The organism is Roseicyclus amphidinii (genome assembly GCF_030163755.1).
Classification (GTDB): Bacteria; Pseudomonadota; Alphaproteobacteria; order Rhodobacterales; family Rhodobacteraceae; genus Roseicyclus; species Roseicyclus amphidinii.
The window spans coordinates 1-48,399 of record NZ_JASJOE010000026.1 but is presented as its reverse complement, the minus strand read 5'-3'; the positions used below and the strand labels follow the sequence as shown (position 1 = coordinate 48,399).

At 68.5% G+C, this 48,399-nt stretch carries 52 protein-coding genes; 26 read left to right on the top strand and 26 right to left on the bottom strand.

The window, feature by feature from the left end:
• The first annotated feature begins 166 nt into the window (after window positions 1-166).
• Window positions 167-742 carry a DoxX family membrane protein gene (locus QQK83_RS10540; protein WP_284264027.1) on the top strand — a complete coding sequence of 192 codons (576 nt, stop codon included), beginning with the start codon at window positions 167-169 and terminating at the stop codon, window positions 740-742.
• Here the strand turns inward: QQK83_RS10540 and QQK83_RS10535 are convergent.
• Complete coding sequence (locus tag QQK83_RS10535; RefSeq protein WP_417750344.1) at window positions 697-1,044, bottom strand: ArsC/Spx/MgsR family protein; 348 nt, start codon at window positions 1,042-1,044, stop codon at window positions 697-699. The genes QQK83_RS10540 and QQK83_RS10535 overlap by 46 nt on opposite strands.
• Window positions 1,045-1,272: 228 nt before the next feature.
• Here QQK83_RS10535 and QQK83_RS10530 point away from each other — a divergent pair, with 228 nt between their 5' ends.
• Window positions 1,273-1,482: a cold-shock protein gene (locus QQK83_RS10530; protein ID WP_284264025.1), complete on the top strand. Its 210-nt coding sequence runs from the start codon at window positions 1,273-1,275 to the stop codon at window positions 1,480-1,482.
• 82 nt (window positions 1,483-1,564) lie between these two features.
• Here the strand turns inward: QQK83_RS10530 and QQK83_RS10525 are convergent, their stop codons facing one another.
• Window positions 1,565-1,969: a DUF2177 family protein gene (locus QQK83_RS10525; RefSeq protein WP_284264023.1), complete on the bottom strand. Its 405-nt coding sequence runs from the start codon at window positions 1,967-1,969 to the stop codon at window positions 1,565-1,567.
• A gap of 213 nt (window positions 1,970-2,182) precedes the next feature.
• On the opposite strand from QQK83_RS10525, the gene QQK83_RS10520 reads away from it, so the two are divergent.
• The 3 genes from QQK83_RS10520 to QQK83_RS10510 all read left to right on the top strand — a co-directional run bounded on the left by QQK83_RS10520 (window position 2,183) and on the right by QQK83_RS10510 (window position 3,898).
• Window positions 2,183-3,010: a glycosyltransferase gene (locus QQK83_RS10520; RefSeq protein WP_284264021.1), complete on the top strand. Its 828-nt coding sequence runs from the start codon at window positions 2,183-2,185 to the stop codon at window positions 3,008-3,010.
• 9 nt (window positions 3,011-3,019) lie between these two features.
• Window positions 3,020-3,214, top strand: a complete 195-nt coding sequence (locus QQK83_RS10515) for a HigA family addiction module antitoxin (protein WP_349816228.1) — start codon at window positions 3,020-3,022, stop codon at window positions 3,212-3,214.
• Between the two features lie 144 nt (window positions 3,215-3,358).
• Window positions 3,359-3,898, top strand: coding sequence for a hypothetical protein (locus tag QQK83_RS10510; protein ID WP_284264017.1), 540 nt, complete (start codon window positions 3,359-3,361; stop codon window positions 3,896-3,898).
• Between the two features lie 6 nt (window positions 3,899-3,904).
• On the opposite strand, the gene QQK83_RS10505 is transcribed toward QQK83_RS10510, so the two are convergent.
• Window positions 3,905-4,525: a HEPN domain-containing protein gene (locus tag QQK83_RS10505; protein ID WP_284264015.1), complete on the bottom strand. Its 621-nt coding sequence runs from the start codon at window positions 4,523-4,525 to the stop codon at window positions 3,905-3,907.
• A 54-nt stretch (window positions 4,526-4,579) separates the two neighbouring features.
• Window positions 4,580-5,485: an FAD-dependent thymidylate synthase gene (thyX, locus tag QQK83_RS10500; RefSeq protein WP_284264013.1), complete on the bottom strand. Its 906-nt coding sequence runs from the start codon at window positions 5,483-5,485 to the stop codon at window positions 4,580-4,582.
• Window positions 5,486-5,676: 191 nt separating this feature from the next.
• On the opposite strand from thyX, the gene QQK83_RS10495 reads away from it, so the two are divergent.
• Both QQK83_RS10495 and QQK83_RS10490 read left to right on the top strand, forming a co-directional pair.
• Complete coding sequence (locus tag QQK83_RS10495) at window positions 5,677-6,105, top strand: VOC family protein (protein ID WP_284264012.1); 429 nt, start codon at window positions 5,677-5,679, stop codon at window positions 6,103-6,105.
• The gene (locus QQK83_RS10490; protein WP_349816227.1) at window positions 6,102-6,806 is read left to right on the top strand and encodes a DUF1194 domain-containing protein; all 705 of its coding nucleotides are present in this window, start codon (window positions 6,102-6,104) and stop codon (window positions 6,804-6,806) included. The genes QQK83_RS10495 and QQK83_RS10490 overlap by 4 nt, the downstream gene beginning before the upstream one ends.
• A gap of 788 nt (window positions 6,807-7,594) precedes the next feature.
• Here the strand turns inward: QQK83_RS10490 and QQK83_RS10485 are convergent.
• Genes QQK83_RS10485 through yajC form a run of 5 tightly spaced genes read right to left on the bottom strand, consistent with a single transcriptional unit; the run spans window position 7,595 to window position 11,683 of the window.
• Entirely contained in the window at window positions 7,595-7,948 is a 354-nt protein-coding gene (locus QQK83_RS10485) for an Mth938-like domain-containing protein (protein ID WP_284264008.1), read from the bottom strand.
• A gap of 19 nt (window positions 7,949-7,967) precedes the next feature.
• Window positions 7,968-8,720 carry a sulfite exporter TauE/SafE family protein gene (locus QQK83_RS10480; RefSeq protein ID WP_284264006.1) on the bottom strand — a complete coding sequence of 251 codons (753 nt, stop codon included), beginning with the start codon at window positions 8,718-8,720 and terminating at the stop codon, window positions 7,968-7,970.
• Window positions 8,713-9,681, bottom strand: coding sequence for a protein translocase subunit SecF (gene secF, locus QQK83_RS10475; protein WP_284264004.1), 969 nt, complete (start codon window positions 9,679-9,681; stop codon window positions 8,713-8,715). The genes QQK83_RS10480 and secF overlap by 8 nt, the downstream gene beginning before the upstream one ends.
• A 4-nt stretch (window positions 9,682-9,685) precedes the next feature.
• Complete coding sequence (secD, locus tag QQK83_RS10470; protein ID WP_284264002.1) at window positions 9,686-11,353, bottom strand: protein translocase subunit SecD; 1,668 nt, start codon at window positions 11,351-11,353, stop codon at window positions 9,686-9,688.
• A gap of 42 nt (window positions 11,354-11,395) precedes the next feature.
• Entirely contained in the window at window positions 11,396-11,683 is a 288-nt protein-coding gene (gene yajC, locus QQK83_RS10465; protein WP_284264000.1) for a preprotein translocase subunit YajC, read from the bottom strand.
• Window positions 11,684-12,020: 337 nt separating this feature from the next.
• Between yajC and QQK83_RS10460 the strand changes: the two genes are divergently transcribed.
• The 10 genes from QQK83_RS10460 to QQK83_RS10415 all read left to right on the top strand — a co-directional run bounded on the left by QQK83_RS10460 (window position 12,021) and on the right by QQK83_RS10415 (window position 21,405).
• Window positions 12,021-13,439 carry a pentapeptide repeat-containing protein gene (locus QQK83_RS10460; RefSeq protein ID WP_284263998.1) on the top strand — a complete coding sequence of 473 codons (1,419 nt, stop codon included), beginning with the start codon at window positions 12,021-12,023 and terminating at the stop codon, window positions 13,437-13,439.
• A gap of 251 nt (window positions 13,440-13,690) precedes the next feature.
• Entirely contained in the window at window positions 13,691-14,983 is a 1,293-nt protein-coding gene (gene serS / locus QQK83_RS10455; RefSeq protein WP_284263996.1) for a serine--tRNA ligase, read from the top strand.
• The gene (locus QQK83_RS10450) at window positions 14,976-15,710 is read left to right on the top strand and encodes a tryptophan-rich sensory protein (RefSeq protein ID WP_284263995.1); all 735 of its coding nucleotides are present in this window, start codon (window positions 14,976-14,978) and stop codon (window positions 15,708-15,710) included. Before serS ends, QQK83_RS10450 begins: the two co-directional genes overlap by 8 nt.
• A gap of 72 nt (window positions 15,711-15,782) precedes the next feature.
• On the top strand, window positions 15,783-16,568 hold the full coding sequence (gene surE / locus QQK83_RS10445) for a 5'/3'-nucleotidase SurE (protein WP_284263993.1): 786 nt from the start codon (window positions 15,783-15,785) through the stop codon (window positions 16,566-16,568).
• Window positions 16,565-17,218 carry a protein-L-isoaspartate(D-aspartate) O-methyltransferase gene (locus QQK83_RS10440; protein ID WP_284263991.1) on the top strand — a complete coding sequence of 218 codons (654 nt, stop codon included), beginning with the start codon at window positions 16,565-16,567 and terminating at the stop codon, window positions 17,216-17,218. Before surE ends, QQK83_RS10440 begins: the two co-directional genes overlap by 4 nt.
• Before the next feature lie 171 nt (window positions 17,219-17,389).
• Complete coding sequence (locus tag QQK83_RS10435) at window positions 17,390-18,565, top strand: peptidoglycan DD-metalloendopeptidase family protein (protein ID WP_417750345.1); 1,176 nt, start codon at window positions 17,390-17,392, stop codon at window positions 18,563-18,565.
• A 43-nt stretch (window positions 18,566-18,608) separates the two neighbouring features.
• On the top strand, window positions 18,609-19,214 hold the full coding sequence (locus QQK83_RS10430; protein ID WP_284263987.1) for a LysE/ArgO family amino acid transporter: 606 nt from the start codon (window positions 18,609-18,611) through the stop codon (window positions 19,212-19,214).
• Window positions 19,215-19,285: 71 nt separating this feature from the next.
• On the top strand, window positions 19,286-20,206 hold the full coding sequence (locus tag QQK83_RS10425) for a DMT family transporter (RefSeq protein WP_284263985.1): 921 nt from the start codon (window positions 19,286-19,288) through the stop codon (window positions 20,204-20,206).
• 152 nt (window positions 20,207-20,358) lie between these two features.
• Window positions 20,359-21,051: an HAD family hydrolase gene (locus QQK83_RS10420; protein WP_284263983.1), complete on the top strand. Its 693-nt coding sequence runs from the start codon at window positions 20,359-20,361 to the stop codon at window positions 21,049-21,051.
• Window positions 21,052-21,165: 114 nt separating this feature from the next.
• Entirely contained in the window at window positions 21,166-21,405 is a 240-nt protein-coding gene (locus QQK83_RS10415; protein ID WP_284263981.1) for a YdcH family protein, read from the top strand.
• A gap of 249 nt (window positions 21,406-21,654) precedes the next feature.
• Here QQK83_RS10415 and QQK83_RS10410 read toward each other — a convergent pair whose 3' ends face one another.
• The 3 genes from QQK83_RS10410 to QQK83_RS10400 are packed head-to-tail and all read right to left on the bottom strand — an operon-like array spanning window position 21,655 to window position 23,988.
• On the bottom strand, window positions 21,655-22,560 hold the full coding sequence (locus tag QQK83_RS10410; protein WP_284263980.1) for a DMT family transporter: 906 nt from the start codon (window positions 22,558-22,560) through the stop codon (window positions 21,655-21,657).
• Entirely contained in the window at window positions 22,550-23,374 is an 825-nt protein-coding gene (locus QQK83_RS10405) for a TIGR00282 family metallophosphoesterase (RefSeq protein ID WP_284263977.1), read from the bottom strand. The genes QQK83_RS10410 and QQK83_RS10405 overlap by 11 nt, the downstream gene beginning before the upstream one ends.
• Before the next feature lie 47 nt (window positions 23,375-23,421).
• Complete coding sequence (locus QQK83_RS10400) at window positions 23,422-23,988, bottom strand: 5-formyltetrahydrofolate cyclo-ligase (protein ID WP_284263975.1); 567 nt, start codon at window positions 23,986-23,988, stop codon at window positions 23,422-23,424.
• Window positions 23,989-24,061: 73 nt separating this feature from the next.
• Here QQK83_RS10400 and QQK83_RS10395 point away from each other — a divergent pair, with 73 nt between their 5' ends.
• Genes QQK83_RS10395 through QQK83_RS10375 form a run of 5 tightly spaced genes read left to right on the top strand, consistent with a single transcriptional unit; the run spans window position 24,062 to window position 27,333 of the window.
• Window positions 24,062-24,673, top strand: coding sequence for a VOC family protein (locus tag QQK83_RS10395; RefSeq protein ID WP_284263974.1), 612 nt, complete (start codon window positions 24,062-24,064; stop codon window positions 24,671-24,673).
• Entirely contained in the window at window positions 24,670-25,137 is a 468-nt protein-coding gene (locus QQK83_RS10390) for a GNAT family N-acetyltransferase (protein ID WP_284263972.1), read from the top strand. The genes QQK83_RS10395 and QQK83_RS10390 overlap by 4 nt, the downstream gene beginning before the upstream one ends.
• Before the next feature lie 54 nt (window positions 25,138-25,191).
• Window positions 25,192-25,899 (top strand): molecular chaperone DjiA, encoded by a 708-nt coding sequence (locus QQK83_RS10385; protein ID WP_284263970.1) that lies wholly within the window; start codon window positions 25,192-25,194, stop codon window positions 25,897-25,899.
• 4 nt (window positions 25,900-25,903) lie between these two features.
• Window positions 25,904-26,929, top strand: coding sequence for an endonuclease/exonuclease/phosphatase family protein (locus QQK83_RS10380; RefSeq protein ID WP_284263968.1), 1,026 nt, complete (start codon window positions 25,904-25,906; stop codon window positions 26,927-26,929).
• Between the two features lie 53 nt (window positions 26,930-26,982).
• Window positions 26,983-27,333: a hypothetical protein gene (locus tag QQK83_RS10375; protein WP_284263966.1), complete on the top strand. Its 351-nt coding sequence runs from the start codon at window positions 26,983-26,985 to the stop codon at window positions 27,331-27,333.
• Between the two features lie 134 nt (window positions 27,334-27,467).
• Here QQK83_RS10375 and proS read toward each other — a convergent pair whose 3' ends face one another.
• The 8 genes from proS to QQK83_RS10335 all read right to left on the bottom strand — a co-directional run bounded on the left by proS (window position 27,468) and on the right by QQK83_RS10335 (window position 38,431).
• Window positions 27,468-28,811, bottom strand: a complete 1,344-nt coding sequence (gene proS, locus QQK83_RS10370; RefSeq protein WP_284263964.1) for a proline--tRNA ligase — start codon at window positions 28,809-28,811, stop codon at window positions 27,468-27,470.
• Between the two features lie 328 nt (window positions 28,812-29,139).
• A complete protein-coding gene (locus QQK83_RS10365) occupies window positions 29,140-30,705 on the bottom strand; it encodes a Ppx/GppA family phosphatase (protein ID WP_284263962.1) in 1,566 nt (521 codons plus the stop codon).
• 158 nt (window positions 30,706-30,863) lie between these two features.
• Window positions 30,864-31,037 carry a DUF1328 domain-containing protein gene (locus QQK83_RS10360; RefSeq protein WP_284263960.1) on the bottom strand — a complete coding sequence of 58 codons (174 nt, stop codon included), beginning with the start codon at window positions 31,035-31,037 and terminating at the stop codon, window positions 30,864-30,866.
• A 152-nt stretch (window positions 31,038-31,189) separates the two neighbouring features.
• A complete protein-coding gene (locus QQK83_RS10355; protein ID WP_284263958.1) occupies window positions 31,190-33,364 on the bottom strand; it encodes an RNA degradosome polyphosphate kinase in 2,175 nt (724 codons plus the stop codon).
• A gap of 114 nt (window positions 33,365-33,478) precedes the next feature.
• Window positions 33,479-34,156, bottom strand: a complete 678-nt coding sequence (locus QQK83_RS10350; protein WP_284263955.1) for an AAA family ATPase — start codon at window positions 34,154-34,156, stop codon at window positions 33,479-33,481.
• Window positions 34,156-35,250, bottom strand: a complete 1,095-nt coding sequence (locus QQK83_RS10345) for an AI-2E family transporter (protein ID WP_284263953.1) — start codon at window positions 35,248-35,250, stop codon at window positions 34,156-34,158. Before QQK83_RS10345 ends, QQK83_RS10350 begins: the two co-directional genes overlap by 1 nt.
• A 159-nt stretch (window positions 35,251-35,409) precedes the next feature.
• On the bottom strand, window positions 35,410-37,542 hold the full coding sequence (gene scpA / locus QQK83_RS10340; RefSeq protein WP_284263952.1) for a methylmalonyl-CoA mutase: 2,133 nt from the start codon (window positions 37,540-37,542) through the stop codon (window positions 35,410-35,412).
• A complete protein-coding gene (locus tag QQK83_RS10335) occupies window positions 37,505-38,431 on the bottom strand; it encodes a hypothetical protein (RefSeq protein WP_284263951.1) in 927 nt (308 codons plus the stop codon). The genes scpA and QQK83_RS10335 overlap by 38 nt, the downstream gene beginning before the upstream one ends.
• Window positions 38,432-38,603: 172 nt before the next feature.
• Here QQK83_RS10335 and QQK83_RS10330 point away from each other — a divergent pair, with 172 nt between their 5' ends.
• On the top strand, window positions 38,604-39,110 hold the full coding sequence (locus QQK83_RS10330; RefSeq protein ID WP_284263950.1) for a DUF4174 domain-containing protein: 507 nt from the start codon (window positions 38,604-38,606) through the stop codon (window positions 39,108-39,110).
• A 45-nt stretch (window positions 39,111-39,155) separates the two neighbouring features.
• On the opposite strand, the gene QQK83_RS10325 is transcribed toward QQK83_RS10330, so the two are convergent.
• From QQK83_RS10325 to QQK83_RS10300, 6 genes are all read right to left on the bottom strand, one after another.
• Complete coding sequence (locus QQK83_RS10325) at window positions 39,156-41,201, bottom strand: acetyl-CoA carboxylase biotin carboxylase subunit (RefSeq protein ID WP_284263949.1); 2,046 nt, start codon at window positions 41,199-41,201, stop codon at window positions 39,156-39,158.
• A gap of 135 nt (window positions 41,202-41,336) precedes the next feature.
• Window positions 41,337-41,549, bottom strand: a complete 213-nt coding sequence (locus QQK83_RS10320; protein WP_284263947.1) for a hypothetical protein — start codon at window positions 41,547-41,549, stop codon at window positions 41,337-41,339.
• Window positions 41,550-41,847: 298 nt separating this feature from the next.
• Window positions 41,848-42,222, bottom strand: coding sequence for a hypothetical protein (locus QQK83_RS10315; RefSeq protein ID WP_284263945.1), 375 nt, complete (start codon window positions 42,220-42,222; stop codon window positions 41,848-41,850).
• 211 nt (window positions 42,223-42,433) lie between these two features.
• The gene (locus QQK83_RS10310; RefSeq protein ID WP_284263944.1) at window positions 42,434-42,871 is read right to left on the bottom strand and encodes a DUF6497 family protein; all 438 of its coding nucleotides are present in this window, start codon (window positions 42,869-42,871) and stop codon (window positions 42,434-42,436) included.
• The gene (locus QQK83_RS10305; RefSeq protein WP_284263942.1) at window positions 42,868-43,278 is read right to left on the bottom strand and encodes a RidA family protein; all 411 of its coding nucleotides are present in this window, start codon (window positions 43,276-43,278) and stop codon (window positions 42,868-42,870) included. The genes QQK83_RS10310 and QQK83_RS10305 overlap by 4 nt, the downstream gene beginning before the upstream one ends.
• A gap of 64 nt (window positions 43,279-43,342) precedes the next feature.
• Window positions 43,343-44,875 (bottom strand): acyl-CoA carboxylase subunit beta, encoded by a 1,533-nt coding sequence (locus QQK83_RS10300; RefSeq protein ID WP_284263940.1) that lies wholly within the window; start codon window positions 44,873-44,875, stop codon window positions 43,343-43,345.
• A gap of 247 nt (window positions 44,876-45,122) precedes the next feature.
• On the opposite strand from QQK83_RS10300, the gene QQK83_RS10295 reads away from it, so the two are divergent.
• The 3 genes from QQK83_RS10295 (at window position 45,123) to QQK83_RS10285 (ending at window position 48,331) form a co-directional block, all read left to right on the top strand.
• On the top strand, window positions 45,123-46,337 hold the full coding sequence (locus tag QQK83_RS10295; protein ID WP_284263938.1) for a multidrug effflux MFS transporter: 1,215 nt from the start codon (window positions 45,123-45,125) through the stop codon (window positions 46,335-46,337).
• Window positions 46,338-46,399: 62 nt separating this feature from the next.
• Window positions 46,400-47,794, top strand: coding sequence for a helix-turn-helix domain-containing protein (locus QQK83_RS10290; protein WP_284263936.1), 1,395 nt, complete (start codon window positions 46,400-46,402; stop codon window positions 47,792-47,794).
• Between the two features lie 78 nt (window positions 47,795-47,872).
• Entirely contained in the window at window positions 47,873-48,331 is a 459-nt protein-coding gene (locus QQK83_RS10285) for a CoxG family protein (RefSeq protein WP_284263934.1), read from the top strand.
• Window positions 48,332-48,399 lie beyond the last annotated feature (68 nt).

Below are 48,399 nucleotides of genomic sequence, written 5' to 3'. Positions count from 1 at the left end.
CGGCCTGCCGCTCGCGCGCGCGCTCAAGGGCCGCCTGACGCTGGCCGAGGCGCTGACCCGCGCCATGGCCGAGACGCCCGAGGCCGATCCCGCGGCCCTCCTGACCCTGTTCCTCACCGCGGGCGCGCTGACGCTCGACCCCTGACCCGACAAAGGAGCCGCCGCCATGCAGGCCCTCACCCATCTCCACGCCCGCGCCTTCGGCGCGCTCGACGCGACGCTCTCGCCCATCCTCCTGCCGACGCTGGCGCGGGCGCTCTTCGTGGCCTCGCTCTTCGGCTACTACTGGAATTCGGGCCTGACCAAGACGGGCGAGGGGCTCGCGGGGCTCGTCCGGCTCGACACCGGCGCCTATATCCAGATCCTGCCCCGCGTCTTCGACGCCGTGGGCTACGACCCCTCGGCCCTCGGGCCCGTCGCCCGCGCGGTGGTCCTCCTCGGCACATGGGCCGAGTTCGCCCTGCCCCTCCTGCTGCTCGCAGGTCTCTTCACCCGGCTGGCCGCGCTCGGCATGATCGGCTTCGTCGCCGTGCAGACCTGGGTCGACGTCATGGGCCACGGCGCGGCGCTCGGCGCATGGTTCGACCGCCACGCCGACGGGCTGATCGACGAGCGCGGCTTCTGGGTCTTCCCGCTGATCCTGCTGGTCCTGAAGGGCGCAGGCCCGCTTTCGCTCGACGCGCTCCTGAGCCGCCGTCAGAGCCCCAGCGCCCCCTTCACCCCGGCGTCCCAGCCCAGGTGAAGCGCACCGCCCACGGCGATCACCGGGCGCTTCATCAGCGCCGGGTGATCGGCCAGCACCACCTCGGGCGCGCGCGCCCGCTCCGCCTCGGACAAGCCGCGCCATGTGGTCGAACGCCGGTTCACCAGCGCGTCGCCGAACGCGCCCAGAAACCGCGCCAGCTGCGCCTCCGACAGCGGCTCGGCCCGCACGTCGACCAGCGCCACGTCATGCCCCGCCGCCGCCAGCGCCTTCACCGCCGCCCGGCAGGTGTCACAGGCCTTCAGCCCGTAGACGGTCACACCGCCCGCTTTTTCATCCATCCGCCCAGCACCTCCACAACCGCCGCGCGAAAACAGGCCCACCAAGAGGCCGCGCGCACTCCGCCCTTGTTTTTCGAACGATCCGCGCCATCCTTCTCCACGTGACGCCAGGTTTCAACCCGTGAACCGCCCCCTCGAGAAGGCTGCAGATTGGTCACCCTGGGACCGAGCCACATGCAAGACCCCGCGACACCCGCGGGACGTAACCGACGTGAGAGGGAAAGACCGATGCCCACCGGCACCGTGAAATGGTTCAATACGACTAAAGGCTATGGCTTCATTGCCCCCGATGACGGCGGCAAGGACGTGTTCGTGCATATCTCCGCCGTGGAGCGCGCAGGCATGACCGGCCTGCCCGACAACATGAAGGTGAGTTACGAGTTGCGCGAAGGACGCGACGGGCGCGCCTCCGCCGTCGACCTGCAAAAGGCCGACTGAGCCACACCGACATCGCCGCATGTCGCCAAGGGGTGCCCGCGCCGCGGGTGCCCCACGGAGCAGGGCTGCGCCCCGGCCCCCCTCACCCCAGGATCGCCCGCGTCACCACCACGCCGCCCCAGGCGCTCAGCGCCGTGACGGCGACGCCCCAGGGCAGGTCCACCACGACCATCCGCACGTGCCAGTCGCGCATCACCGCCCAGCTGGTGAACTCGTAGGTGCCATAGGCCACCAGCCCGAGGATCGCCCCGTTCAGCGCCGCCTGCCCCGGCGCGCCATCGCGCAGCGCGGGCCACGAGGCGAACCACAGCACGCCGCCCATGTAGGTCAGGTAGAACAGCACCGCCGGCAGCAGCCGGAACCCGCCCTCGTAGAGCGTCTCGCCCAGGTGACGGGCAAAGACCGGCTGGATCACCGACCGCAACATGACCGCATCGGCGACGAGGAAGATCACCGAGGTGGCGAGGAACAGCACGAGCAGCGACATGGGGCAGCATCCTTGGGGGCCTTCGGGCCCCACAACCTAGCGGACGCGCGCCGCTTGCACAGCCCCCCGTGGCGCAAACCGGAAAGGGGGCGCGCGGCGACCGAAAACACCCCCGCCACCTTGCCGCGCCGCCACCGGGCGGGCATTCTACCCCCGTGGCGGGGCATCCCCCGCCCGGCTTCACCAACGCCGCCGGGGGGACAAGGACCGACCATGCAGATCTCCATGATCATCCCCGTCTACAACGGGGCGGGAAAGATCGCGCGCACCATCGACAGCGCGCTGGAGCAGGCCTCGGTCCTGTCGGGGCAGGACAGCGTCACGATCCATGTCGTCGACGGCGCCTCCACCGACGCCACGCTGGCCGAGGTGCAGGCCTTCGCCGATCCGCGCATCCGGGTCACCTCCGAACCCGATGGCGGCATGTATGACGCGCTGGCCAAGGGGCTGGCCGCGGCGGGGGGCGACATCACCTGCTACCTGCCCGCCGGCGAGACCTTCGAGCCGCAGGCCTTCGCCATCGTCTCCGAGGTGTTCGCCACCTTCCCCGCGGTCCACTGGCTGACCGGGCGCAGCGTCACCCGCAACGCGCGGGGACAGATCGTCGACTCGCTCCTGCCGCACCCCTATCACCGCCGCTTCATCGACTGCGGCATGCATGGCACGCGGCTGGCCGTGATCCAGCAGGAAAGCACCTTCTGGCGCAGCGCGCTGAACGGGCTGGTCGATCTCGACCGCCTGCGCGGCTGCAAGCTGGCGGGCGATTACCTGCTGTGGAAAAGCTTCTGCGCGCGGCACCCGCTGCACGTGGTGAACGCCCAGCTCGCCTCCTTCACCATCGAGCCCGGCCAGCTGTCGCGGCAGGAGCCGGGGGCCTACCGCCGCGAGCTGCGCAGCCTGCGCCGCCGCCCCGCCGCGTGGGAACGCGCCGCGGCGCTGCTCCTGCGCCAATACGTCAAGCGCACCCGCCCCGGCCGCACCGCCCGCCGCCTCCTGAGCTACGACCACGACCGCGCCGCCTGGCACCTCCCCCGCCCGTGAGCCGCGCGGATCGGCGTGCCGGGCAACCGGGTGTCGATGATCGCCGCGGGCAAAGGCGAGGTGACGGGCGACACCGCGCCAAGGCTGGCGGCGGCCTTCGGCACCACGCCGGAATTCTGGATGAACCTGCAGACGGGCTACGAGCTGGCGGTGGCGCGGGCGGCGCTGGACGAGGCGGAGTTGGCGGGGATGCGGGTGGGGTAGGGTATCCGTAGGGTGGGCATTCAGCCCACCATGGTGGGGTGGAACGCTAGCCTATAGTTGCTTTATTTAGCGCAACCGGGCATCATCGACGTTGGAGACGGTAAAAATATTCAGTTAACAGTAATCCTGTGGCGGAGAAGTAACATGAGGTTTTTTGGAATTGTAATAACTGCGCTTGCAATCGCGACGTCACCAGTCTCAGCACAGGATATTGATTTGACTGATCTGACACGCTACGAAATCATTGCCGAAGGTGAGGAAGCCCGCACTCTTTCAGATGTAGAAGCTTTGGAAGACGCCTATCAACAACTCATCAATGCAGGTGATTGCGACGCTGCTATTCCTGCGATTATCGAGTTCTATGAAGCCGCCAATATTGCCTCCAATCTCATTCGCCGAGGAAATGAACCCTACTACGACGCACGACGAGAGGATCAGGAGAGTGTTGCGCGCAACCGCACACTTCTAGACGAGCTAATCTCGGCCGAACGTGTGTTCAATACTCTTTTGGAACAACGGAATCGAGCATGGGTCGAGGAAGCGAAGTGTCTTCTGGAAACCGGCGAACGCGGCGCCGCCGTAACACGACTTTACCGTGCCTTGGATTACATTAGCACCGACGAACGGGAGCTATGGGAAGAAGCTCGCCGTTTGCTTTGGGCAGAGGTTGGGTTTCAGCCCTAATAACGATCAGGCGTGTAGGTGTGTTCTTCGCCAAGGGAACTTTGCAACACACGTTTCATGTTTGAGATATTCGGCTAGACAATCATCTGTCTCTTTTACGGTATCGGATATTCTGATGCGAAACTGATCGAGTTTCACGCGTGTAACGTAGGTGGCATCAGCGCCACGATGCGCGATTTCTCCACGTGTGGATACGAACTCGTTGATAATGGCAGCCCCATGCTGCCAGCAGGCTGATAAATCTTTTTTGCCAATCCATGACTGAAACAACTCATCAATCGCCCCTGACTTCGGAGTGTTGAAGCGCTCCAACTTAAGACGAAGTCCGTCAAGAAACACTATCTTCCAGCCTTCCCCTCCAAGCTTCAAAGGACCCAACTCATTTATGTCGTCACGTACAATCCCAGCAATTCTTTTTTGTGATGCTTTTGGGAGATCATCTGGGGAGTGGGCGCACCGGATCAGATGACCAGCACATTCTAGCAAGACCTCTTCGAGGTATAACTCCCAAGCGGCACACAAAAGCATTACTCCACCCTTAGTGATATGGCCAAGCTTTCGTCGACCTTGCCCGGTTGGATTGAGTTGCGAATGCGCTTCCAACATAGCTTTGACGTCGGGAAGCATCTTCTCCTTAAACTTTTTTCTTGAAACAGACGGCATGAACTACTCCAAGACCACTCACCCAAACACCTCCACAAACTCCCGCCACTCGCCCTTGCTCATCCCCGAGGTCTCCTGCGTCACCGCCTCCCCCGCGAGCCGGCGCTTCAGCACCTCGACCCCCTTCCCGGACAACGACACCCCCCCCATCCGGTAATCCTCGAAGGCCGCATAGGCCGCCGGCACCCAGTCCGCGACCAGCCGGCACATCAGCTCCGCATAGACCCGGATCTCGTATTGCGCATGGGCATCCGCCCGCAGCCGCAGGAAGTGGAACAGGTTGTGCAGATCCGTCTTCCAGTACCATTGCGTGTAGACATTCGCGGGCAGGTTCATCCGCGCCAGCTCCCGCGCCAGCCCCTGCTGGCCGTCTTGGCTCAGCATCTCCTCGTAATGGTCATAGGCGCGCATCGCGTCCGATTTCAGGATCTCCAGCACCCGCGCCGCCTCCGCCCCCTCCAGCACCGCGCCGCGGCCCTGGTTGTTGACGGTCGACTGCGCCGCCAAGGCCCCCGGCTCGGGGATGTAGAACTCCCGATCCAGGATCGAGTAGCGCGCCGAATACTCGTTCACGTTGGCCGTCCGGTGCCGGATCCACTGCCGCGCGACGAAGACGGGCAGCTTGACGTGGAACTTGACCTCGCACATCTCGAAGGGCGTCGAATGCCAGTGCCGCATGAGATACCGGATCAGCCCGGCGTCATCGCGCGCCTTCTTGGTCCCCGCCCCGTAGGACACCCGCGCCGCCTGCACGATGGCGGCGTCGTCGCCCATGTAGTCGATCACCCGGACAAAGCCGTGATCCAGCACGGGATGGGCGGTATACAGATGCGCCTCCATCCCCTCGGATACGGCGCGCAGCGTCTGGCGCGGCGTCGCGCGGGCGTCTTCGATCTCGGCCTGGGCCTCGGGGCTGAGCGGCATGGGCCTCTCCTTTTCAACATCATCTACAGGGCGCGTCCCCCATATCTTGCATCACGCGCCCCCCGTGCCGCAAGATAAAGGGGGTCGAACCGCGCGCAGTTACCCACAGGAAATTTACGCGCGCCGGGGCTGCGCCGCCCGCCGCGCCGCGTTACTCTGGCGAGAGCATCACGACGGAAGGGAGACCGAAGATGAGCATCCGCTACCTGCACACCATGGTGAGGGTGAAGGACCTCGCGGCCTCCATGGCCTTCTACCAGCTTCTCGGCCTGCACGAGACGCGCCGCCACGAAAGCGAACAGGGCCGCTTCACCCTGATCTTCATGGCCCCGCCCGGACAACCCGACTGCCCGGTGGAACTGACCTACAACTGGGACGGCGACGAGGGGCTGCCGTCGGACAGCCGCCATTTCGGCCATCTCGCCTACGAGGTCGACAACATCTACGAAACCTGCGCCCACCTGCAGGAGAACGGCGTCACCATCAACCGCCCGCCCCGCGACGGGCGCATGGCCTTCGTCCGCTCGCCCGACAACATCTCCGTCGAACTGCTCCAGAAGGGCGAGGCGCTGGCCCCCGCCGAACCCTGGGCCTCGATGGAGAACACCGGGCATTGGTGAGGGCCGCCGCCCTCGCCCTGGCGCTTGCCTGCGCGGCGACACCCGCCGCCGCGCAGGACCAGTGCCGCCTCGCGCTGATGCTGGCGGTCGATGTCTCGGCCTCCGTCGACGCCGCGGAATACCGCCAGCAGCTCGACGGCATCGCCGCCGCGCTGATCGCCCCCGAGGTGGTGAGCGGCTTCCTCGACGGCCCTGGCCCGGTGGCGCTGTCGATCTTCGAATGGTCGGGCCGCTTCCAGCAGGACATGCTCGTCGACTGGACCCTCGTCACCTCGGAAGAGACCCTGACCACCATCGCCGAACGCGTCGCGCGCCGGACCCGCCAGCACGAGGATTTCCCGACCGCGCTCGGCTACGCGCTCGGCTTCGCCGCCGACCGCTTCGCCTCGGCCCCCCCCTGCCTGTTCCAGACGCTCGACGTCTCGGGCGACGGGCAGAACAACGACGGCTTCCCGCCCGGCGCGGCCTATGAACACTTCCCCTTCGAGGGCATCACGGTGAACGGGCTCGCCATCGGCGGCGCCTCGCGCGGAATCGAGGCCTATTTCCTCGAAGAGGTCATCCGCGGCCCCGGCGCCTTCGTCGAGGTCGCCGCCAGTCACGCCGAGTTCGCCGAGGCCATGCGCCGCAAGCTCGAACGCGAGTTGCGCGTGATGATCCTCGGCGGCCTGGCCCTCCCCACCGGCCAGTTGCCCCGATAGGGCGCATCGCGCGCCGTCGCAGTCACGCGACCCTCGCAAAGGCACCGATGTCGCTGGATCGCGGCGTGCAGACCCGGCACCCACCCCCGCTTTCCACGTCCACTTTTCACCCCCGCTTTCCCTGTCCGCCTTTCACCTCCGCGCACCACGCTCCCCCGGCATCAAGGCCGAGGCGCCTTCCATGACCGCACCGGTTCGGCGCGCCCGCACCCCGACCGCCCGGACCCAAGGCGCACCCGGCCCCCGCACCCCCTCATCAAGGTCACCGCGCGCCCGCCGCCCCACCCAACGCGATCCGCCACGCGCCCCAGGTCCCACCTGCCCCCGCAACCTCCCGTTAAGGTTAACGCGCGCCCGCCCCCACCTTCTCCGTTTTCCAAATATCCCCGCCCATCGCCCGACAGGCGGCTTTGCCGCCGAAAGGGGAGGCTCCCGCACTCTACACCGGCGCGACGCAGGCAAGACCGGGCGCCACACGCCCCGAACGCGCCCACCTTCTCCGTTTTACGAAAAGATCGCCGCCCAGCGCCCGACAAGCAGCATCACCGCCGCGCAGGATGGCCCCCGCCCGACCTGCCCCCGCAACCTCCCGTTAAGGTTAACGCGCGCCCGCCCCCCACCTTCTCCGTTTTCCAAATATCCCCGCCGGAGGCTCCCGCACTCTCCACCGGCGCGACGCAGGCAAGACCGGGCACCACACGCCCCCACGCGCGCGCCCGTAAAACGACCAACGCACCCGGACCGATCCCGTCAAGCGGGCGCGCGCCCTCCGGCGCGGATCGCCCGTGCTAGACCGGCAGCACCGCGAGCCCCACGCGCCGCCCCTCGGACAGGAGCACGTTATAGGTGCGGCAGGCCGCCGGGCTCGCCGCCACTTCGACGCCGAGGCCCGCGGCTTCCAACGCGGCCCGCAGGCCGCGGGGAACATGCGCGATCTCGGCCCCCGTCCCCACCAGCAGAACGTCGATCTCCCCCGCCGCCGCCGTCAGCCGCGCGGCATCCTCGTAACCGCCCCAGGAAAACACCCCCGAGGGCAGCACCGCGACCGCCCCCTCCATCACCTGCCCGCCGACCCGGAAGAACCCCGGCCCGTAGCCGTCCACCGGGCGGCTGTCGTCGAATGTCACCTCGTTCATGCGCATGGGAAAGCGCCTCCGTCCTTCAGCTCCAGACCGGCAGCCCCGCCAGCGCCGAGGCCGCGATGATCGCATGGGCCGTGCGGGCATAGACCGCCTCGGCCGCGGGGTCGAACAGCGCCTGCCCGACCCGGTTGCCCACAGCATAGGGCAGGACCAGCAAAAGGCCCAGCCACAGCGCCGCGGGCGGCAACAGGCCCTGCAGCCACAGCTGCGGCAGCAGCAAAAGCGACGACAGCGTCAGGAAGACCAGCGTGTTGGCCCGCGTCACCGCCGCCGCCGCCCCCGCGCCAAGGTTGAACAGGATCACCACCGGCCCGGTCAGCCCGGTCGCGCCGCCCACCAGGCCCGTGGCCAGCCCCACGCCCAGCCGCGCCCCCGCCCGCGGTGCGCTGCGCATCCGCCAGCCCGCCAGGAGTGCCGCCAGCGTCACCAGCACCACGCCCGACACGGTCCAGCGGATCGCCGCCTCCTCCCATGTCCGAAGCGCCCAGATCCCCGCGGGAAAACCCAGCATCGCCGCCAGCAACAGCTGGCCCAGCGCCGGTTTCTCGACCACGGGCCACGCCCGCGGCACCACCGTTGCCAGCGACACCAGCGCCGAGAGCGAGAACGCCCCGATCGCGATCTCCGGCGGCACGACGGCCACCGCGACGGGCAGGAACACCAGCGCCGCCCCGAACCCCGCGAACCCGTAGACCGTGCCCGCGACGAAGACCGCCCCGAGCAGCCAGAAAAGCCCCGGCAGCGCAAGCGCCGCCAGCAGCCCGTCAGGCATCGATGTTGGAGAACTGCGTCCCGGACTTCGCGTCGGGCTTGGACCAGTCCCGCTTCACGCCGATCATCAGAACGATGTTCTTGGCCACGAAGATCGAGGAATAGGTCCCCACGATCACGCCCCAGAAGATGGCGAAGACGAAGCCGCGGATCACGTCGCCCCCCAGCACCAGCAGCGCCAGCAGCGCCAGCAGCGTGGTGCCGGAGGTCATCAGCGTGCGCGACAGCGTCTCGTTCGCCGACAGGTTCATCACCTCGCGCAGGTCGCGGCTCTTGAACTTGATCAGGTTCTCGCGCAGCCGGTCGAAGATCACCACCGTGTCGTTGATCGAATAGCCCACGATGGTCAGCAGCGCCGCGATGGTCGCCAGGTCGAAGCGGATCTGCAACAGGCTGAACAGACCGATGGTCAGCACGATGTCATGCACCAGCGCCGCCACCGCGCCCACCGAGAACTGCCATTCGAAGCGCAGCCAGATATAGACCAGGATCGCGCCGAGCGAGGCCAGAACCGCGATCATCGCGGTCTGGATCAGCTCGCCCGAGACCTTGGGCCCGACCGATTCCACGCTCGGGAAGGTCATCGCCGGATAGACCCCGCGCAGCGCCTCCTGCACCGCGGCGACGGTCTCGGGGCTGACGCTCTCCTCCCCCTCCTGCGCCTGGATGCGGATCATCGCCACGTTCTGCTCGGGGCCGAAGGTCGGATCGAAGACCTCGGTGATCGACACGTCACCCAGGTTCAGCGCCTCCAGCGCGGCGCGGTAGTCGCCCACGTCCACGGGCTGCGAGCTTTCGGTGCGGATCGTGGTGCCGCCCAGGAAGTCGATGCCGAAATTCAGCCCCATGGCGAACCAGATGCCCAGCGACAGCACCATCGCCACCACCGAGGCCCCGAAGGTCAGACGGGCATGTTTGAAGAAATCGATGTTGGTGTCTTGCGGAACAAGGCGCAGGCGCATCGGATCAGACCTCGATGGATTTCGGGCGACGCCGGTCGAACCAGGTCACGATGAACAGGCGCGTCACGTAGATCGCGGTGAAGACCGAGGTGACGATCCCGATCCCCAGCGTGACCGAGAAGCCGCGCACCGGGCCCGAGCCCAGCACGAACAGGATCACCGCGATGATGAAGGTCGTCAGGTTCGCGTCCACGATGGCGCTCAGGGCGCGGCTATAGCCCAGCTCGATCGCGCGGGCCGGTCCCTTGGCGGTCTTCAGCTCCTCGCGGATGCGCTCGAAGACCAGCACGTTGGCGTCCACCGCCATGCCGATGGTCAGGACGATCCCCGCGATCCCCGGCAGGGTCAGCGTGGCCCCGATCAGGCTCAAGACGCCAAAGATCAGCCCCACGTTCAGGATCAGCGCCAGCGAGGCGAACACCCCGAACAACCCGTAGCTCAGCACCATGAAGACCAGCACCGCGGCAAAGGCCACCAGCGCCGCGATCTCGCCCGCCGCGATGCTGTCCGCGCCCAGCTCCGGCCCGATGGTCCGCTCCTCGAGGAACACCATCTCGGCCGGAAGCGCGCCCGCGCGCAACAGCACGGCCAGCTCCGTCGAGGTCTCGACGTTGAAGTTGCCCGTGATCTGCCCCGAGCCGCCCGTGATCGCCTGCCGGATCACCGGCGCGCTGATCACCTCCTCGTCCAGCACGATGGCGAAAGGCGCGCCCACGTTGGCGGCCGTGTAATTGCCAAAGGCCCGCGCCCCCGCCGGGTTGAACCGGAAGGTGACGCTCGGCTGCCCGGTCTGCTGGTCGAAGGCCGGCTGGCTGTCGACAAGGTCATCCCCCGTCACCACCGGCGTCTGTTCCAGCACGTAGAACACGCCCTCCTCGTCCATCGAGGGCAACAGGATCTGCCGGCTCTCGACCGTCGCATCCGCATCGACCGCGCGCCGCACGACCGGGTGAAAGGTCAGCCGCGCCGTCGTCCCGATCAGGTCCTTCAACTCCTGCGCCGAGCCGATGCCGGGCACCTGGATCAGGATGCGGTCGCGCCCCTGGCGCTGGATGGTGGGTTCCCGCGTGCCCGCCTCGTCGACGCGGCGGCGCACGATCTCGACCGATTGCTGCATCGTGCGGGTGTCGGTCGCCTCGCGCTCGGCCTCCGAAAGGGTCACGATGATCAGGTCGTTCTCCCCCCGCACGTCCAGCGTGGGCGAGCCCACCCCGGTCAGGCTCACCACCGGCGTCGCCAGCTCCCGCACGGCGGCCACGGCGGCGGCGATCCCCTCGGGGCGGCTGATGCGCACCTGCAACTCGCCCGCGGGCGCATCCTGCCGCCGGATCGTGCCGACCTCGTCGCGCACCTCGCGCAGCGCGTCCCGCACCTCGGGCCAGAGCGCGTCCATCCGCGCCTCGTAGACATCGGCGACCTGCACCTCGGCCAGCAGATGCGCACCCCCCCGCAGGTCGAGGCCCAGGTTCACCAGCGTCGACGGCAGGAACTCGGGCCACAGCCCCCGCTCCGCCTCCAGCGCGTCATTGGTCGCGCCGGTGCCCTCGATCTCCGCCACGGCGTCGTTGTGCCGCTCCACCCGGTCGTAGAACAGGTTGGGCATGGCGAAGCTCAACCCCGCCAGCAGCACGAGGATGATCATCAACCGGTTCCACAGGGGGATCTGAAGCATCGGGGGCCCTTTCGGACGGGAGGGTCAGTCGGGCACGAAGGCTCAGTCGTTGGCGGCGGCGGGCTCGGTCTTGGAGCGGACCTGCGCGATGGTCGGGCGCAGCACGCGCACCTTCATGCCGGTCGCCAGCTCCACCTCGACCTCGGTGTCGTCCTTCACCTTGGTGATCTTGCCGATGAGGCCACCCGCGGTGACGATCTCGTCGCCCCGGCGCAGCGCGCCGATCATGGCCTGGTGTTCCTTCACCTTCTTCTGCTGCGGACGGATCAGCAGGAAATACATGATCACGAAGATCAGGATCAGCGGGATGAACTGGGCAAAGGCTTCCATGGTCTGAGCGGTCCTTGTTGCGGCATCACGGGCAAGGGGCGGTCTGCCCCCGGTCAAAAGTCGGCGCACCCTAATTCCGGGGTCCGGGGAAGGCAAGGCGCGCCCCCCGTCGCGCATCCCGGTCACATGGGCGCAGGCAAAGGCGGCGGCAAGCCCCGCCCGCTGTCACATGCCGTAGGCCGGGCTTCAGCCCGGCTCCGGCTGCCGGGCTGAAGCCCGGCCTACACCTGCCACCCCCCGAAGGGTGGGCCATCCGGCCCACCCTCGCCCCTTTGCCCAAGGGCCGGAACCTGCTTTGATGGAGGGTGTAAAGAGGGACCGGGTAAAGGGTGCGACCGTGACGAAAGACAACCGACCGCCAACCCTGCGCGACTGGCTCGGCTTCACCGCGCCCCTCGACTTCACCAAGGCGCGCACGCTCGGCGGTGTCCTCGGCGCGATCCTCACACTCATCGCCCTCACCTTCGCCGCTCTCTTCTTCCTGTCGCTCGCCGCCGCCGGTTCCCTCGTCTTAAACGTCCTCACCTCCGAACCCGACACCGCCTCCCTCGGCCTCGGCGCACTACTCGTGGCACTTCTCGGCGCACCCTTCCTGATCTGGCGCACGGTGGTGGCGCAGAGGACGCTCGATGAAACGAAGCGCCAAACCGACCTGCAGGCCGAAGCCCATTTCAACGACAAGATCAACGCCGCCGCGACGGACCTCGCGGCGCGGCGGCAGGTGACGCGGGTGGTGAAGGACGAGGGCGGCAAGGAAACAGTCCTCACCGAATGGCAAGACGACCTCGTCACTCGTGCGGCTGCAATCGACCGGCTGGAAGGGTTGGCGCTGGAGGCGTTGGAGCGCGGGGACTACGCACCAGCCCAACGTATCGCCCGGATGCTGTCGATCTATGTTCAGGAGTTGAGCCGGGAGCATCCGCCGAAACCCGCCCCCAAGTTTGATAGCGCCAAGCAAATCCGTGAATGGGCTTCAACGCTGCGCCCCGTCGCCCGACCTGATATGGAACGTGCCGCACAAAGCTTAGGTAGGATTAATCCTAGGGATGAAACTGTGAGAGCGGTATTCGACCCAACCAATATTGACCTTCGAGACTGTAACCTGCAGGGCTTTGACCTCGATGGATCGAACTACCGGGGTTCACGCATGAAACGGGCCGACCTCTGCGGTGCGTTTCTAGAGGAAACACAAATTCAGCGGGCCGATTTTTGCGATTCACGCCTAATGGGAGCCTATCTAGCGCGGGCAGAAATGGAGGGGGCAGACTTCCAAAGAGCAGAGTTACAAGGGACAGTTCTAGTTGACGCCCAGATGCAAGAGACAGTTTTTTTCAATTCCAAGTTGCAACAAGCAGACCTAAGGAGGGCAGTGTTGCACGGTGCGAGTCTGATCGGAGCCGAGTTGGAACGCGCAAACCTTTACGGATCCAAGATGCAGGGGGCGCATCTAATCGGCGCACAGATGCAAGGAGTAGATCTTGGCCAAGTTGAGATGTCGGAGAACACCATTACGAACGCTGCTAACCTTCAGGGAGCTGCAATCGCACTTGTTGACAATATAACAATATCTCAACTGCGCTCGCATTGGCCTAGAATGATCGCCTTTCTCGAAAGCCTGCCCGAGGGTGCACCTGAACATTGGATGCAGTTGACTGTAGAGGACTTTAGTTTCGCCGCGTTCAATCGAGACTGGCGCGCCTGGGCCGCCACCCTCGACCCGCCTGTCACCATCGCCCCCGACAATTACCGCGACTGACGTCACTCCACCGCCGTAGGTCGGGCTTCAGCCCGGCACCCAATACCGGGCTGAAGCCCGGCCTACACCGGCCCCACACCCCCAACCCCACCGCACACAAAACCCACTCCCCACCCCAAACCGTGCGCCAATCGCGTATGCACGCGGTGTGCACGCCCTGTGCACGGGGTGTGACGCGGCGCAACCCGCCCCTTCCCCCCTGCGCCGCCCTCTGGCATACCCCGGCCCGAGACAGCCAGACGAGGCCCCCGATGCACGACATCCGCGCCATCCGCGAGACCCCCGACGCCTTCGACGCAGCCCTTGCCCGCCGGGGGCTCGACCCCCTGTCGCCTGCCATCCTCGCCCTCGACGAGGCCCGCCGCGCCTGCATCTCGCGGGCCGAGGCGGCGCTGGCCGAGCGCAACGCCGCCTCCAAGGACGTGGGCGCCGCCAAGGCCCGCGGGGACGAGGCCGAGTTCGAGCGCCTGCGCGCCCTTGTCTCTGAAAAGAAAGAAGAAATCGCCCGCCTCGAGGACGAGGCCAAGGAGAAGGACGCCGCCCTCCGCGACCTGCTCGCGGGCATCCCGAACCTGCCCCACGCCGACATCCCCGACGGCGCGGACGAGGCCGACAACGTCGAGATCAACCGCTGGGGCACGCCCCGCAGCTTCGACTTCACGCCGAAGGAACACTTTGACATCGCTGGCGTTTCCCGCGACCTCGATTTCGGGACGGCGGCGAAACTGTCGGGGTCGCGCTTCGTCGTGATGCAGGGCGCGGTGGCCCGACTGCACCGGGCGCTGGCGCAATTCATGCTGGATATTCATACACTTGAGAACGGTCTGACCGAGGTGAACGGCCCCGTCCTCGTCCGCGATGAGACCATGTTCGGCACCGGCCAGCTTCCCAAGTTCGGCGAGGACAGCTACCAGACGACCAACGGCTGGTGGCTCATCCCCACCTCCGAGGTCACGCTGACCAACATCGTCGCAGGCGAGATCCTCGACGAGGCCGAGCTTCCCCGCCGCTTCACCGCCCATTCCCTGTGCTTCCGCAGCGAAGCTGGCAGCGCCGGACGCGACACCGCGGGCATGCTGAGACAGCACCAGTTCGAGAAGGTCGAGATGGTCTCGATCACCCATCCCGACCACTCGGACGACGAACAGAAGCGCATGTTGCGCTGCGCCGAGGGCATCCTTGAACGCCTTGGAATTCCTTACAGAACCGTCGTTCTCTGCACCGGCGACATGGGCTTCGGCGCGCGGCGGACCTATGACATCGAAGCCTGGCTGCCGGGGCAGGACACCTACCGCGAGATCAGCTCGGTCTCGACCTGCGGCGACTTCCAGGCGCGGCGGATGAACGCCCGTTTCCGCCCCGCCGGCGGCGGCAAGCCCGAGTTCCTGCACACGCTGAACGGCTCGGGCCTTGCCGTGGGCCGCTGCCTGATCGCGGTCTTGGAGAACGGGCAGCAGGAAGACGGCTCGGTCCTTCTCCCGCAGGTGCTGCATCCCTACATGGGGGGCAAGACGCGCATCACGCCCGAGGGACATCTTGACTGATCTCGAACAGCCCGACGACCCCAGGGACACCGCCAAGCTCAAGGCGGTGCTGCTGGTCGTGGCCACCGTCGCCTTCGTGGTCACGCCCCTGATCACGCAGCCCTTCACCGGCTTCGATCCCGCGCAACTGCCTGTTCCCGTTGACGATCCGCCGATCCAGCCCGAGGGATACGCCTTCTCGATCTGGGGTGTGATCTACCTGTGGCTCCTGGGGTCCGCGGGCTATGGCCTGTTCAGGCGCGACACCGCGCAGGATTGGGACGCGGGCCGCTGGGGGCTGATCGTCAGCATCGCCATCGGCGCCTCCTGGATCTCCATCGCCCTGCGCGACCCGGTGATCGCAACGCTGCTGATCTGGCTCATGCTGATCGGCGCGCTCTGGGCGCTGGTCCGCGCGCCGAAGCGCGACCGGGCGTGGAACGCGCTGCCCGTCGGCCTCTACGCGGGCTGGCTGACGGCGGCGAGCTGCGTGGCGCTGGGGACCGTGGCGATGGGCTACGGACTGGCCAGCCCGCCGGTCATCAGCTGGGCGGGGCTGGCGCTGGCGCTGGCCATCGCCCTGCCGCTGACGCGGCACCTGCGCGTGCCGACCTACCCGATCGCCGTGGGCTGGGCGCTGGTCGGCGTTGTGGTGGCCAATGCCGCGACGCTGCCGGTCTTCGCCGCCGCCGCGGGGCTTGGGGCGGCGGTGCTCTTGTGGCTCGCCGTCACGCAGGCCCGCGCCTGACGGCCCGCGGGGATTGCCGCGCCGGGGCCCAGCCGCTAGACCGGCCCGGACCCTGACCGGACCGGAGATCCCATGCGCATCCTTCTGACCAACGACGACGGCATCAACGCCCCGGGCCTCAAGGTGCTCGAGGCCATCGCCGCCGAGATCGCGGGCCCGGAGGGTGAGGTCTGGACGGTCGCCCCCGCCTTCGAGCAGTCGGGCGTCGGGCACTGCATTTCCTACGTCCATCCCACCATGATCGCCGAGCTTGGCCCCCGCCGCTTCGCCGCCGAAGGCTCGCCCGCCGATTGCGTGCTGGCGGGGCTTTACGACGTGCTGGCCGACAGCCCGCCCGACCTTGTCCTGTCGGGGGTGAACCGCGGCAACAATGCCGCCGAGAACGTGCTGTATTCCGGCACCATCGGCGGCGCGATGGAGGCCGCTTTGCAGGGCCTGCCGGCCATTGCGCTGTCGCAGTATTACGGGCCGGGCAACCTGACGCTGGAGAACAGCTTCGAGGCCGCCGCCGAGCATGGCGCGGGTCTGATCCGCAAGCTTCTGGACAACGGACATTGGGACCAGACCGATTACCGCGTCTTCTACAACGTCAATTTCCCGCCCGTCCCCGCCGCAGGCGTGAAGGGCACGCGCGTCACCGCGCAGGGGTTCCGGCGCGAGACGAAATTCGGGGTCGAGCCGCAGACCGCCCCCAACGGGCGGCGCTTCCTGTGGATCCGCGGCGGGCGGCAGGACGTGGCGACCGAGCCGGGCAGCGATGCCCACGCGAACCTCGAGGGCTATATCTCGGTCACGCCGATGCGCGCCGACCTGACCGCGCATGACCGGCTGGAGGCCCTGAGGACCGCCATCGAATGACCCCCGAGGACGAGGCCACCCGCAAGATGCAGTTCCTCTTCCAGCTGCGCTCGAAGGGGGTCACGGACCTGCGGGTGCTCGAGGCGATGGAACGGATCGACCGCGGCGACTTCGTGAAGGGCCATTTCGAGGCGCGCGCCTACGAGGACATGCCGCTGCCCATCGCCTCGGGGCAGACGATCAGCCAGCCCTCGGTCGTGGGGCTGATGACACAGGCCCTGGCCGTGCAGCCGCGCGACACGGTGCTCGAGATCGGGACCGGCTCGGGCTACCAGGCCGCGATCCTGGGCCAGCTGGCGCGGCGGGTCTACACCATCGACCGGCACCGGACTCTCACCCGCGAGGCCGAGGTGCGCTTCACCCGGCTGGGGCTGACCAACATCACCGTGCTGACCGGCGACGGCAGTTTCGGCCTGCCCGAACAGGGGCCCTTCGACCGGATTCTCGTCACGGCGGCGGCCGAGGATCCGCCGGGGCCGCTGTTGCGACAACTCAAGCCGGGCGGTGTGATGGTGGTGCCGGTGGGGCAGTCGGACCAGGTGCAAAGCCTGATCAAGGTGACGCGCCGCGCCGATGGCTCGGGCTTCGAGTATGACGAGTTGCTGCCGGTGCGCTTCGTGCCGCTGGTCGACGGGCTGCCGCGCGACTGATCGGCCCCGCCGGGCCGGTCGGGTCCGGGGTGGCGAAACCCCGCCGCAGGGCTTTATCCGCTGGGCGGTTTCGATGTAGAACATCCCGGATCACCCGGAGCCCGGCACAAGGGGCGATGACAGATGCGGGACCGGCACCACCTGCCGGAGCAGTTGAGGAAGATACGAGCGATGATGCCTGCGCCCAAGCTCCTGGCCCTTGGCCTTTGCCTTTCGGCCCTTGCCGGCTGCGTGGCGTCGGACTTCGAGTTCGACATGCGCCCCGACCGCATCTCGACACGCGGCGCCGGTGAGGCCGCGCCCCGCCCCGAGCCCGACGCCAACGGGCTGATCACCTACGAGAGCTACCAGATGGCCGTCGCCCGCCGTGGCGACACCGTGGCCGATGTCGCCACCCGCGTGGGCGCGGAACCGGCCGAGCTGGCGCGGTTCAACGGCCGCGATCCGGCCGAACCCTTGCGCCCCGGCGAAATCCTCGCGCTGCCGCGGCGGGTGACGCCCGCGGGGGGCACGGCCCGCGGCGCGGGAACCGATATCGCCGCCATCGCCTCGGGGGCCATCGACGCGGCAGAGGCCCGGCAGACGCCCGCCAGCGGGACCGGCGCAGGCACAGGCACCACCGGCCCCGCCCTGCAACCGGGGCAGGAGCCCGTGCGCCACCGCGTCAGCCGCGGCGAGACCGCCTATTCCATCTCGCGGCTCTACGGCGTGTCGGTGCGGGCGCTGGCCGAGTGGAACGGGCTCGGCCCCGATCTTGCCGTGCGCGAGGGGCAATACCTGATCATCCCGATCATCATCGAAGAGGCCGAGGCGACGGGCGGCACCGCGCCGGGCACCAGCGTCGCGCCCCTGCCGCCCTCGGCGGCGGCGCCGCTGCCCGATCGCATCGAAACCGCGGCCCTGCCGCCGCAGGGCACGCAGGCCCCTGCTCCCGCCCCTGCCCCTTCCCCTGCTCCCGCGCCCGCGCCCGCAGCCGAGACCCCGGCCCCCGCCGCCAGCAGCGCGCGCTTCGCCTATCCGGTGCAGGGCAACATCATCCGCCCCTATGGCAGCGGCAACGAGGGCATCGACATCGCGGCCGCCACCGGCACGGCGGTGCGCGCCGCCGCCGATGGCGAGGTCGCGGCGATCACGCAGGACACCGACCAGATCCCGATCCTTGTCGTGCGCCACCCCGACGGCTTGCTGACGGTCTATGCCAATATCCGCAACATCGCCGTCTCGCGCGGGGACCGCGTGAGCCAGGGCCAGACCCTCGCCGAGGTGGGTCCGGGCGACCCGTCCTTCCTGCATTTCGAGGTCCGGCGCGGCTTCGAGGCGGTGAACCCCACGCGCTACCTGCCCTGATGCAGCCCGCCCCCCGGCGTGACGCCACCCGACCGGGCACCGCATGAGCGCCGCTTTCGCCGCGGGCTTCGCCCTGTCGTTCAGCCTGATCCTCGCCATCGGGGCGCAGAATGCCTTCGTCCTGCGGCAGGGGCTGCGGCGGGCGCATGTGGGCGCGGTGGTCGCGGTGTGCTGCCTCTCCGAGGGCCTGCTGATCTTCGCGGGCGTCGCCGGGTTCGGCGCGCTGGCCGAGGCCGCGCCCTGGGCGATCGGGGCGATGCGTTGGGCGGGGGTGGCGTTCCTTCTGGGCTATGGCGCGAAAAGCCTCTGGGCGGCATGGGCCGCGACCGAGGCGCTGGAGGCGGGCGGGCCCGCCGAGCAGGGCCTGCGCGCCGCCATCGCCACGACGCTCGCGCTGACCTGGGCCAATCCGCATGTCTACCTCGACACGGTCGGCCTGATCGGCGCGGTGGCGACGACCTACGGGCCGGGGCGCTGGCTGTTCGGGGCGGGGGCGCTGTCGGCCTCGGTCCTGTTCTTCGTGCTGCTGGGCTACGGCGCGCGGGCGCTGGCCCCGCTCTTCGCGCGGCCCGCGGCCTGGCGGGTGCTGGATGGTGTCGTCGGGCTGACGATGCTGGCGCTGGCCGGGAAGCTGGCACTCGGCGGCTGAGGCCGCTGGACAGTCCCGCCACGCTGCGCCATGCCTTGCGCATGGCCCCCGCCCCCGACACGAGCCCCGACATGAGACCCGCCGCAGCGCCGACCGCCGATCCAGCGGCGCGGCCCGTCGCGGGCGTTGTCTGGATGATCGTCACGGGCCTGTGCTTCGTCGCGGTCACCGCAAGCGTGAAGATGGTCGGCACCGGGGTGCCCGCCGCGCAATCGGCCTTCCTGCGCTATGCGCTGGGGCTGGTGTTCCTGATCCCGATGTGGCCCGCGGTGCGCGCCGCCGCGCTCGATGCGCGGACATGGGGCCTGTTCGGGTTGCGCGGGGTCTGTCACGCGGTCGCGGTGATCCTGTGGTTCTACGCGATGGCCCGCATCCCCATCGCGGATGTCACCGCGCTGAACTACCTCAACCCGATCTACGTCATGCTGCTGGCCGTCGTTCTTCTGAAGGAACGCCTCGGACCGTGGCGGATCGGGGCTGTGGGCGTGGCCTTCCTCGGCACGCTGGTGATCGTGCGGCCCGGCTTCCGCGAGGTCGACATCGGCCATCTTGCGATGCTCTTCACCGCGGTCTTCATGGCGGGCAGCTATTTCATGGCCAAGGTGCTCTCGGGCCGCGCAAGGCCGCAGGTCGTGGTCTTCATGCTGTCGGTCGTGGTGCCTGTGATCCTTGCGCCTGTCGCCTGGGCGGTCTGGGTGCCGATCGGCTGGTCCGAACTGGGCTGGCTGGCGCTGACCGCGGCCTTCGCCACCGCGGGGCACTACACGATGACACTCGCCTTCGCCGCGGCACCGCTGACGGTGACCCAGCCCGTCACCTTCCTGCAGCTCGTGTGGGCCACTCTGCTGGGCGTGGTGATCTTCGGCGAACCGGCCGACGGCTTCGTCATGGCCGGTGGCGCGATGATCATCGCCGCGATCACGCTGGTGACCTGGCGCGAGGCGCGGCGCAAGCGCGCCGTCACGCCACCGCCGGATGCGCCCGGCGCTTGAATTAACCCTTTTCGTTTCGCCTGAGAATTGTGCAGGGATGCACCGCGCCGCACAGGCCGGGGCCAAAGCGTTGCGCCGCATCGCAGCATCCGGCGTGGCGCGGTTGTTCGTTGCACTCCGGCCTGCTCCCATCGGGGGGCGGAGGGGTTGCGATGACACTGGAAGCTTTGATCTTTGGCGGGATCGGCACATTGGCCGAGGTGGCCGAGCTGGACCGCGCGGCGTGGAATGCGGCCTTTCGCGCCCATGGCATCGGCTGGGACTGGTCCTGGGACACCTATGCCGAGCTGATGCGCCCCGGCGGCGACAGACAGCTAGCGGCGCGCTATGCCGCGCATATGGACATGGTGGTGGATGCCGAAGCACTGGACCGCACCCACCAGAAGCAGTTCGCCACGATGCTGGCCGGAGGCGTTCCGCTGCGGCCGGGCGTGGCGCGGGTGATGAACTGGGCCGCCCGCGGCGGCGTGAAACTGGCGATGGTCAGCCGATCCGAACCCGAACCCGTGCGGGCGCTGCTTAAGGCGACGGCGCGCGAACGCGGCGGCACCTCCTTCGACGTGGCGATCCTGCGCGACGACGTCGAGCGCCTCGCCCCGCATCCCGAGGCGATGGTGGCCGCGGTGACCGAGCTCGGCATCGGGCCGGGGCGCGCGGTCGCGGTGGTCGACACGGTCGCCGCCCTCGAGGCGGCCCGGCGCGCGGGGCTTCCGGTGCTGGCCTTCCCCGGCCGCCTCGGCGAGGTCGAGCCCGAGGATTTCGACACCGCCCCGCTGGCCCATGTGCTCAGCCCCGAGGCCCTCACCGCCGCGTGGCGCGGGGCACGGCGGCAGGCGGCGGAATGATCCGCTGACCGATCCCTGCGCAAAGCGCGCCGCGATTGATCTGGCTCAAGGCCCGCGGGGGGCGCGGCATCCTAGTCTCGATCTCGACCGACAGGAGCGAGGAAGGAGACACCCATGTCACATACACCGCATGAGCTGGCCGCGGAATTTCCGCAGGAGGTGGACAAGATCCACGCATTGAAGGTGTCGAACCCGCATTTCGCCAAGTTGATGGACGCCTATCACGAGGTGAACCGCGCGGTGCATCGCGCCGAGACCGGGGTGGAACCGGTCGATGACTTCACCGAGACGAAGATGCGCAAGGAGCGCATGGCGCTGAAGGACGAGATCGCGGGGATGCTGGCCGAGGCCTGAGGCCCGCGGCGGGTCCGGGCGTCGCCCGGGCCCGCGCTGCCTGGCGGGACCGCGTCGGGCGTGAATTTTCGTACGAAAATTCGCATTACGCTTATGAATTTTCATACGAAAATTCTGGTTCCAAGCGTGAATTTTCGTACGAAAATTCTAGGCCACCGGCCCCAGCGCAGCAAGGAGCGGCCCCAACGGGGCCCGACGCGCTGCGCCGCCGGGTCGGAGCCGAAGGCTTCGACACCACCGGTCCGACGGTCACGCCACCGGTTGCGGCTCGGCCGGTTTGCGCGGCTGCACCAGCGCAAGGCCCGCCAGCATCAGCATCAGCGCGCCCCAGACCCAGGGGGAATAGCTTTCGCCGAGGATCAGCTTGGCCCAGAGAATGCCGAAGCCCGTCACGAGATACGAGACCTGCGCCGCAAAGACCGAGCCCGCCCGCGTCACCAGCCAGACATAGAGCGTGTAGGCCATCACATGCGCCAGCGACGAGCCGAGAATGGCGAGATCGGGTGCCCCCCAGGGCGGCAGCGGCGAGATGAACTGCCCCGTCATCACCGCCAGCGGCGCGGCAAGGATCGCGCCGACGACCGAGGCCCCCAGCAGCACCTGCACCGCGTCCAGCCCCTCGGTTCCGTAGCGGGCGACGAAATTGCCCTCCACCGCGTAGAAGGTCGGCGCGATCAGCGCCATGGGGATCCACCAGACCATCGCGCGGTCGGGCAGGCTGGCCTCGGGCAGCACGATCATCAGGATCGCGCAAAGCCCCAGCAGCAGCCCCACCAGCCGCAGGATCGAGAAGCGGTCCATCCCCAGAGCCAGCGCGATGGGAAAGGCGATCATCGGGATCAGCGACAGCACGATCGACAGGATGCCCGAAGGCAGGTGGATCGCGGCGGTGTAGCTGGCCGAATTGGGCAGGAGCGTGCCGATCAGCGCGATGATCGTGTAAAACGCGACATGGCGCGGTTCTCGGGGCAAGGGGCGGCCGCGGGCCGCGTTCAGCGCGGCGAGCACGGCTCCGCCGATGGCGAATTGCCAGAAGATGATGCCGAAATGGCGGTAGCCCTCGGAGACGGCGATCTTGGCGAAGGGCTGGGTGATGCCCCAGGCCGCGCCGCAGAAGATCAGGATGGCGACATAGGTCGCCCAGTCACGCCGCATCCACGGGCCCTTCGGGCAGGAGCGCGCCGCCGGTGCGGACGGGGCGCACAAGCGTCGCGGCCCCGGTGCGGTCGTCGGTTTCCACGTAGAGGCCCGAGAGGGTGGCCGGGCCGTTCGCGGGCGTGAACCGCTCTTTCGGCATGCCGGTGATGAAGCGGCGCATCGGCTCGGATTTTTCCATGCCGATGACGGAATGGTAATCGCCGCACATGCCCGCATCGGTCATGTAGGCGGCGCCGCCCGGCAGGATCATCGCATCCGCCGTCGGCACATGGGTGTGGGTGCCCACGACGATCGAGGCGCGGCCGTCGCAGAAATGGCCGGTGGCCATCTTTTCCGAGGTCGCCTCGGCATGGATATCCACGAGTGCCGCCTGCACCGTGCCGCCGCGGGGGTATTTCCTGAGCGTCGCGTCCAGCGCCGAGAACGGGTCGTCGAAGGGCCGCTTCATGAAGACCTGCCCCAGCGCCTGCGTCACCAGCACCTGCCGACCCTGCGTCGCCTTGAAGACCCGCGCGCCCGCGCCCGGCGCGTCCTTGGCGAAGTTCAGCGGCCGCAGGATGCGCGGCTCCTGCCCGATGAATTGCAGCATCTCGCGCTGGTCGAAGGCGTGATCGCCGAGCGTGATGCAATCGGCCCCCGCCTCGAGGATCGCTTGCGCATGGGCCGCCGAAAGCCCCGCGCCCGCGGTCGCGTTCTCGCCGTTCACCACGACGAAATCGAGGCGCCAGTCGGAGCGGAGTTTCGGCAGGCGGTCGGTGATCGCGGCGCGGCCCGCGCGGCCCATCACATCGCCGAGGAAAAGGATACGCATGGGTCCGGATTAGGTCGCGGCGCGCCGCGGGGCAAGGTGGAAATCTGTCAGGGGCGGATAACGCCCGCCTCGGTCACGATGGCGTCGAGGGCGATGTCGGTCGGCTCCACCGGCAGGGGCGGCAGTTCCTGCGCTGCAAAGGCGAAGCCTATGGCCCGCGTCGGGCCAAGCGCCGAAAGCCGCGCAAGCGTGCGGTCGTAGAAGCCGCCGCCGTAGCCCAGCCGGTTGCAGGCGGCGTCGAACCCCACCAGCGGCACGATCAGCGTGTCGGGCGTCAGCCAGTCGCCGCGCTCGGGGATCATCGCACCGAAGGGGCCTTCGGTCAGCGCGCAGCCGGGCACCCATTCGCGGAAGTCGAGGGGCTGGCCCTTGCCCGCGATGACCGGCACGGCGAGGCGCGCGCCTTGTCCGTGCAGCGCCGTCATGGCCGGCAGCGGGTCGAGCTCGGTCCGGATCGGCATGTAGCCCGTGATGATGCGGCCCGCGGGGGGGCCGATCTCGGCCAGGAGATGCGCGGTGGCGGCGGCGACCGCTCCGGTGTCGACCCGCGCGGCGAAGGCCGCCTTTCGGGCGGCATAGGCGGTCTGGCGGAGGGCGCTCTTGACGTCGGACATGGGGCGGACTGAATAGGGCCTGTGCCCGCGGCGCAAGGCCGGGCGCGACGGGACAGGGGCAAGGGGCGACAGGATGCTGACACTCGATCATATCGCGGTTTGCGCGGAACGGCTGGCCGAGGGGGCCGAGACGGTGGAGCGCGCGCTCGGTCTGCCCTTGCAGCCGGGCGGGCAACATGCGGCGATGGGCACGCATAACCGGCTGATGGGGCTGGGGGCCGAGTATCTCGAGGTGATCGCGGTGGACCCCGAGGGCACCGCGCCCGCGCAGCCGCGGTGGTTCGACCTGGACAGTTTCAGCGGTGCGACGCGGGCGACCACATGGATCTGCCGCTGCGACGACCTGGAGGCGGCGCTGGCCGCCTCGCCCGAGGGCACCGGCGTGCCCTGGTCGCTGGCGCGGGGCGATCTGCGCTGGCGGATGGCGGTGCCGCGCGACGGCAAACTGCCCTTCGGCGGGCTTTTCCCGGCGCTGATCGAATGGGAGGGCGCGGCCCACCCTGCCCCGCGGCTGACGGATGTGGGCGCACGGTTGGCGGGCTTGCGGCTGGTCTCGCCCGAGGCCCCTGCCCTGCGCGCCGCCCTGTCGGCGCTGATCGACGATCCGCGGGTGGAGGTGGTGGACGGCCCGTCGCCCCGGATGGAGGCGCGCATCGCCACGCCGGGGGGCGAGGTGCTGCTGTGATCCGCCCCGCCCGGCCCGAGGATGCGGGCGCGATCTGCACGATCTGGAACCGGGTGATCCGCGAGACGACGCAGACCTTCACCACCGCCGAGAAGATGCCCGAGGTGTTGGCCACGCAGATGGAGGGGCAGCCCTTTCTCGTGGCCGAGGACGGCGGGGTGCAGGGCTTCATCACCTATGTCCAGTTCCGCGGCGGGCCGGGTTACGCCTTCACGGTCGAGCATTCGGTGCATGTGGCGGAAGCTGCGCGGGGCCGCGGGATCGGGCGGGCGCTGATGGCGGCGGCCGAGGATCACGCAAGGGCCGCGGGGATGCATTCGATGATCGCGGGCGTGGCGGGCGAGAACGCGGGCGGGGCCGCCTTTCATGCCGCCTTGGGCTACCGGCAGATCGCGCGCCTGCCGGAGGTGGGCTGGAAGTTCGGGCGCTGGCACGACCTTGTGCTGATGCAGAAAATGCTGTGAGCGGGGCCGGTTTCCCCTGACATTCCCGGGGCGTTTCCGATAGGCTTTCGCCCCATGTCGCTCTGGACCCGCATCACCGAGGCCCTCGCTGCACTCGCCAAGGGCGAGGGGCTGTCGGCGGTGTTCGACCGCCTGCGCGCGCCGCCCGAACGCTCGGTCGCCTTCACCATCGCGGTGATCGCGCTGTCGGCCAAGATGGCCAAGGCCGACGGCCTTGTCACCCGTGACGAGGTGACCGCCTTCCGGCAGGTGTTCCACATCCCCCCCGAAGAGGAGCGCGCGGCGGCGCGGGTCTTCAACCTCGCGCGCGAGGACGTGGCGGGGTTCGAGGATTACGCCGCGCGCATCGCGCGGATGTTCCGGGCCGAGGGTACGCCCTGCGGCGCGGACAGCGTGCTGTGCGACCTGATGGAGGGGCTCTTTCACATCGCCACGGCCGATGGCGAATACCACCCTGCCGAGGATGCCTTCCTTGCCCGCGTGGCCGAGATCTTCGGCATGGGCGAGGTGGGCTTTCGCCGCATCCGCGCGCGCTGGGTCGAGGGGACAGCACCCGACCCCTGGACCGTGCTGGGCGTGGCGCCGGACGCGCCGATGTCCGAGATCCGCGCCGCCTGGAAGGCCGAGGTGCGCGCGACGCACCCCGACCGGATGCTGGCGCGCGGCGTGCCGGAAGAGGCGGTGAAGCTGGCCGAGCACCGGCTGGTCGCCGTGAACCGGGCGTGGGAAGAGATCTCGGCCCGCGCGGCCGAACGGGCCTGAGCGGGTGGCCGCGCGGACGCTCAGGATCGCGGCCTATAACGTGGAATGGTTCCACGCGCTCTTCGATGACGACGGGCGGCTTCTGTCGGACAACCAGTGGTCGGCGCGGCAGGGCATCACGCGGCGCGAACAGCTCGAGGCGCTGACCACCGTCTTCCGCACGATGGATGCCGATGCGGTCATGGTGGTGGAGGCACCCGACATCTCGCGGCACCGCAACGGGGCCGTGGCGCTGGCGAATTTCGCGCGTGCCGCGGGCATCCGGGCGCGCGAGGTCTGTTTCGGCTTCGCCAACGACACCCAGCAGGAGCTGATGCTGCTCCACGATCCCGACGTGATCACGGCGCGGCATGACCCGGTCGAGCTGGGTGCGCCGCGCTTCGACGGGCAATTGCGGATCGACCTCGATGTCGACGCGACAGAAGATGTCGTGGTCTTCTCGAAACCGCCGCTCGAGATGCGGCTGGAGACGCCGCTGGGGCCGATGCGGATGATCGGGGTGCATGTGAAATCAAAGGCACCGCACGGGGCGCGCGACGCCGATCACGCGATGAAGATCGCCATCGCCAACCGGCGCAAGCAGTTGGCGCAATGCATCTGGCTGCGCCGCCGGATCGAGGCGCACCTTGCCGAGGGCACGCCGCTGATCGTGCTGGGCGACCTCAACGACGGCCCCGGCCTCGACGTCTACGAGGAACTGTTCGGCCGCTCGGGGGTCGAGATCGTGATGGGCTGGGGGGATGGCGACGGCGGGCTGATGTTCGACCCCCATGCCGCCAAGGCGCTGGAGCGGCGGATCGTGGCCGCCCCCACCACGGCGCGCTTCTACATCGCGTCTGAGGGGCGGTATCTCTCGGCGCTGCTCGATTACATCTTCGTCTCGCCCGACCTGCGCGGCGCGGCGCGGCGCTGGCGGGTCTGGCACCCGTTCGAGGACCCCGGATGCTGGGAGGACGAGGGGCTGCGCGACGCGTTGCTGGCCGCCTCGGACCATTTCCCGGTGACGCTGGACCTGCAGGCAAGGGGGTGAAACGGGGGGCGCGCGTGCCTATGTCCGCCCCGGGACCATGGAGGAGGACAGCCATGAGACAGGTGATGCTGACGGTGCTGATGCTGGGCCTTGCCACGCCTGGGGTGGCGCAGGAGGAGGGCGAGGACCTGCGCGACGGGTTCGACCTTCTGGGTGAAGGGACGCGGATGATCCTCGAGGGGCTGATGGACGAGATGCGCCCGCTGCTCGACGAGGCGCGGCCGTTCTTCGAAGACGAAGTCCTGCCGATGCTGGAGCGGATGGGCGAGCTGGTCGATGACCTGGGCCATTACGAGCTGCCCGAACGGCTGCCGAACGGTGATATCCTGATCCGGCGCAGCGAGGATGCGCCACCCATCGAGCCCCTGCCGGAGATCGGCGAAGGCGGCGAGGTGGAGCTGTAGCGCGCGGCGGATTTCGAACCGAAATCCCTTGGGCCGGGGGCGCGCCGCCTGCGCGGCACCGGTGCGAATTTTCGTACGAAAATTCGCATCCCGCAGGCCGGGCTGCGCCCGGCCGCCCGTTCACGCGATGCGCGTCACGCCATGTGGGGGGCGTAGATCTCGGCCACGCGCGCCAGCGCCGCCTCCGGCGACATTTCCTCGCTTTCGCCGGTGCGGCGGCTCGTCAGCTCGACCTTGCCCGCGGCAAGGCCGCGCGGGCCGACCGTGATCCGCCACGGCAGGCCGACCAGGTCCATGGTGGCGAATTTCGCCCCCGCGCGTTCGCTGCGGTCGTCGTAGAGCGGCTCCAACCCCTTGGACATGAACGCCTTGTAAAGATCCTCGCAGGCCGCATCACAGGCGGCGTCGCCCTGTTTCAGGTTCACGATGCCCACGTGGAAGGGCGTCACCCCCTCGGGCCAGATGATGCCGTTGTCATCATGCGACGCCTCGATGATCGCGCCCACGAGGCGGCTTACCCCGATCCCGTGCGAGCCCATGTGAACCGGCACCCGGCCGCCCTTGCCGTCGTCGACAAGCGCCCCCATCGCCTCGGAATACTTGGTGCCGAAGTAGAAGATCTGCCCCACCTCGATGCCGCGGGCGACGCGCTGGCGCTCCTGCGGGATGCGGGCGAAGAGCTCCGCGTCGTGGGTCTCGTCGGTGCGGGCGTAGCGGGACGTGAACTCCTCCAGCACGGACTGGCACTGCTCACGGGAATCATAGTCGATCTCCCGATCCCCGAACTTCAGGTCCGTGATCTCGCTGTCGTAGAACACCTCGCTCTCGCCGGTCTCGGCCAGCACGAGGAATTCATGGGTGTCGTCGCCCCCGATCGGCCCCGAATCCGCGCGCATCGGGATGGCCTGCAGGCCCATCCGCTCGTAGGTGCGCAGGTAGCTCACGAGGTGCCGGTTGTAGGCGTGAAGCGCGTCTTCCTTGGTCAGGTCGAAGTTGTAGCCGTCCTTCATGTAGAACTCGCGCCCCCGCATCACGCCGAAGCGCGGGCGGATCTCGTCGCGGAACTTCCACTGGATCTGGTACATCGTCAGCGGCAGATCCTTGTAGCTGGTCACATGCGCGCGGAAGATGTCGGTGATCAGCTCTTCCGCCGTCGGCGTGAACAGCATGTCGCGCTCGTGCCGGTCCTTGATGCGCAGCATCTCGGCGCCGTAGGCGTCATACCGCCCGCTCTCGCGCCACAGGTCCGCGGACTGGATCACCGGCATCAGCATGGGCAGGTGACCGGCGCGGATCTGTTCCTCGTGGACGATCTGCTCGATGCGCTTGAGCACCTTGTAGCCCAGCGGCAGCCAGGAATAGATCCCGGCCGAAGCCTGCTTGATCATCCCCGCGCGCAGCATCAGCCGGTGGCTGACGATCTGCGCCTCGGAGGGCGTTTCCTTCAGGACGGGCAGGAAATAGCGGCTGAGGCGCATGGGGCGCGTTCCCTCTGGCAAGTGTGGCGTCGCAGGACGCATACGCCAAAGGAAAACGCCTCACAAGCCGCGCCTGAGCGGACCGGGGCCACCCGTCGCCCTGGCGGGAGCCCGCGGCACCACCCGTGGCCGAGCAAGGCGGATCACGCCGCCCCGCGCGGCCCGGAGGGGGACGGGCGCACCATGACCCACGCGGCCGCACGCGCCACGAGGGAGAGAGCGAGCGCATCGCGGCAGGGCATGGCCGCGCCCCTCGGGACAGGGCCAGACGGGGCGGCGATGCGGAAAGACTGGACCGATGCACCGGCCTGCGCCATGGCGGGAAACTCTACCGCCGGGCGGTGCCGGCCTCGGTTGCGCCCTCGACCAGCGGCTCGACCCCCATCGCCGCGGCCAACGCCTTGAAGCGCGCCTGCGCGACCTCGCCGAACAGGTCGCGCCCGGCATCGGTGTGCAGCGTCAGGATCAACTCGCGCCGCTTCGGACGGAAGGTCAGCGTGCCATGCTCGGAGGGGTTGGCGACGGCGAACATCGCGCCGAAGCGCATCGCGCGGCCCAGCGTCTCGGCCTCGATCACCTGCGCCTCGGGCAGGAGCTTCAGCAGCGAGGTGTCGAACCCCGTGCCGTCGCGGTTGCCCTTGTAGCGATGCAGCAGCGCAAGGCCAAGGAACACGCGCTCGGCATGGGTCATGCCGCCAAGATTGGCGCGGGTGGCGTTGTCGAAACAGACCTCGGCGCGGTAATCGGGATGCGCGCGCCAACTGACGTCATGCAGCAGGCAGGCCGCGCGGATCAGGCGCTTCCTGTCCTCCCGCGCGCGGGGGAACAGCGGCTCGACGAAGCGGTAGAGCTGCCGGCCGAAGCCGGGCATCCTTGCATATTGCGCCTCGGAATGGCGGGCGGCCTCGATCAACGGGTCGCGCGCCTTGAGCGTCTCGGACATCTGCTCGTAGAGCAGCCCCTCGCGGATCCCGTAGGAGGAGACGGCGATTTCCTTCGGCTTCAGCTGCCGCACCAGAACCTTCAGCACCTCGGCGGCATGCGGCACGAGCCGCATCCGTTCGGCGCTGGTGCCGGTCTGCGCGCGCAGCGCCTCGATGTCGGATTTGCCGATATACTTGATCGTGTCGAGGATGCCCTTGGGCGTCATGCGGTATTCGTGCAGCACCTTGAGCGGGTAACCGCGCCGCTCCATGTCGATGCGCGCGATGGCCCGCCACGAGCCCCCGACAAGGAACAGCCCTTCGGGGATATCCGCGCCGAAACCGTCGGCCAGCTTCGCCACCTCGGCCTTGATATGGGCGCGCAGCGCCTTCTTGCCGCCGGGCATGCCCATCAGCTTGAGCGGCCCCAGCCCCGAGGTCGCGCGCCGTCCGACCGCGCCGCCGCCCATCAGTTCGGCCAATTCCATCGACGAGCCGCCGATGTCGCAGATCAGCCCCTCGGCCCCCGGCCAGCCCAGCAACACGCCCTGCGCCGACAGCCGCGCCTCCTCGGCGCCGTCGATCACCCGGATCTCCAGCCCCGTCTCGGCGCGCACCTGGTCGCGGAACGCGGGCCCGTCCTCGGCATCGCGCACCGCCGCCGTGGCCACCGCCAGCAGGGGCGATACCTCGGCCGCTTCGGCCAGCCGGGCGAAACGGCGCAGCGCGGCCAGCGCGCGCGCCTTGCCCTCGGGGTTCAGGCAGCCGGTTTCGGCAAAGCCGATGCCGAGACCGCACAGGATCTTCTCGTTGAAGAAATAGGCCGGGCTGCGCGCCGCGCCGTCGAAGATCACCATCCGGACCGAGTTCGATCCGATGTCGATCACGCCCACGCGCGCCAGCGCCTGCGCCTCGGGGCCGTCGAACAGCGGCACGCCGAACGGACCCCATTCGGGGTGAGCGTCGTCCATGATCAGGATCCCCCTCAGACCGCGGTGCACATGAGGTGTCGCATGAACCCTTTGTCAGGGTCAATCGGGGCCGTCACGGACACCGCCCCCCCGCACGCGACGTCATGCGTGCGCAACGCCGGCGGCGCAACCGCGTGAGCGGTGTCACTTGAGCGGCGTCACAGCGGCGGCCGCCCGCGGACCGCGCGCGCGATCAGCGACACAATGAACAGCGCGAGAAAGATGAAGAACAGGATCTGCGCGATGCCGGCAGAGGCCGCGGCGATGCCGCCGAAGCCAAGCACGCCCGCGATGATCGCAAGGATGAAAAAGGTGATGGCCAGTCCCAGCATGGAATGTCTCCTTCGTGGTTCGTGACCTGTCTCACGTAACCACGACCGCGCCCGGTTCAGCCCTTGAACCGCGCAAATCCATGCCGACGCGCGCGCGTGATGCGCCCCGTTTTTTTTCAGGCAGCCGCCCCGGTCAGCCCGCCACCACGCGCTCAATCATGCCCGTGGGTCAGCTCCGGCACGTCCTTGGCCCCCGCCGAACCACGGCCCGAGAGCGAGGGGTTTTCCATGAAGAACCGGTGGCAGGAGAACGGGTTTTCCACCTGTGACAGGTCCGGGCGCAGGAAGCTGCCGTCGGGTTGCAGCACCCAGCTTTGCGCCACGTCGGCCATGTTCGCCGCCATGATCTGCCCGACGATCTGCGCCTTGACCGTCGGGTTGGTGCATTCCACCAGCGTCTCGACCCGGCGGTTGAGGTTGCGGCCCATCCAGTCGGCCGAGCTGATGTAGACCCGCGCCTTCTTCGAGGGCAGCCCCTGACCGTTGCCGAAACAGACGATGCGCGAATGCTCGAGGAACCGTCCCACGATGGATTTCACCCGGATGTTCTCCGACAGCCCCTTCACGCCGGGGCGCAAGCCGCAGATGCCGCGGATGACAAGGTCGATCTTCACACCTGCGCGGCTGGCCTCGTAAAGCGCGTCGATGACGTCGGGCTCGATCAGCGAGTTCATCTTGCCCCAGACCATCGCGGGCTTGCCGGCGCGTGCATGGTCGGCCTCGGCCTGAAGCCGCTCGATGATGGTGGATTTCAGGTTCATGGGCGAGATCGCAAGGTTCTCCAGCCGCTCCGGCTCGGCATAGCCGCCGACGTAGTTGAAGACCTTGGTCGCATCGCGCCCCAGCGCGTCATCGCAGGTGAAGAGGCTGAGGTCGGTGTAGATGCGCGCCGTGATCGGGTGGTAATTGCCGGTGCCGTAGTGGGTGTAGGTGACCAGCCGGTCGCCCTCGCGCCGGACGACCGTGCTGATTTTGGCATGCGTCTTGTAGTTGATGAAGCCGTAGATCACATGCGCGCCGGATCGTTCCAGCTTGCGCGACTGGCGGATGTTGGCGGCCTCGTCGAAGCGGGCCTTCAACTCGACCAGCGCTGTGACGGACTTGCCGTTCTCGGCCGCCTCGCAAAGCGCCTCGACGATTGGGGATTCATTGGACGTGCGGTAGAGCGTCTGCTTGATCGCCACGACATTGGGATCGCGCGCGGCCTGCGCGAGAAAGCGGATCACCATGTCGAAGGTCTCGTAGGGATGGTGCAGCAGCATGTCCTTCTGCCGGATCGCGGCGAACATGTCGCCGTCATGGTCCTGCACCCGTTCCGGCACCCGCGGGGTAAAGGACCGCCACAGCAGGTCTGGCCGCGAGTCCGTCACCAGCTCCTTGAGGCTGACGAGGCCGATCATCCCCTTCACCTCGACCACCTCGTCACCGGTCACGTGCAACTGGTCGATGATCTCGTCCTTCAGGTCGGCAGGCGCGCCCGCGCTGATCTGCAGGCGCACCACCTCGCCCCGGCGGCGGCGCTTGAGCGCGGTCTCGAACTCGCGCACGAGGTCTTCGGCCTCTTCCTCGACCTCGAGGTCACTGTCGCGCAGCACCCGGAACATGCACGACCCGGTCAGCTTGTAGCCCGGAAACAGCGCGCCGATGTGCAGGCGCAACAGCTCTTCGAGCGGCAGGAAGCGGATCACGCCATCGCGCGCGGGCAGCTGGATGAAACGGTCGATCTGGCCGGGAATCGGCAGCAGCGCCTGCAGCACGCGCCCGTCGCGGTCACGCGTCATCTGCAGCGCCAGCGCGATGCCTTCGTTCGGGATGAAGGGGAACGGATGCGCGGGGTCGATCGCCAGCGGCGACAGCACCGGAAAGACGCGGGCCATGAAGACCTCTGCCAAGGCCGTGCGGTCGGCGGCGGTCAGCTTGGACGCGGTGACGACGGCCAGCCCCTCGGCCTCCATCTCGGATTTCAGCGCAACCCACGCGGCCTGCTGGTGCTGCATAAGGCGGCGCGCATCGGCGTTGATCAGCGTCAGCTGCTCGGCAGGCGTGCGCCCGTCGGCGGCCGGCGTCAGGTTCCCCTCCTGCGCCAGCTCGCGCAGCCCCGCGACGCGGACGGTGTAGAACTCGTCGAGATTGCCCGCCGAGATCGACACGAAACGCACCCGTTCCAGCAGCGGCACGCGGGGGTTCGCAGCCTCTTCCAGCACGCGCCAGTTGAAGGCCAGCCACGACAGCTCGCGGTTGAAGAAACGCTGCGGGCCGGTGATCTGCGCCTCGGGCAGGCTCACGGGCTCGGGCAAGGGGGCGGTGAGGAAATCGGCGAAGCTCATGGGCTGGGGCCTAGTGCGGAATGGTGACGGTTGCGTGACGGTGCGTGACCGTCGCGCGCGGCTGGCGGTCATTCTGCGCCCGTGCCGCGGCGGCGTCGAGGGGGGCGGAGTGTCTCAGCCGGCAAGCCGGGTGAGAACCGCCTTGGCGTGTTTCGTGCCCGGCTTCTGCTTGGCGGCAAGCGCCTCGGCATCCAGCGCGGCGACGAAGCGTTGCGCATGGGCCAGCGAGCGGTCGATGCGCGGCAGCACGAAGGACAACAGCGCGGGCGTCAGCGCCAGTTGCCGGTCGGCGGCAAGCTTGACCAGAACAGCTGTCAGAAGCATGTCGTCGGGCGCATCCAGCGACAGCATCCCCGCCTGGTCCATGCGGCTCTGCAGATCGGGCAGGCCCAGCTCCCAGCGCCGCGCAGGCCCCCGCGCCGTCAGCAACAGCGGCGTGCCGCGGTGCGCCGCGGCGTTGTGCAGGTGAAACAGCGCCTCTTCCGCCGGGCCGTTGCCCGCGATGCGGTCGGCATCCTCGACGACCAGCGCGGGCGCTTCGGCCATCTCGGCGGGATCGCGGCCCGCCACGGCCGCTGCATCGACGATCCGCGCGCCCGCCTGCGCGGCGAAGACATGGGCGAGATGCGTCTTGCCCGAGCCTTCGGGCCCGGTCAGCAGCATCTTGGCCCCCGGCCAGCCCTGCCAGCCGTCGATGCCCGCCACGGCGGCGGCGTTGGCCGCGGAGACGAAGAAATCGTCGCGGCCCATCGCGGCGCGAAAGGGCAGGTCGAGCACGAGCTGGCGGGCCATCACCCGGCCTCGTCGTCCGGCTCGTCGTCCGGGCCTGCGCGCCCCTCGATCCCGCGATAGAGAAGCCCGCCCTTGTATTGTCCGATCACGAAGCGCACCAGCACGCCGATGGCCGCCGCCACCGGCACGGCGACCAGCATGCCGACGAAGCCGAAGACCGTGCCGAAGGCCGAAAGCGCAAAGATCAGCCAGACCGGATGCAACCCGACGGAACTGCCCACCAGTTTCGGCGTCAGGATGTTGCCCTCGACCATCTGGCCCACCTGGAAGATCGCGGCGACCGCGATGATCAGCCACCAGTCGCCCCAGAACTGGAACAGCGCCAGCCCCACCGACAGCGCGCCGCCCACCAGCGCGCCCACATAGGGGATGAAGGTCAGAAGCCCCGCGACCAGCCCCACGACAAGGCCGAACTGCAACCCCACCACCATCAGCGCAACGGCGTAGAACGTGCCGAGGATCAGGCAGACCGTGCCTTGACCGCGCACGAAACTGGCCAGCGTCCGGTCGATCTCTCCTGCAAGGAACCGGATCGTCGGCGCATGGTCGCGCGGCAGAAGCTCGTCGATGCGGGCGACCATGCGGTCCCAGTCGAGCAGCATGTAGAAGGCGACGACCGGCACCACGACAAGGAACACCAGGAGGTTCACGACCCCCGCCGCGCTGCTGAGGAGTTGCTGCAGCAACTCGCCGCCGCGGGCCTGGATCGTCTCGCCGATGGCGGCGAGCGACTGGCGGATCGGCGAGGTCTCGTCGATCACCTCGGGGAAACGGTCGGTCAGCCAGGCGCGCAGCTGGTTGAACAGGTCCGGCGCGGCCTGGATCAGGTCGTTGGTCTGCTGGACCAGCGTGGGGATGATCACGAGCAGCGACAGGATGACGACGGCCAGGAGGATCACGAAGATCACGACCGTGGACATGACCCGGCTGAGGCCGAAGCGCTCCAACCGGTCCGCGACCGGGTCGAGGAAATAGGCGATGGCCCCACCCACGAGGAAGGGCAGGATCACCTGCCCCAGCGCCCACAGGAGGAAAAAGAACACCGCCGCGGCGATGCCCCAGTAGGTCACTTGCTGTCGAACGGGCAGGGCCATGGCTACGCAACTCCTTGGCCCCTAGATGCGTCACCTTGCGCGGCCCGGCAAGGGGGCCGCGCATCGCTGTGTCACGGGGCGGCGGAAACCGCTCGGTTTCCGGCTTTGGAAAACTGCAGTTTTCCATGCCGAAAAACTGCAGTTTTTCGCGCCCCGCCGTCAGGCCGCGCGGGCCGCGCGGATCAGCTCGAGGATGTCGCGCGCCGCCGCCGGGATGTTGGTGCCCGGCCCGAAGATCGCCTTGACGCCCGCGGATTTCAGGAACTCGTAATCCTGGTGCGGGATCACGCCGCCGCAGATCACGATGATGTCGCCCGCGCCCTCCGCCTTCAGCGCCTCGATCAGCTTGGGTGCCAGCGTCTTGTGCCCCGCCGCCTGGCTCGAGATGCCGATCACATGCACGTCATTGTCGATGGCATCCTGCGCCGCTTCCTCGGGCGTCTGGAACAGCGGGCCCACGTCCACGTCGAAGCCGATGTCGGCGAAGGCCGTGGCGATCACCTTGGCACCGCGGTCATGGCCGTCCTGGCCCATCTTGACCACCAGCATCCGGGGGCGGCGCCCCTCTTCCTCGGCGAAGCTTTCCACGTCGCGCTGGATCTGGGCAAAGCCCTCGTCCCCGTCATAGGCCGCGCCGTAGACGCCCGCGAGGGTCTTCACCTCGGCCCTGTGACGGCCGAACACCTTTTCCATCGCCATGCTGATTTCCCCCACGCTCGCGCGCGCCCGGGCGGCCTCAACCGCCGCCTCGAGCAGGTTGCCGCCCTCTGTCGCCCGCCGTTCCAGCTCGCCCAGCGCCGCGTCGCAAGCGGCCTGGTCGCGGGTGGCGCGGATGTGCTCCAGCCGGGCGACCTGCGCCTCGCGGACCTTGTCGTTGTCGATCTCGAGGATGTCGATCGGGTCTTCCTTGTCCTTGCGATACTTGTTGACCCCGACGATCACCTCTTCGCCGCGGTCGATCATCGCCTGGCGGCGCGCGGCCGATTCCTCGATGCGCAGCTTGGGCATGCCGGAGGCCACCGCCTTGGTCATGCCGCCCATCTCCTCGACCTCCTCGATCAGCGCCCAGGCCTTTTCGATCAGGTCATTGGTCAGCGCCTCGACGTAGTAGGAGCCCGCCAGCGGATCGACGACCTTGGTCACGCCGGTCTCTTCCTGCAGGATCAGCTGGGTGTTGCGCGCGATCCGCGCGCTGAACTCGGTCGGCAGCGCGATGGCCTCGTCCAGCGCGTTGGTGTGCAGCGATTGCGTGCCGCCCAGCACCGCCGACATCGCCTCGTAGGCGGTGCGGATGACGTTGTTGTAGGGGTCCTGTTCCTGCAGCGACACGCCCGAGGTCTGGCAATGGGTGCGCAGCATCTTGGAACGGTCCGATTTCGCGCCGAACTCGGTCATGATCCGGTGCCACAACGTGCGCGCGGCGCGCAGCTTGGCCGCCTCCATGAAGAAATTCATGCCGATGGCAAAGAAGAACGACAGCCGTCCGGCGAACTTGTCCACGTCCATGCCCGCGTCGATGGCCGCGCGCACGTATTCGCGCCCGTCGGCCAGCGTGTAGGCCAGCTCCTGCACCAGGTTCGCACCCGCCTCCTGCATGTGGTAGCCGGAGATGGAAATACTGTTGAATTTCGGCATGTTGTCGGAGGTGTAGCCGATGATGTCCGAGATGATCCGCATCGATGGCTCGGGCGGGTAGATGTAGGTGTTGCGGACCATGAACTCCTTGAGGATGTCGTTCTGGATCGTTCCAGACAACACCGCCCTGTCGTGCCCCTGTTCCTCGCCCGTGACGATGAAGTTGGCCAGGATCGGGATCACCGCGCCGTTCATCGTCATCGAGACGCTGACCTGGTCGAGCGGGATGCCGTCGAACAGGATCTTCATGTCCTCGACGCTGTCGATGGCGACGCCGGCCTTGCCCACGTCGCCGATCACGCGGGGGTGGTCGCTGTCGTAGCCGCGGTGGGTGGCGAGGTCGAAGGCGACGCTGACGCCCTGCTGACCGGCGGCCAGCGCCTTGCGGTAGAAATTGTTGCTCTCCTCGGCGGTCGAGAACCCGGCATATTGCCGGATCGTCCACGGGCGCCCCGCATACATCGTCGCCTTCACCCCGCGGGTGAAGGGGCCAAAGCCCGGCAGGCTGCCCATGTGGTCCAGCCCCTCGGTATCCTCGGCGGTGTAGAGCGGCTTGACGCGGATGCCCTCCAGCGTCTCCCAGGTCAGGCTGTCGGCCGCGCGTCCGCGCAACTCCTTCTCAGCCAGACTGCGCCATTCGGCCATCTTCTCCGTCATCGGATCGTCCTCTTCCTTGTCCTGTCGGGCGCAGGGTTCGGGCCCCGGCCTCGTCGAGATACTCCGCAAGCCCCCCGGCCCCGGCGGCGAGCCAGGCGAGGTCTTCGGCATATTGGCCGCGCAGCGCGCGGCGTTGGTCGGCATCGAAGGGCATGAAGCGCCCGCCCGCACCGCGCAGCAGGGCGGGATCGGCCCCGATGTCCGCCAGGTATCCGCGCAGCTCCGCCAGCGGCGGCGTGGCGTTGTGCAGCTCCCGCGCACCGGTCAGCGCGATGTCCCGCCCGGTCAGCCGCGCGACCAGCGCGTCGGGCCGGCCTGCCATCGCCTCATGGGTCCAGACGGTGACCCGCGCGCCCGGAACGGCGGCGGCCAGCTCAGCGATGACATGCCGCCAGCGGCGCGGCTGGGTCACCAGCCGGTCGCAAAGCGCGGGCCGGGGCAACGGGCCGCCGCGCATCATCCGCCAGCCCAGCACCGAGGCCCAATAGGCATCGGGACAACGGATCGACAGCCCGATGGTCACCCGATGCCCCGCAAAGCCCGCGGCGAACCCCGCCACCCGCGCCCCCGCATCGGGATAGAGCGCGCAGCCCTGCAGGTTGCGGCGCATGCTGCCCAGCATGTTCTCTTCGCTGACGAACAGCAGCCCGGCCCCGCGCGCCGCTTCCATCTCGACCTGCAGCGCGATGCGCAGCGCGGGGCGGCCGGCGCGGCGGGGCGGCAGCGCGGGCCCGGCCCCGTAGAGCCCGTCGAACAGCCCCCCGCGGCAGCGCCGCGGCCCCCAGTAGGCCACGCCCGAGCGCCCCAGCGCCCCGCCGCTCTGGCCCAGCATGCGCTGCAAGCTGGTCGTGGCGGTGCGATGCGCGCCGGTGTGAAGCAGGATATCCATGCCGCGACCTCTCTCCGTCCCGTGCCGGGGACCGGGAGTTGTCTTCGCAGCCAGCGGTGAAGAACCGGTGAAGACACGGGGCGCGACACGGCCCCGCCTGCCGCAACGGCGCGCGGCATTTCCCTTCGCTTTCGCCGGGGGCGTGCCTATATGCGCAAGGAACGGAGGACCCATGCGACCGACCCACCTCGCCCTGATCGCCGTGCTGGCCATGACCGGCGCGGCGCCCGCCCAAGACACCGACCCGACCGCCGCCGACAGCGTCGCCATGGCCGCAGCCGCCGACAGCGCGCAGACCGAGCCGGTCGAAGCCATAGGCCCGCTCGCGCCGCGCGACGCGGCCGATGTCGCGCTCGAGGATTTCATCTGGGTCGCGCGCCCCGTGATCGTCTTCGCCGACAGCCCCAACGACCCGCGCTTCATCGAACAGATGCAGCTGCTGGCCGCCCGCCCCGACCCGCTGCTGGAGCGCGATGTCGTCATCATCACCGACACCGACCCCTCGGCGCGCTCCGGCCCGCGGATCGCGTTGCGCCCGCGCGGCTTCTCGCTGGTGGTGCTGCAGAAGGACGGCAGCGTCGGCTTCCGCCGCCCCAGCCCCCGCGACGTGCGCGAGATCGTGCGCGGCATCGACAACTTCCAGTTCCGGCAGGAGGAACTGCGCAGCGGGGGGCAGTGACCCCCCGCCCGTCTGTCGATATGCGGCGCGCGGCAGATCACGGTGTCACTCGAACTCCATGATCACTTCGTCCACGGCCAGGCTGTCGCCGGGGCCCGCGTTGATCCTGGTCACGATGCCCTTGCGCTCGGCGCGCAGGATGTTCTCCATCTTCATCGCCTCGACCGTGCAGAGCGCCTGGCCCTCCTGCACCTCGTCGCCTTCGGCCACGTCGATCTTCACGATCAGGCCCGGCATCGGGCAGAGCAGCAGCTTCGAGGTGTCGGGCGGCAGCTTTTCGGGCATCAGCCGCGCAAGCTCGGCCTGGCGGGGGCTGCGGACATGCACCTTCAGATCCGCGCCGCGGGTGCGGATGCGGAAGCCGCCGGGCAGTTTGCCGACCTTCAGCACGAGCGGCGCGCCCTCGACCGTCAGCTGCGCCAGCTGGTCGCCCGGCGTCCAGTCCGAGGCGACGCGCATCGCGTGCCCGTCCTCGAAACTCACGGTCGAGCCGTCATGGTCGGCGGCGATGCTCACCGGGAACTCTTCCCCCTGCAGCGTCACAACCCAATCCGCGCCCACGCGGCGCTCGTGGTTGTCCATCCGCCCCGACACGCGAGTGCGCCGGATCTCGGCCACGCGGTGCATCGCCGCCGCCGCCGCCGCCACGCGGCGCAGCGCGTCCGCGCCCAGCGTCGCGCCCTCGAAGCCTTCGGGGTATTCCTCGGCGATGAAGGCGGTGGTGATGTTGCCCGACACGAAGCGGTCATGGTCCATCACGGCCGACAGGAAGGGCAGGTTGTGGCCGATCCCCTCGACCTCGAAACTGTCCAGCGCCACGCGCATCGCCTCGATCGAGCCCGCGCGGTCGGGGGCCCAGGTGCAGAGCTTGGCGATCATCGGGTCGTAATACATGCTGATCTCGCCGCCCTCGAAGACGCCGGTGTCGTTGCGCACCGCCGTCTCGCCCGAGGGGGCCTCGCCCTGCCACTTGCCGGTTTGCAGCAGCGGACCGGCGGCCACCTCCTGCGGGGGGCGGTAGCGCGTCAGCCGCCCGATCGAGGGCAGGAAGTTGCGATAGGGGTCTTCGGCGTAAAGCCGGCTTTCCATCGCCCAGCCCGTCAGCTTGATGTCGTCCTGCGCGAAGGGCAGCGTTTCGCCCGCGGCCACGCGGATCATCTGCTCGACCAGGTCGACGCCGGTGATCAGCTCGGTCACCGGGTGTTCCACCTGGAGCCGGGTGTTCATCTCGAGGAAGTAGAAGTTGCGCTCGCCGTCCACGATGAACTCGACCGTGCCCGCGCTGGTGTAGCCCACCGCTTGCGCCAGCGCGCAGGCCTGCTCGCCCATGGCCTTGCGAGTCGCCTCGTCGAGGAAGGGCGAGGGCGCCTCTTCGATGACCTTCTGGTTGCGGCGCTGGATCGAGCATTCCCGCTCGCCCAGGTAGACGCAATTGCCATGCGCGTCCGCGAGCACCTGGATCTCGATGTGCCGCGGCTGGGTGACGAATTTCTCGATGAAGATGCGGTCATCCCCGAACGAGGATTTCGCCTCGTTCTTCGAGGCCTGGAAGCCCTCGCGCGTCTCGGCGTCGGTCCAGGCGATGCGCATCCCCTTGCCGCCGCCGCCCGCGCTGGCCTTGATCATCACCGGGTAGCCGATCTCGTTCGAGATCCTCACCGCCTCCTCGGCATCCTCGATCAGCCCCATGTAGCCGGGCACGGTCGACACGCCCGCCTCCTGCGCGATCTTCTTCGAGGTGATCTTGTCGCCCATCGCCTCGATCGCATTCGCGGGCGGGCCGACAAAGGCGACACCCGCCTCCTCGAGGGCTTGCGCGAATTTCATGTTCTCCGACAGGAAACCGTAGCCCGGATGCACCGCCTCGGCGCCCGTGTCCTTGATCGCCTGCATGATCTTGTCGATCACGATGTAGCTTTCCGACGCGGGCGGCGCGCCGATATGCACCGCCTCGTCCGCCATGCGCACATGCAGCGCGTTGCGGTCGGCATCCGAATAGACCGCGACCGTGGCGATGCCCATCTTGCGTGCGGTCTTGATGACCCGGCAGGCGATCTCGCCGCGGTTGGCGATCAAAAGCTTCTTGAACATGGGCAGGCGTCCCTTCCTTGCGGGGCTCGGGCCCCGTTCTGGTGCAAAACGAAAAAGGCCACCGGGGGCGTGCTGCCCCGGTGGCCCCGTGATCGGATGAAGCGGCCCGCGCCGCGCGCGCGGCCGGTCAGGCGGTCAGCGGCAGAGCCTGACGTCGTCGCACAGCGCGCCACCGGCCGCGCCGATGAGCAGGCCGGTGCCGACATTGCCGTCAAGCGCGGCGGCCGTGACGCCCCCCGCGACCGCGCCAAGCCCGGCGCGCTCGAGGTCGCTTGCGACACAGCCCGACAGCGCGATGGCCGCGGCGAAAAGGGTTGCGGTAAAGGTGGTGCGGTGAATGGCGCGCATTTTGCGTCTGCTCCTGTTGTGATGCCTCGTGCCTCACAGGATACACGCAAATTCCGACGCGCAACAGCCAGCCCGCCACGGGCGGCCCCATCGGCGGAAAAAAGCGGCCGGCACAGCAAGCTGGCCGACCGCGTCGAAGGGGAAGGGTAACACGTCTTGTCGTGACCGGCCGTTGAAATGCTGGGGACAATGACCGGCACCCCAACCATGCCACGGATTTCCCGCGGCGAAAGGGCCATGGCCGCAAAGACGGCACGGTGCGCGCGAAACCGCGCACCAGCGGGGCGGCTGCGCGAAATCATGCCGACCGCCCTTCCCAGACGCCGGAGCCGTCGAAGGCCTCGGGAAAGGACGCGCGCGCGCGCGCTTCGTCGATGACCAGAAGCGCCTCGTAGCTTTCGGGGTCGAACGGGTCCTCGGCCGCGATCACCTCGCGCCCGAACAGCCAGCTCAACCGCCCGGCATCGAGGTTGCCGCGCTCGAAGGGCTCGGTGCCGAAATAGAGCCACAGCGCCTCCATGAACCCCGCATCGGCCCGCCGGTCCGCGGGGCGGCGGTCGGCGTAGCGGTCGCGCGGGACCAGCCTCGTCGCACCGTCCTTGTTGGCGCGGCGGATGGTGAACTGCAGGTCGCTGCCGGGCAGGCGCGAGGGAAAGCCGCGATGCTTGATCATGCCGCGCGCTCCCGGCCCCGAACCGGGACAGTGACCGGGTCCGCGGACCCGGCCACGCCACGAGGTACAGCTGCACCGGGGCAGCCAAGACCCACGTTAGCTTTTGCCCGCGCGTATCCACAGGCTTTTCCACAGGTCGCCGTCCGTTGTGGCCCGGTTGCATCACCCCGGAAGCCGGATGAATGTCGCCCGGCAACATGTTGTATGTGCATCAGAACAGCTCCCAAATGCAGGTTGGGCCCTCAAGCCGGTAGCTTTCGAAATACCGACGGATCTCGGGGGTGGCGATGCCGCGCTCGACGGGGGCCTCCATCATCTCGACGACCACCCATCCGGGTGTCGCGGCCTCGGCCTGCGCGACCGGAACACCCCATGTCAGACAGGCCCAGTCCATGTCCCCGCGCAGCTCCGCTCCGCTCAACCCATCGCCGGCGATCTGCGGGGCGAGCAGGCGCACGACGACCTGCAACTCGCCCGAATGCGGGTTCTCCTCGATCATCAGGTCCTGCACCTGCACGCTCTGGCCCGAGGGGGCCGCCAGCGTGCCCATGGGCCAGTCGCCCTGCAGCCCCTCGCCCGCCACGGCAGGCGCAGCCAAGGCCCCGCACAGCGGCAGGCACAGCAGGGAAAACAGGGCGGCGCGGATCACGGGGTCACCCCCTCCGGCCTGCGGGCGATGCAGTCGATCTCGACCAGCGCACCCACGGCCAGCGCGGTGACGCCCACGGTGGTGCGCGCAGGCCGCCGGTCGGGCGGAAAGAAGGACTGGTAGGTCTCGTTGAAGGCGGCGTAGTCGCGCTCGAACTCGGTCAGGTAGGCGCGCATCTGCACGACATGGCTCAGGTCGAGGCCGACGCCCTGCAGCACGATCTCGAGGTTGCGCATCACCGCCCGCGTCTGCGCCTCCACCCCCGCGGGCAGGGGCGCGTCGGGGGCCGCCGGATCGGTCGGCATCTGCCCGGTCAGGATCACCCAGCCATCCACCTCGACCGCGTGGGAAAAGGGGGCGACCGGCCGCGGGCCGCCGGTGATCATGTGAAAGAGGGGCTCGGTCATGGTCTACCTCTCAGGATGGGCACCACCGCCCACCGCGCCGGTGTCATGGGCAGGTTGCCCGGCCTCACAGCGGAATGTTGTCGTGCTTCTTCCACGGCATCTGCTTGCGCTTGGTGCGCAGCTGCGCGAAGGCCTTGCACACCCGCCGCCGGGTCGAGCGCGGCTGGATCACCTCGTCGATGAAGCCGCGTTCCGCCGCCACGAAGGGGTTGGCGAAGCGGTCCTCGTATTCCTTGGTGTGCGCCGCGGTCTTCTCGGCATCGCCCAGGTCGCCGCGATGGATGATCTCGGTCGCGCCCTTGGCCCCCATCACCGCGATCTCCGAGGTCGGCCAGGCATAGTTGATGTCCCCGCGCAGGTGCTTGGAGGACATCACCACGTAAGCCCCGCCATAGGCCTTGCGGGTGATGACCGTGACCTTCGGCACCGTCGCCTCGCCATAGGCGAAGAGGAGCTTGGCACCATGCTTGATGACGCCGTTGTATTCCTGCCCCGTGCCGGGCAGGAAACCGGGAACGTCCACGAAGGTCAGCAGCGGGATCTCGAAACAGTCGCAGAACCGCACGAAGCGCGCGGCCTTGCGGGCGCTGTCGATGTCGAGCACCCCCGCCAGAACCATCGGCTGATTGGCCACCACGCCCACGGTCTGCCCCTCGAGCCGGATGAAACCGGTGATGATGTTCTTGGCGAAATCCTCCTGGATCTCGTAGAAATCCCCCTCGTCGGCGACCTTGGTGATCAACTCCTTCATGTCATAGGGCATGTTGGGGTTGTCGGGCACCAGCGTGTCGAGGCTGTCCTCGACCCGGTCGGGGCTGTCGTAGAAGGGGCGGACGGGCGGCTTCTCGCGGTTGGAGAGCGGCAGGAAATCGACCAGCCGCCGCACCTCCGACAGCGCCTCCACGTCATTCTCGAAGGCGCCGTCGGCGACGCTCGACTTGCGGGTATGCGTCGTCGCGCCGCCCAGTTCCTCGGCGGTCACCTGCTCGTTGGTGACGGTCTTCACCACGTCGGGGCCGGTCACGAACATGTACGAGCTGTCCTTCACCATGAAGATGAAGTCGGTCATCGCCGGCGAATAGACCGCGCCGCCCGCGCAGGGGCCCATGATCATGGAGATCTGGGGGACCACGCCCGAAGCCTCGATGTTGCGCTGGAACACCTCGCCATAGGCCGCAAGGCTCGACACGCCTTCCTGGATGCGCGCCCCGCCCGAGTCGTTGATGCCGATCACCGGCGCACCGTTCTGGATCGCCATGTCCATGATCTTGCAGATCTTGGCGGCATGGGTCTCCGACACCGACCCGCCCAGCACGGTGAAATCCTGGCTGAAGACATAGACCATCCGGCCGTTGATCGTGCCCCAGCCTGTGACCACGCCATCGCCGCGCGGCTTGCTGGCCGCCATGCCGAAATCGGTGCAACGGTGGGTGACGAACATGTCGTATTCTTCAAAGGACCCCTCGTCGAGCAACAGGTCGATCCGCTCGCGCGCGGTCAGCTTGCCCTTGGCGTGCTGCGCGTCGATCCGCTTCTGACCGCCACCCAACCGCGCCTCTTCGCGGCGGTGTTCGAGCTGCTGCAGGATGTCCTTCATCTGTCGTCCCTTCCGACTGGTCTTGTCCCCCGAGTTGCCCCTGCATAGCGCAGGGGCCGGGCGAGTGTCGCGGACACTATGGACGCAGGGACGCCCGCGCGAGTCGGAATGCGCATATTTGCAAAACACTTTGCCGGCTGGTTTCAGTTTTTGCAAAAAAGCAAATCACCCGCACCCTGCGCCACCACACAGGCCCCCTGCACCGGCGCGATGGACAATCGCGGCGCGCTGGCCTAATTCCGTTGCCATGGCAACAATCGATCCGGTGCGCTTCCTCGACCGCGCCACTCCGCCCCACATCTTCACCCTGATCGTCCTGACGGGCCTCGGCGCGCTGTCGATGAACATCTTCCTGCCGTCCCTGCCGCAGATGACCGAGTTCTTCGACACCGACTACCGGCTGATGCAGCTCTCGGTGGCGCTCTATCTCGCCGTCAACGCGGGGCTTCAGGTCGTGATCGGCCCGATCTCGGACCGCTTCGGCCGCAGGCCCGTCCTGCTGACCGGGATCGCGGTCTTCCTGCTGGCGACGCTGGGCTGCCTCATGGCCCCCACGATCGAGGTCTTCCTGTTTTTCCGCATGTTGCAGGCGGTGATCGTCGTGGGCCTTGTCCTCGGCCGCGCGGTGGTGCGCGACATGTATCCCGCCGACCAGGCCGCAAGCCAGATCGGCTACGTCACCATGGGCATGGCCGTGGTGCCGATGATCGGCCCGGCCATCGGCGGAGTGCTGGACCAGGCCTTCGGCTGGCAGGCGAATTTCTGGCTCCTCCTCGGCCTCGGCGTGCTGGTCCTGCTGCTGACCTGGCGCGACCTGGGCGAGACGGCGCGCACCACCTCGAGCAGTTTCGCCGCGCAGCTGCGCGAATACCCCGAGCTTCTGACCTCGCGCCGCTTCTGGGGCTATTGCATGGCCGCGGCCTTCGCCTCGGGGGCGTTCTTCGCCTATCTCGGCGGCGCGCCCTACGTGGGCTCCGAGGTCTTCGGCCTCTCGCCCGCGCTGGTCGGCTTCTACTTCGGCGCGCCCGCGCTGGGGTATTTCTTCGGAAACTGGATCTCGGGGCGCTTCTCGGTCCGGCTGGGGATCAACGCGATGATCCTCTGGGGCACGGTGATCTCGGCGGCTGGGCTGATCGCGTCGCTGCTGCTGTTCCTCATCGGCCTCAAGACCGCGCTGGTCTTCTTCGGCTTCATGACCTTCGTGGGCTTGGGCAACGGCATGGTGCTGCCCAACGCGACCTCGGGGATGCTCTCGGTGCGGCCGCATCTTGCGGGCACGGCCTCCGGCCTTGGCGGTGCGATCATGATCGGCGGCGGCGCGGCGCTTTCGGCGCTGGCGGGCGCACTGCTGACCGGGGGCAACGGGGCCTATCCGCTGATCTGGATCATGCTCGTGACCTCGCTTCTCGCCGTGGCCTCGATCCTCTACACCATCCGCCGGGAACGCCAGGTCGGCGGCTGACCCTTGCGCGAGGCTTTGCAAAGCGGCACAACCGCGTTGCAAACCCCGCCGCCGGAGGTGCCATGTCCGCCCGCAAACTCTATGCCGGGGCCAAGCTGCGCGAGATCCGCACGCGGCTGGGTCTGACGCAAAAGGATTTCGCCCAGAAACTCGCCGTCTCCCTGCCCTACCTGAACCAGATGGAGAACAACAACCGCCCGGTCTCGACCGCGGTCGTTCTCGGCCTGGCGCAGGAGTTCGGCATCGACGTGACCGAGCTGCGCGCGGGCGATGCCGAGCGTCTCGTCTCCGACATGCGCGAGGCCTTCGCCGACCCCGTCTTCGCCGAGGCCGCGCCACCGCTCACCGACCTGCGGCTGGCGGCCTCGAACGCGCCCGCTCTGGCGCGCGCCTTTCTCGACCTGCACCGCGCCTATCGCCAGACCCACGAACGCCTCGCCTCGCTCGACGAAGCACTGGGGCAGGACCGTCACGCCGCCCCCTCGCCGTGGGAGGAGGTGCGCGATTTCTTCCATTATTGCGACAATTACATCGACGCCGTCGACCGCGCCGCCGAGCGTTTCGCCTCCAAGGCCGAGGGCGACCTTGCCGCCCATACCGAGGCCGTGCTGGCGGGCATGGGCGTCACCCTCCGGCACGAAGCGGGGCAGGGCGTGCGCGCCTATGATCCGGCCACGCGCGTTCTGACCCTCAGCCCCCGCGCCGCGCCGGAAACGCAACGCTTCCAACTGCTGCATCAATACGCCCTGCTGGGGCAGGCGCAGCTGATCGAGGCGACACTCGACCTTGCCCGCTTCCAGTCCGACACCAGCCGCGAGATCGCGCGGATCGGCATGGCGAATTACTTCGCCGGTGCGGTCCTGATGCCCTACACCCGCTTCGCCGAGGCCGCGCGCGAAACGCGCCACGACCTCGAGCGGCTCTCGATCCAGTTCGGCGCCTCGATCGAGCAGGTGGCTCACCGGCTGTCCACGCTTCAGCGCCCCGGCGCCAAGGGCATCCCCTTCTTCTTCGCCCGCGTTGACCAGGCGGGCACCGTCACGAAACGCCACTCGGCCACCCGGCTGCAATTCGCCCGCTTCGGCGGGGCCTGCCCGCTGTGGAACGTCCACCAGGCCTTCGAGACGCCCACCCGCTTCCTGCGGCAACTGGCCGAGACGCCGGACGGGGTGCGCTACGTGATCCTGGCGCGCGACGTGTCGAAATCGGGCGGGGCCTGGGGCACGCCGACGCGGCGCTTCGCCATTTCGCTGGGCTGCGAGGTGAAACACGCGCGCGACCTTGTCTATGCCGACGGTCTCGACCTCGACCGCGACGCGGCGTTCCAGCCGATCGGCATCTCCTGCCGGATCTGCGAGCGCGAGACCTGCCACCAGCGCGCGGTGCCGCCGCTCGAACGCCGCCTGACGGTCGACCCCAACCGCCGCGGCACGCTGCCCTACGAGATCGGGCGTTGATCGGGCGTTGATAGGACGTTGACGGGCCCACGCGCCCCGCCCTACTCCTGATCCGACGGACAGGGAGGACGAACCGCCATGGAAATGCACGCCACGCGCACCATCGCCGCCGACCGGATGACGGTCTGGCAGGCTCTGAACGATGCGGAGGTGCTGAAAGCCTGCATCCCCGGTTGCGAAGAGCTGACCGGCTCGCCCGAGGAAGGCTTCAGCGCCGTGGTCAAGCAGAAGGTCGGGCCGGTCAAGGCGACCTTCAAGGGCGAGGTGACGCTCTCGGATATCGTCGAGGGGACAAGCTACACCATCTCGGGCGAGGGCAAGGGCGGCGTCGCGGGCTTCGCCAAGGGCGGCGCGCAGGTCCGGCTCTCGGATGCCGAGGGCGGCGGCACCGAGCTGCAGTACGATGTCGAGGCCAAGGTCGGCGGCAAGCTGGCACAGCTGGGCTCGCGGCTGGTGGACAGTTTCGCCACCAAGATGGCCGACCAGTTCTTCGAGCGGTTCCAGGCCCATGTGGAGGGCAACAGCGCCGAGGCCTGAGCCCGCGCGCAGGCGCGCGCGTCCTGCGAATTTTCGTACGAAAATTCGCCCCCCCCCCGCGCCATTCG

What these genes read in the sequence shown, in the direction of transcription:
- QQK83_RS10540 (WP_284264027.1), top strand. Translation starts at nt 167, where the DNA reads ATGCAGGCCCTCACCCATCTCCACGCCCGCGCCTTCGGCGCGCTCGAC.
- QQK83_RS10535 (WP_417750344.1), bottom strand. Translation starts at nt 1,044, where the DNA reads ATGGATGAAAAAGCGGGCGGTGTGACCGTCTACGGGCTGAAGGCCTGT.
- QQK83_RS10530 (WP_284264025.1), top strand. Translation starts at nt 1,273, where the DNA reads ATGCCCACCGGCACCGTGAAATGGTTCAATACGACTAAAGGCTATGGC.
- QQK83_RS10525 (WP_284264023.1), bottom strand. Translation starts at nt 1,969, where the DNA reads ATGTCGCTGCTCGTGCTGTTCCTCGCCACCTCGGTGATCTTCCTCGTC.
- QQK83_RS10520 (WP_284264021.1), top strand. Translation starts at nt 2,183, where the DNA reads ATGCAGATCTCCATGATCATCCCCGTCTACAACGGGGCGGGAAAGATC.
- QQK83_RS10510 (WP_284264017.1), top strand. Translation starts at nt 3,359, where the DNA reads ATGAGGTTTTTTGGAATTGTAATAACTGCGCTTGCAATCGCGACGTCA.
- QQK83_RS10505 (WP_284264015.1), bottom strand. Translation starts at nt 4,525, where the DNA reads ATGCTTCCCGACGTCAAAGCTATGTTGGAAGCGCATTCGCAACTCAAT.
- thyX (WP_284264013.1), bottom strand. Translation starts at nt 5,485, where the DNA reads ATGCCGCTCAGCCCCGAGGCCCAGGCCGAGATCGAAGACGCCCGCGCG.
- QQK83_RS10495 (WP_284264012.1), top strand. Translation starts at nt 5,677, where the DNA reads ATGAGCATCCGCTACCTGCACACCATGGTGAGGGTGAAGGACCTCGCG.
- QQK83_RS10485 (WP_284264008.1), bottom strand. Translation starts at nt 7,948, where the DNA reads ATGCGCATGAACGAGGTGACATTCGACGACAGCCGCCCGGTGGACGGC.
- QQK83_RS10480 (WP_284264006.1), bottom strand. Translation starts at nt 8,720, where the DNA reads ATGCCTGACGGGCTGCTGGCGGCGCTTGCGCTGCCGGGGCTTTTCTGG.
- secF (WP_284264004.1), bottom strand. Translation starts at nt 9,681, where the DNA reads ATGCGCCTGCGCCTTGTTCCGCAAGACACCAACATCGATTTCTTCAAA.
- secD (WP_284264002.1), bottom strand. Translation starts at nt 11,353, where the DNA reads ATGCTTCAGATCCCCCTGTGGAACCGGTTGATGATCATCCTCGTGCTG.
- yajC (WP_284264000.1), bottom strand. Translation starts at nt 11,683, where the DNA reads ATGGAAGCCTTTGCCCAGTTCATCCCGCTGATCCTGATCTTCGTGATC.
- serS (WP_284263996.1), top strand. Translation starts at nt 13,691, where the DNA reads ATGCACGACATCCGCGCCATCCGCGAGACCCCCGACGCCTTCGACGCA.
- surE (WP_284263993.1), top strand. Translation starts at nt 15,783, where the DNA reads ATGCGCATCCTTCTGACCAACGACGACGGCATCAACGCCCCGGGCCTC.
- QQK83_RS10440 (WP_284263991.1), top strand. Translation starts at nt 16,565, where the DNA reads ATGACCCCCGAGGACGAGGCCACCCGCAAGATGCAGTTCCTCTTCCAG.
- QQK83_RS10435 (WP_417750345.1), top strand. Translation starts at nt 17,390, where the DNA reads ATGATGCCTGCGCCCAAGCTCCTGGCCCTTGGCCTTTGCCTTTCGGCC.
- QQK83_RS10430 (WP_284263987.1), top strand. Translation starts at nt 18,609, where the DNA reads ATGAGCGCCGCTTTCGCCGCGGGCTTCGCCCTGTCGTTCAGCCTGATC.
- QQK83_RS10425 (WP_284263985.1), top strand. Translation starts at nt 19,286, where the DNA reads ATGAGACCCGCCGCAGCGCCGACCGCCGATCCAGCGGCGCGGCCCGTC.
- QQK83_RS10420 (WP_284263983.1), top strand. Translation starts at nt 20,359, where the DNA reads ATGACACTGGAAGCTTTGATCTTTGGCGGGATCGGCACATTGGCCGAG.
- QQK83_RS10415 (WP_284263981.1), top strand. Translation starts at nt 21,166, where the DNA reads ATGTCACATACACCGCATGAGCTGGCCGCGGAATTTCCGCAGGAGGTG.
- QQK83_RS10410 (WP_284263980.1), bottom strand. Translation starts at nt 22,560, where the DNA reads ATGCGGCGTGACTGGGCGACCTATGTCGCCATCCTGATCTTCTGCGGC.
- QQK83_RS10405 (WP_284263977.1), bottom strand. Translation starts at nt 23,374, where the DNA reads ATGCGTATCCTTTTCCTCGGCGATGTGATGGGCCGCGCGGGCCGCGCC.
- QQK83_RS10400 (WP_284263975.1), bottom strand. Translation starts at nt 23,988, where the DNA reads ATGTCCGACGTCAAGAGCGCCCTCCGCCAGACCGCCTATGCCGCCCGA.
- QQK83_RS10395 (WP_284263974.1), top strand. Translation starts at nt 24,062, where the DNA reads ATGCTGACACTCGATCATATCGCGGTTTGCGCGGAACGGCTGGCCGAG.
- QQK83_RS10385 (WP_284263970.1), top strand. Translation starts at nt 25,192, where the DNA reads ATGTCGCTCTGGACCCGCATCACCGAGGCCCTCGCTGCACTCGCCAAG.
- QQK83_RS10375 (WP_284263966.1), top strand. Translation starts at nt 26,983, where the DNA reads ATGAGACAGGTGATGCTGACGGTGCTGATGCTGGGCCTTGCCACGCCT.
- proS (WP_284263964.1), bottom strand. Translation starts at nt 28,811, where the DNA reads ATGCGCCTCAGCCGCTATTTCCTGCCCGTCCTGAAGGAAACGCCCTCC.
- QQK83_RS10365 (WP_284263962.1), bottom strand. Translation starts at nt 30,705, where the DNA reads ATGGACGACGCTCACCCCGAATGGGGTCCGTTCGGCGTGCCGCTGTTC.
- QQK83_RS10360 (WP_284263960.1), bottom strand. Translation starts at nt 31,037, where the DNA reads ATGCTGGGACTGGCCATCACCTTTTTCATCCTTGCGATCATCGCGGGC.
- QQK83_RS10355 (WP_284263958.1), bottom strand. Translation starts at nt 33,364, where the DNA reads ATGAGCTTCGCCGATTTCCTCACCGCCCCCTTGCCCGAGCCCGTGAGC.
- QQK83_RS10350 (WP_284263955.1), bottom strand. Translation starts at nt 34,156, where the DNA reads ATGGCCCGCCAGCTCGTGCTCGACCTGCCCTTTCGCGCCGCGATGGGC.
- QQK83_RS10345 (WP_284263953.1), bottom strand. Translation starts at nt 35,250, where the DNA reads ATGGCCCTGCCCGTTCGACAGCAAGTGACCTACTGGGGCATCGCCGCG.
- scpA (WP_284263952.1), bottom strand. Translation starts at nt 37,542, where the DNA reads ATGACGGAGAAGATGGCCGAATGGCGCAGTCTGGCTGAGAAGGAGTTG.
- QQK83_RS10335 (WP_284263951.1), bottom strand. Translation starts at nt 38,431, where the DNA reads ATGGATATCCTGCTTCACACCGGCGCGCATCGCACCGCCACGACCAGC.
- QQK83_RS10330 (WP_284263950.1), top strand. Translation starts at nt 38,604, where the DNA reads ATGCGACCGACCCACCTCGCCCTGATCGCCGTGCTGGCCATGACCGGC.
- QQK83_RS10325 (WP_284263949.1), bottom strand. Translation starts at nt 41,201, where the DNA reads ATGTTCAAGAAGCTTTTGATCGCCAACCGCGGCGAGATCGCCTGCCGG.
- QQK83_RS10320 (WP_284263947.1), bottom strand. Translation starts at nt 41,549, where the DNA reads ATGCGCGCCATTCACCGCACCACCTTTACCGCAACCCTTTTCGCCGCG.
- QQK83_RS10315 (WP_284263945.1), bottom strand. Translation starts at nt 42,222, where the DNA reads ATGATCAAGCATCGCGGCTTTCCCTCGCGCCTGCCCGGCAGCGACCTG.
- QQK83_RS10305 (WP_284263942.1), bottom strand. Translation starts at nt 43,278, where the DNA reads ATGACCGAGCCCCTCTTTCACATGATCACCGGCGGCCCGCGGCCGGTC.
- QQK83_RS10300 (WP_284263940.1), bottom strand. Translation starts at nt 44,875, where the DNA reads ATGAAGGACATCCTGCAGCAGCTCGAACACCGCCGCGAAGAGGCGCGG.
- QQK83_RS10295 (WP_284263938.1), top strand. Translation starts at nt 45,123, where the DNA reads ATGGCAACAATCGATCCGGTGCGCTTCCTCGACCGCGCCACTCCGCCC.
- QQK83_RS10290 (WP_284263936.1), top strand. Translation starts at nt 46,400, where the DNA reads ATGTCCGCCCGCAAACTCTATGCCGGGGCCAAGCTGCGCGAGATCCGC.
- QQK83_RS10285 (WP_284263934.1), top strand. Translation starts at nt 47,873, where the DNA reads ATGGAAATGCACGCCACGCGCACCATCGCCGCCGACCGGATGACGGTC.